Annotated in this window: 55 protein-coding genes (1 of these 55 running past the window's edge); 27 read left to right on the top strand and 28 right to left on the bottom strand. The window is 59.3% G+C overall.

Features of this window, described 5'->3' with window-relative positions; genetic code table 11:
* Together VGL70_03820 and VGL70_03815 are read right to left on the bottom strand one after the other, a co-directional pair.
* A protein-coding gene (locus tag VGL70_03820; protein HEY3302647.1) for a hypothetical protein crosses the window boundary here: on the bottom strand, positions 1-1595 show its 5' portion. Its footprint begins 577 nt before the window's first position; only the first 1595 of its 2172 coding nucleotides appear in the window; the start codon lies at positions 1593-1595; its stop codon lies off the left edge, out of view.
* 45 nt (positions 1596-1640) lie between these two features.
* Positions 1641-2681 (bottom strand): ABC transporter substrate-binding protein, encoded by a 1041-nt coding sequence (locus VGL70_03815; protein ID HEY3302646.1) that lies wholly within the window; start codon positions 2679-2681, stop codon positions 1641-1643.
* A gap of 126 nt (positions 2682-2807) precedes the next feature.
* Between VGL70_03815 and VGL70_03810 the strand changes: the two genes are divergently transcribed.
* The gene (locus VGL70_03810) at positions 2808-3758 is read left to right on the top strand and encodes an NAD(P)-dependent oxidoreductase (GenBank protein HEY3302645.1); all 951 of its coding nucleotides are present in this window, start codon (positions 2808-2810) and stop codon (positions 3756-3758) included.
* 9 nt (positions 3759-3767) lie between these two features.
* Here VGL70_03810 and VGL70_03805 read toward each other — a convergent pair whose 3' ends face one another.
* A complete protein-coding gene (locus VGL70_03805) occupies positions 3768-4478 on the bottom strand; it encodes a glycosyltransferase family 2 protein (GenBank protein HEY3302644.1) in 711 nt (236 codons plus the stop codon).
* Complete coding sequence (locus VGL70_03800) at positions 4475-5206, bottom strand: PAC2 family protein (protein HEY3302643.1); 732 nt, start codon at positions 5204-5206, stop codon at positions 4475-4477. The genes VGL70_03805 and VGL70_03800 overlap by 4 nt, the downstream gene beginning before the upstream one ends.
* A gap of 348 nt (positions 5207-5554) precedes the next feature.
* Between VGL70_03800 and VGL70_03795 the strand changes: the two genes are divergently transcribed.
* Positions 5555-6289 carry an SDR family oxidoreductase gene (locus VGL70_03795; GenBank protein ID HEY3302642.1) on the top strand — a complete coding sequence of 245 codons (735 nt, stop codon included), beginning with the start codon at positions 5555-5557 and terminating at the stop codon, positions 6287-6289.
* Positions 6290-6319: 30 nt separating this feature from the next.
* Here VGL70_03795 and VGL70_03790 read toward each other — a convergent pair whose 3' ends face one another.
* Positions 6320-7567, bottom strand: a complete 1248-nt coding sequence (locus VGL70_03790; protein ID HEY3302641.1) for an acetyl ornithine aminotransferase family protein — start codon at positions 7565-7567, stop codon at positions 6320-6322.
* Positions 7568-7630: 63 nt separating this feature from the next.
* Positions 7631-9121, bottom strand: a complete 1491-nt coding sequence (locus tag VGL70_03785; GenBank protein ID HEY3302640.1) for an aldehyde dehydrogenase family protein — start codon at positions 9119-9121, stop codon at positions 7631-7633.
* Positions 9122-9244: 123 nt separating this feature from the next.
* Here VGL70_03785 and VGL70_03780 point away from each other — a divergent pair, with 123 nt between their 5' ends.
* From VGL70_03780 to VGL70_03770, 3 genes are all read left to right on the top strand, one after another.
* Entirely contained in the window at positions 9245-12313 is a 3069-nt protein-coding gene (locus VGL70_03780; GenBank protein ID HEY3302639.1) for a GAF domain-containing protein, read from the top strand.
* A gap of 103 nt (positions 12314-12416) precedes the next feature.
* The gene (locus VGL70_03775) at positions 12417-13466 is read left to right on the top strand and encodes a tripartite tricarboxylate transporter substrate-binding protein (protein HEY3302638.1); all 1050 of its coding nucleotides are present in this window, start codon (positions 12417-12419) and stop codon (positions 13464-13466) included.
* Between the two features lie 75 nt (positions 13467-13541).
* On the top strand, positions 13542-15575 hold the full coding sequence (locus VGL70_03770; protein ID HEY3302637.1) for a tripartite tricarboxylate transporter permease: 2034 nt from the start codon (positions 13542-13544) through the stop codon (positions 15573-15575).
* Positions 15576-15587: 12 nt separating this feature from the next.
* Here VGL70_03770 and VGL70_03765 read toward each other — a convergent pair whose 3' ends face one another.
* The 5 genes from VGL70_03765 to VGL70_03745 form a co-directional block, all read right to left on the bottom strand.
* Positions 15588-17870 carry a xanthine dehydrogenase family protein molybdopterin-binding subunit gene (locus tag VGL70_03765; GenBank protein HEY3302636.1) on the bottom strand — a complete coding sequence of 761 codons (2283 nt, stop codon included), beginning with the start codon at positions 17868-17870 and terminating at the stop codon, positions 15588-15590.
* 2 nt (positions 17871-17872) lie between these two features.
* Complete coding sequence (locus VGL70_03760; GenBank protein HEY3302635.1) at positions 17873-19198, bottom strand: CCA tRNA nucleotidyltransferase; 1326 nt, start codon at positions 19196-19198, stop codon at positions 17873-17875.
* Positions 19199-19259: 61 nt separating this feature from the next.
* On the bottom strand, positions 19260-19643 hold the full coding sequence (locus VGL70_03755) for a response regulator (GenBank protein ID HEY3302634.1): 384 nt from the start codon (positions 19641-19643) through the stop codon (positions 19260-19262).
* Positions 19644-19699: 56 nt separating this feature from the next.
* Positions 19700-21049 carry a pitrilysin family protein gene (locus VGL70_03750; protein ID HEY3302633.1) on the bottom strand — a complete coding sequence of 450 codons (1350 nt, stop codon included), beginning with the start codon at positions 21047-21049 and terminating at the stop codon, positions 19700-19702.
* On the bottom strand, positions 21046-22365 hold the full coding sequence (locus tag VGL70_03745; GenBank protein ID HEY3302632.1) for a pitrilysin family protein: 1320 nt from the start codon (positions 22363-22365) through the stop codon (positions 21046-21048). The genes VGL70_03750 and VGL70_03745 overlap by 4 nt, the downstream gene beginning before the upstream one ends.
* 101 nt (positions 22366-22466) lie before the next feature.
* On the opposite strand from VGL70_03745, the gene VGL70_03740 reads away from it, so the two are divergent.
* The 3 genes from VGL70_03740 to hemQ all read left to right on the top strand — a co-directional run bounded on the left by VGL70_03740 (position 22467) and on the right by hemQ (position 25642).
* Positions 22467-23900, top strand: a complete 1434-nt coding sequence (locus VGL70_03740; GenBank protein ID HEY3302631.1) for a UbiD family decarboxylase — start codon at positions 22467-22469, stop codon at positions 23898-23900.
* A gap of 25 nt (positions 23901-23925) precedes the next feature.
* On the top strand, positions 23926-24540 hold the full coding sequence (locus tag VGL70_03735; GenBank protein ID HEY3302630.1) for a DUF4126 domain-containing protein: 615 nt from the start codon (positions 23926-23928) through the stop codon (positions 24538-24540).
* A 253-nt stretch (positions 24541-24793) separates the two neighbouring features.
* Positions 24794-25642 carry a hydrogen peroxide-dependent heme synthase gene (gene hemQ / locus VGL70_03730; GenBank protein ID HEY3302629.1) on the top strand — a complete coding sequence of 283 codons (849 nt, stop codon included), beginning with the start codon at positions 24794-24796 and terminating at the stop codon, positions 25640-25642.
* A gap of 12 nt (positions 25643-25654) precedes the next feature.
* Here the strand turns inward: hemQ and VGL70_03725 are convergent, their stop codons facing one another.
* The 10 genes from VGL70_03725 to rimP all read right to left on the bottom strand — a co-directional run bounded on the left by VGL70_03725 (position 25655) and on the right by rimP (position 34378).
* Positions 25655-25924, bottom strand: a complete 270-nt coding sequence (locus VGL70_03725; protein HEY3302628.1) for an SH3-like domain-containing protein — start codon at positions 25922-25924, stop codon at positions 25655-25657.
* Positions 25925-26335: 411 nt separating this feature from the next.
* Positions 26336-27385, bottom strand: a complete 1050-nt coding sequence (locus tag VGL70_03720) for a nitrile hydratase subunit alpha (GenBank protein HEY3302627.1) — start codon at positions 27383-27385, stop codon at positions 26336-26338.
* Positions 27386-27464: 79 nt separating this feature from the next.
* Positions 27465-27728 carry a DUF167 domain-containing protein gene (locus VGL70_03715; protein HEY3302626.1) on the bottom strand — a complete coding sequence of 88 codons (264 nt, stop codon included), beginning with the start codon at positions 27726-27728 and terminating at the stop codon, positions 27465-27467.
* Positions 27698-28591 carry a tRNA pseudouridine(55) synthase TruB gene (truB, locus tag VGL70_03710; GenBank protein HEY3302625.1) on the bottom strand — a complete coding sequence of 298 codons (894 nt, stop codon included), beginning with the start codon at positions 28589-28591 and terminating at the stop codon, positions 27698-27700. The genes VGL70_03715 and truB overlap by 31 nt, the downstream gene beginning before the upstream one ends.
* A gap of 197 nt (positions 28592-28788) precedes the next feature.
* Positions 28789-29124, bottom strand: coding sequence for a 30S ribosome-binding factor RbfA (gene rbfA, locus VGL70_03705; GenBank protein ID HEY3302624.1), 336 nt, complete (start codon positions 29122-29124; stop codon positions 28789-28791).
* An 82-nt stretch (positions 29125-29206) separates the two neighbouring features.
* Entirely contained in the window at positions 29207-29530 is a 324-nt protein-coding gene (locus tag VGL70_03700) for a DUF503 domain-containing protein (protein ID HEY3302623.1), read from the bottom strand.
* Complete coding sequence (gene infB / locus VGL70_03695; protein ID HEY3302622.1) at positions 29527-32250, bottom strand: translation initiation factor IF-2; 2724 nt, start codon at positions 32248-32250, stop codon at positions 29527-29529. The genes VGL70_03700 and infB overlap by 4 nt, the downstream gene beginning before the upstream one ends.
* Before the next feature lie 2 nt (positions 32251-32252).
* The gene (locus VGL70_03690; GenBank protein HEY3302621.1) at positions 32253-32516 is read right to left on the bottom strand and encodes a YlxR family protein; all 264 of its coding nucleotides are present in this window, start codon (positions 32514-32516) and stop codon (positions 32253-32255) included.
* Positions 32506-33903: a transcription termination factor NusA gene (nusA, locus tag VGL70_03685; GenBank protein ID HEY3302620.1), complete on the bottom strand. Its 1398-nt coding sequence runs from the start codon at positions 33901-33903 to the stop codon at positions 32506-32508. Before nusA ends, VGL70_03690 begins: the two co-directional genes overlap by 11 nt.
* A gap of 1 nt (position 33904) precedes the next feature.
* On the bottom strand, positions 33905-34378 hold the full coding sequence (gene rimP / locus VGL70_03680) for a ribosome maturation factor RimP (protein HEY3302619.1): 474 nt from the start codon (positions 34376-34378) through the stop codon (positions 33905-33907).
* A 250-nt stretch (positions 34379-34628) separates the two neighbouring features.
* On the opposite strand from rimP, the gene VGL70_03675 reads away from it, so the two are divergent.
* The 18 genes from VGL70_03675 to VGL70_03590 all read left to right on the top strand — a co-directional run bounded on the left by VGL70_03675 (position 34629) and on the right by VGL70_03590 (position 48773).
* Positions 34629-35738 carry an ATP-binding protein gene (locus VGL70_03675; protein ID HEY3302618.1) on the top strand — a complete coding sequence of 370 codons (1110 nt, stop codon included), beginning with the start codon at positions 34629-34631 and terminating at the stop codon, positions 35736-35738.
* Entirely contained in the window at positions 35735-37177 is a 1443-nt protein-coding gene (locus tag VGL70_03670) for a sigma-54 dependent transcriptional regulator (protein HEY3302617.1), read from the top strand. The genes VGL70_03675 and VGL70_03670 overlap by 4 nt, the downstream gene beginning before the upstream one ends.
* Positions 37170-37796, top strand: a complete 627-nt coding sequence (gene thiE, locus VGL70_03665; GenBank protein HEY3302616.1) for a thiamine phosphate synthase — start codon at positions 37170-37172, stop codon at positions 37794-37796. The genes VGL70_03670 and thiE overlap by 8 nt, the downstream gene beginning before the upstream one ends.
* 66 nt (positions 37797-37862) lie before the next feature.
* Positions 37863-38150, top strand: coding sequence for a BrnT family toxin (locus VGL70_03660; protein HEY3302615.1), 288 nt, complete (start codon positions 37863-37865; stop codon positions 38148-38150).
* 3 nt (positions 38151-38153) lie between these two features.
* Entirely contained in the window at positions 38154-38687 is a 534-nt protein-coding gene (locus VGL70_03655) for a thiamine phosphate synthase (GenBank protein HEY3302614.1), read from the top strand.
* 611 nt (positions 38688-39298) lie between these two features.
* Positions 39299-39937 carry a hypothetical protein gene (locus VGL70_03650; GenBank protein HEY3302613.1) on the top strand — a complete coding sequence of 213 codons (639 nt, stop codon included), beginning with the start codon at positions 39299-39301 and terminating at the stop codon, positions 39935-39937.
* A gap of 191 nt (positions 39938-40128) precedes the next feature.
* The gene (locus VGL70_03645; GenBank protein HEY3302612.1) at positions 40129-40458 is read left to right on the top strand and encodes a hypothetical protein; all 330 of its coding nucleotides are present in this window, start codon (positions 40129-40131) and stop codon (positions 40456-40458) included.
* Between the two features lie 215 nt (positions 40459-40673).
* Positions 40674-41075, top strand: a complete 402-nt coding sequence (locus tag VGL70_03640) for a DoxX family protein (protein ID HEY3302611.1) — start codon at positions 40674-40676, stop codon at positions 41073-41075.
* 1319 nt (positions 41076-42394) lie between these two features.
* Complete coding sequence (locus tag VGL70_03635) at positions 42395-42952, top strand: hypothetical protein (GenBank protein HEY3302610.1); 558 nt, start codon at positions 42395-42397, stop codon at positions 42950-42952.
* Positions 42953-43040: 88 nt separating this feature from the next.
* Positions 43041-43505, top strand: coding sequence for a hypothetical protein (locus VGL70_03630; protein HEY3302609.1), 465 nt, complete (start codon positions 43041-43043; stop codon positions 43503-43505).
* Between the two features lie 93 nt (positions 43506-43598).
* Entirely contained in the window at positions 43599-43886 is a 288-nt protein-coding gene (locus VGL70_03625; GenBank protein ID HEY3302608.1) for a hypothetical protein, read from the top strand.
* Between the two features lie 175 nt (positions 43887-44061).
* Entirely contained in the window at positions 44062-44238 is a 177-nt protein-coding gene (locus tag VGL70_03620; protein ID HEY3302607.1) for a hypothetical protein, read from the top strand.
* Positions 44239-44413: 175 nt separating this feature from the next.
* Complete coding sequence (locus tag VGL70_03615) at positions 44414-45031, top strand: zinc-ribbon domain-containing protein (protein HEY3302606.1); 618 nt, start codon at positions 44414-44416, stop codon at positions 45029-45031.
* A 101-nt stretch (positions 45032-45132) separates the two neighbouring features.
* A complete protein-coding gene (locus tag VGL70_03610) occupies positions 45133-45537 on the top strand; it encodes a GFA family protein (protein HEY3302605.1) in 405 nt (134 codons plus the stop codon).
* 74 nt (positions 45538-45611) lie between these two features.
* Positions 45612-46316 carry a DUF5995 family protein gene (locus VGL70_03605; GenBank protein ID HEY3302604.1) on the top strand — a complete coding sequence of 235 codons (705 nt, stop codon included), beginning with the start codon at positions 45612-45614 and terminating at the stop codon, positions 46314-46316.
* Positions 46317-46375: 59 nt separating this feature from the next.
* Entirely contained in the window at positions 46376-47167 is a 792-nt protein-coding gene (locus VGL70_03600) for a class I SAM-dependent methyltransferase (protein HEY3302603.1), read from the top strand.
* Positions 47168-47321: 154 nt separating this feature from the next.
* On the top strand, positions 47322-48371 hold the full coding sequence (locus VGL70_03595) for an aromatic ring-hydroxylating dioxygenase subunit alpha (protein HEY3302602.1): 1050 nt from the start codon (positions 47322-47324) through the stop codon (positions 48369-48371).
* 15 nt (positions 48372-48386) lie between these two features.
* Positions 48387-48773, top strand: coding sequence for an SRPBCC family protein (locus VGL70_03590; GenBank protein ID HEY3302601.1), 387 nt, complete (start codon positions 48387-48389; stop codon positions 48771-48773).
* A gap of 4 nt (positions 48774-48777) precedes the next feature.
* Here the strand turns inward: VGL70_03590 and VGL70_03585 are convergent, their stop codons facing one another.
* From VGL70_03585 to queF, 7 genes are all read right to left on the bottom strand, one after another.
* The gene (locus VGL70_03585; GenBank protein HEY3302600.1) at positions 48778-48969 is read right to left on the bottom strand and encodes a DUF6496 domain-containing protein; all 192 of its coding nucleotides are present in this window, start codon (positions 48967-48969) and stop codon (positions 48778-48780) included.
* 170 nt (positions 48970-49139) lie between these two features.
* Positions 49140-50516 (bottom strand): replicative DNA helicase, encoded by a 1377-nt coding sequence (gene dnaB, locus VGL70_03580; GenBank protein HEY3302599.1) that lies wholly within the window; start codon positions 50514-50516, stop codon positions 49140-49142.
* 192 nt (positions 50517-50708) lie between these two features.
* A complete protein-coding gene (locus VGL70_03575) occupies positions 50709-51434 on the bottom strand; it encodes a dienelactone hydrolase family protein (GenBank protein HEY3302598.1) in 726 nt (241 codons plus the stop codon).
* A 47-nt stretch (positions 51435-51481) separates the two neighbouring features.
* A complete protein-coding gene (locus tag VGL70_03570; protein ID HEY3302597.1) occupies positions 51482-52189 on the bottom strand; it encodes an HAD family hydrolase in 708 nt (235 codons plus the stop codon).
* Positions 52186-53982, bottom strand: coding sequence for a phosphoenolpyruvate carboxykinase (GTP) (locus VGL70_03565; protein ID HEY3302596.1), 1797 nt, complete (start codon positions 53980-53982; stop codon positions 52186-52188). Before VGL70_03565 ends, VGL70_03570 begins: the two co-directional genes overlap by 4 nt.
* 152 nt (positions 53983-54134) lie before the next feature.
* Complete coding sequence (locus tag VGL70_03560) at positions 54135-56120, bottom strand: cation:proton antiporter (protein ID HEY3302595.1); 1986 nt, start codon at positions 56118-56120, stop codon at positions 54135-54137.
* 297 nt (positions 56121-56417) lie between these two features.
* On the bottom strand, positions 56418-56774 hold the full coding sequence (gene queF / locus VGL70_03555) for a preQ(1) synthase (GenBank protein ID HEY3302594.1): 357 nt from the start codon (positions 56772-56774) through the stop codon (positions 56418-56420).
* Positions 56775-56889: 115 nt separating this feature from the next.
* Here queF and VGL70_03550 point away from each other — a divergent pair.
* Positions 56890-57671 (top strand): hypothetical protein (locus VGL70_03550; protein ID HEY3302593.1); only part of this gene is annotated, 782 nt, incomplete at its 3' end.

Genomic DNA, 57671 nt, shown 5'->3' with positions numbered 1-57671 from the left:
ACCGAGTGCGCGCCGAGGGTCAGCATGTCTCCTTTGTCGAGCACGGCGGTCTCAATGCCGCTCGCCTTGCCGTTACGGTCGGGAACATACAAGAGCAAACTGTCTTCCGGCCAGCCGGCGGCCTGGGCCAGCTCCCGCTCGATTCTCGACCGCGTGGCGCTGTCTTTGCGCAACTCTTGCAGCACCAGGGCGATGCGCCGGTCCACCGGGGCGTCTTGTTTGCTGCCGGGGCTGAGCCTCTCGACCTCGTCGCGGTCGATCGAGGCGGCCACCTTATAGAGCTTCCGCCGCGCCAGCGCCTGGAGCAGCGCTATTCCGCGAAGACATTTTTCCACGGTCTCCTTGTCGCTTTGCTTTGCCGCGCGCTCGATCTTTTCCCACGCGGACTGCTGCAGCCACAGGAGCAGCGTCTCGTCGCCGATCCCCGCGTCGAGCAGGCCGTTGGGGAGGCATTCCTTCTTAAGCTCGGCGACGGCTTCGCTTTGGCCGGCGCGCGCGAGCTTGGCCGCGAGCTCGGCGATCTCCTCGATATCGAGCTGCCTTCGCGGCGAGCCGACTTCCTCCGGTTTGCCGATCAGGATAAAAGCCTTCGCGAGCATGGCGGAAGCGGCGATTTTTGTTTTATGGTGATAGATGATCTCGGCGCAGCGAAAGCGCTGGTGGAGCAGCTCGATGGCGGCCGCCGTGTCCGAGCGGGAGCGTCCCTTTCCATCCGCGAGCGCCAGCGCCATCCGGCACGCCCCCCGATCGTTCCGCCCGATGAAAAACCGCGACAGGATGCCGACGGCCCGGGAAACTTCGAGACCGACGTTGGCCGAATCGCGCTGGACATTATCCAAAAGGTCCGCGCAGATGGCGTTGCCCACGATATCGGCCATATACGGGAAAAAGACCCGCCGCTGAGTGTCCGACAAAGCCTGTCTCACGACCCTCACAAACGGCTCGGCATCTCTTTTTTCTTCCGCCAACATCTCTTCGAAGCTCTTCTCTCCTGCCTCGCTTTCTTTGTAGAGACAGATCAACAAGACCGTTTTCCAAGCGGCCTCCCCGGTGATTCCCAGAGCCGGAAAGGAAGGCGGCAAGAGATCGGCGCGGCGAAAAACCGCCCGGATTTCCGAGTCGCGGCCGGGCGCGGTTTCGTGCCACAGGTAAGCGACGCGAGGAGAAGCGAGATCGCCGCGCTTGCGGTAAATCCCCTCGACCGTGTCCTCGAGGGTATCGCCCGCGGGAATGTGGCCGACGCCGTAGAGGAGCGCCGCCCAGCGGACGAGGTGTTCGAGCGCATCCCATCTGAGATCGAGCGGTTTGTCCTCGAGACCCGGAAGAAAATCCTTGACGGCGACGGCGCCCACGGGCAATTCGTCCGCCTCGTAATAGTTCCGGCGCAATTGTCCGACGATTTGCCCGGCGACGTGGGCCGCGCCCAACGCATGGCTGAGGCGCGTGTGCGTGCCGCCGCGGAAGACGAGATGAGCGTAACCCAACTGGTAGACTCGGCCGAGCCTCTGGAGCTCTTCCGTGTCGAGCAATGCGGAAGCCAGGGGATCGTAGCGCGCGTCCCGGTGGATTTCGTCTCTGTGCGTGATCGCCTTCACGGTACTACCTTTTATCGATTACCCTCCGGCCTGGCAAGACACCGGCTAAGACTTTTTAGCCGGGGCTTTCGCCGGCGGAGTTTTGGCCGGCGGGCCGAGCTTTTCCATCTCCTTTAGAACTTCATTCAGTAGATCACGTTCCACGAACTGTTCGATGTCCGGCAAGGGCTTGCCGGCGGGCCAGCCAAGCTCGGGCGTCGTCCTCGACTCGAAGAGCTCCTTGAGCAGATCGTGCGGGATTTCCGGTCCAAAGGCATTCTGCACCTGATTATAGATTCCCTCGGCCAGCGCCGCGTCTTTGACCTCGAAATATTTCTGAATAATTTCCAGCGTTCCCTTCTTGTTGGTCTTCACATAATCGTTTGCCTTCACCATCCCGCGTATAAACCTCTTGGCCACGTCGCGCTTCTCCTTGACGAAGTCCTTGTGCGCGATAAAAGTGCCTCCCAGCCTCGGGATGTAGTCTCCCGTCTTGACGAGAATCTTCATTCCCTCTTTTTCCGCCCTGGCGGCGTGGGGAAAAGATAGTATCGCGCCTTGAATCGATTTGTTGATCAGCGCGGCCACCCGGTCGGTCTCGGCATTGAAGGTGATGACCTTATAGTCCTTGCCGGGCTCCATCTTGAAGAATTTGCCGAGCACGACGACAGCCTCGGTGTAAGCCGCCTGGCCCGGCCTCTCGAGCCCTATGGTTTTCCCTTTGAGATCTTCCACCCGCTTGATGTCCGGCGTCGTGGTGATCGTCCACTGGGAGACCAGCGATTCCCCGACGAGGAAAGCGAGCGGTGCCCCCTTGAGCATCGCCTCGGAGCCGCCTCCCGGTATCGGGACGAACTCGATCTCCTTTGCGATAGCGGCCCTGACCAGGACGCCCGCCTGCGCCGCGATGAATTCGGCGTCGAGGCCCTCCGCCTTGAGCAGGCCCTTATCCACCGCGATATAGGAGGGAATGTGAAAGCCGCTTCCACCTATCGTCCTTCCGACCTTGACTTTCGGCATCTGCGCCTTCGCGGTGGAAATCTGAACGCCTAAAACGAGCACGATCAAGCTGGCAAAAGTCATCACGCTCTTTCGCATCGTCGCCATGGCTGATCTCCTTTCGTCAGGCGATAAAAATTAGCCTTAACGGCTGCGAAAGGCAAGAGAGTTTTTACTTTGATTGACACGGTCCTTAATCTGGCCTAAACCGGATGAGTAAGGAGGCGCGCTGCTATGAACGTTTTGGTAACCGGCGGCGGATTGATCGGTTGTCACTTCGCGAAACGGATGGCGGACGATGGAAGCAAAGTCGTGATCTATGATTTATCCCCCAACCGGCAATACATCGACAGGATCGTCGGCCCGAATCGAGCGGAAGTCGTCGCCGCGGACATTCGGGATTTGCCGGCATTGCTCGCGGCGCTCAAGCGATTCAACGTGGATACCATGGTCCACACCGCCGGCTTGATCGGCAAGCGTGTGGCGGAGAATTCCTATACCGGCGCGACCAACAATATCGTCGGCACCATCAACGTTCTGGAGGCGGCGCGGCTGCAGGGACTGAAGCGCGTCGTCTACGTGAGCACTTTCGGCGTGTACGACCGGGACAAAATCAACCAGGGACCGGTCCGTGAGGACGCGCCGGTCGGCGGTCACAATCTTTACACCACGACGAAAGCCTGCTCAGAGCATTTGGTTCATGCTTACACCCATCTCTACAATCTCGACACGATCATCATTCGGCCCGCCGGCGTCTTCGGCCGCGGCCATTACGTCGGCGGATCGACCGTCGGCATGGTGATGCGCGACCTGGCGCTGAAAATTATCAAAGGCGAGCCTTTCGCCGTCGACGCGAAAATTTATTTTTCCAACGAGTATGTCTACGCCAAAGACGTCGCGCTCGCCGTCGAGCTGGCTTGCAAGGCGCGGGACCCGAAGCAACGGATCTACAATGCCGGCAGCGGCGCCGTGACGACGGCTTCCGACCTCGCGCAAGCCGCGCGCGCGCTGTCACCGCAAGCCGAGGTCAAAGTGATCGGCGACGAAGGCGGCGATGGCCACGCAAAGTTTCCTCTCGACCTGAGCACATCGAAGGCCGAGCTGGGCTACGTGCCGCAGTTTCCTCTGAAAGAGGCGCTGAGGGATTATATGGAAGAGCTGTGGAGCGAGGGTGTTAGAGGATAGGGCCGTCAATCAGTCCTTCAGCCGGTAGAGTATCGACCAGTACACCGCCGCCAGGCCGTCTTTCCAGGTGATCTTCTTTCCTTCGGCGTAGGTGCGGCCATAGTAGGAAATCGGAACTTCGTACACGCGGCAACCCTTTTTAGCGACCTTCATCGTAACCTCCGGTTCAAAGCCGAAGCGGTTGGACTCGAGTTTCAGGCCCTTGATGACCTCGGCGCGAAAAGCTTTGTATCCGACCTCCATATCGGTCAGGTTGAGATTCGTGAGTGAATTGGAAAAGAGCGTCAGGAGCTTGTTGCCGACATCGTGCCAGAAGAAAAGCACTCGATGAGGCCCGCCGCCGGAAAAGCGCGTGCCGTACACCACGTCGGCCCGGCCGGCGAGAATCGGTTCCAGGAGATTCGCATAGTCGCCCGGCTCGTACTCCAGGTCCGCGTCCTGAATGATCACGACGTCGCCGGTGACATGGGCGAGCCCGCTTCTTATGGCGGCCCCTTTTCCCTGATTGACCGGCTTGAGGACCACCTTGAAGTCGTTGGGAGAGGCGCCGTTCTTCTTCGCTTCCGCCTCCATGCGCTCGAGAATGTCGCGGCTGCCGTCGGTCGAGCCGTCGTCGACGGCGATGATTTCTTTAGGGAAGCCGACTTCTTGCACACGCCGGATCGCCTCTTCGAGAGTCTTCGCCTCGTTGAAAACGGGCATCAGGACCGAGAGCTTCACTGCTCGAACTCGCGCTTTTTAAGCTCCCGGATGAATGCTGAGAGGTTGGGATCGTTGTTGACGACTTCGTTGACCTTGTTCTGAAACTCGGCCGCCGCCCGCTCCAGGGGACCCGTATCGACGCGCAGCCCGAGCCACTGCGCCAGCCGGAGCACGAGCGCGAGCGCGCCGCGCGGGTTCGGCGACGCGGAGAGATAATGCGGCAGCGTGGCCCACAGGCTCATATTGGGAATCCCGTTTTTCCGGCAGGCATCGCCTAAAATTCCCACGATGCCGGTCGGCCCTTGGTAACGCGACGGCAGCAGGTCTAACTCGGTCATCAATTTAAGGTCCGAGGAAAATCCCGTGAGCGGCACCGGCCGCGTGTAGAGAACCTCGTCGAGGTAGGCGCCGAGGGAGACGACCATCTCGATCTTGCATTCGCGCACGAGCCGGAGAACGGTGTCGCAGAAGGCGCGCCAGCGAAGATGCGGCTCGGCGCCGATCCCGAACACGAAATCGCGCTCGATGCCGATGCCGCCGCCGTAATGGAAATCGTAGGAGGGCCAGTGGATCTCACGTTGCAGTCCCTCGACCAACCGGACCTGGGGACGCTGAATGGAAAAGTCGTAGAACTCTTCCGGATCGATGCCGGCGAACTTTGTCGCGAGCAACTGCTCGCTCAGATAGCGCACCGCAGTGGTCGCCGACGCGCCGGCGTCGCTCCAGCCGGCAAAAGCCAAGATCAATACTGGCCGACGAAGTGCAGGCTGATTATCGAATACAAGCGGGTCGGTGCTCATTCTTTGTATTTATCACGAACGGCCCGGCTAACTCCAGCCGCAATTAAAAAGGATGAAGGCTGAGGGATGAGGGATGAAGTTCGGAAATGCGTCTGGTATATTGGCAGCGCTCACAGCGATACAGGATCACTGGGCGAGGCCGAGGGGCGCGAGGAGAGGGCCGCGGACGCCCGATGAGACAGGTTCGACTTTGGTACTACCCCATCGGCCGTGGTTCGACAAAGCTCACCACTCTGAGCCTGTCGACGAGCGGCCCGAAAACTTGCGCCGCGAGGAATCGCTTTGGAAAAAATCATGGCTGAACGAGTAGCGCTGATCACGGGCGGGGCGAAGGGAATCGGGCGCGCCGTCGCCCTCGACTTAGCCGCAGAGGGTTGGCAAATAGCCATTTGCTACCGCAAGAGCGCCGAAGAAGCGGCCGAAGTGGTCGCCGCGGCGCATAAGGACGGAACGAAGGCGCTATCGATCCAATGCGACGTGTCGAATCCTCAAGACGCGACAGGGATGGTGGAGCGGGTCGAGAAAGAATGGGGCCGCATCGACGCATTGATCAACTGCGCCGGCCCTTATCATCGAGTGGACTTTTTGAAGGAAACCGTCGAAGGATGGCACTCGATGTTCGACAATAACCTGCATCCGGTTTTTTACCTTGCCAAAGCCGCCATGCCCGGCATGATCGACCGCAAGTGGGGCCGAGTCATTTGCTTCAGCATGGCCAACGCGGATCAACTGATCGGCCAGCCACAGTTAACCGCTCACTACATCGCCAAGGTCGGGCTGCTCGTGCTCGTGCGCTCGCTCGCCCGCGTCGGCGCGCCACATGGAATCACCGCCAACGCCATCTCTCCGGGCTTTATCGACACCGGCAGCGCGCCGCCGGAAGAGTTCGCCGCGATGGCGAAGCGGATTCCCGCCGGCTATGTGGGCTCAGTGAACGACGCCGCTTCCGCCGTGCGCTTCCTCCTGTCGGAAGAAGCGCGCTACGTCAACGGTGCAAATATTCACCTCAGCGGGGCATGGGGAATATAAACAAATGTGGGGACGGTTCGCGAACCGCCCCTACGACTTCAGCAAAGAGGAAAAGATCTCGACGGCGATATCGACTTCGTTCTTCGTCACAATCAACGGCGGTGAGAAGCGGATCGTGCTATCGCCGCAGCCGAGCAGCAGCAAGCCGTTCTCGAAAGCGCGGCGCACGACGCGATTGCGCAACTCCGCATCCGTAAGCTCTACACCCGCCATGAGACCGAGTCCTCTCACGTCCTTGATTGCTGAATGTTTGTTCTTTAGCTGCGTCAGCTTTTCTTTTAGATACCTTCCAACCTCCGCGGCGTTCGCCATAAGACCTTTCTCGATAAGATCGATTGTCGCGAGCGCGGCCGCGCACGCCACAGGATTGCCGCCGAAGGTCGAGCCGTGATTGCCGTGCTTCCAGGTGCTGATCTCGCTGCGCGCGATCATCGCGCCGAGCGGCAGCCCGCTCGCGATTCCCTTCGCGACGCAGAGGATATCCGGCTCGACGCCCCAGTGCTCGCATGCGAACATCTTTCCCGTGCGGCCGAAGCCGGTCTGGATTTCATCCGCGACCAAGAGAATTCCGTGGCGCCGGCAAATCTCCGCCAGCTTGCCGAGAAAGTCGCCGGGCGGAACAACGTAGCCGCCTTCGCCTTGAATCGGCTCGACGAAGACGGCCGCGACTTCATCGGGCGCCGCCTCCAGCCGGAAGACTCTGTTTTCCAGGGCGTCCAGTCCCTCGATCCCATAGGGAATGTGATGAACGTCCGGCAGCAGCGGGCCGAAGCGGGCGCGGTGAGAAGAGCGGCTGGCGGTCAAAGAAAGTGCTCCAAGAGTTCTCCCGTGAAACGAGCCCAAAAAGGCGACGAGATGAGTCCTCTTCGTCGCGTAGCGAGCGAGCTTGATGGCCGCCTCAATCGCTTCCGTCCCGGAGTTCGTCAAAAATACTTTTTTAGTTGAAGATCCCGGCGCGAGGCGGCTCAGCGTCTCGGTCAGCGACGCCATCGGCTCGTAATAAAAATCGCTGCCGCAGAAATGGAGAAACTTGCCCGCTTGCTCCTGGATCGCCCGTACGACCTTGGGGTGGGAGTGGCCGGTGGAGGCGACCGCAATGCCCGCGTTGAAATCCAGAAAAAAGTTTCCATCCACGTCTTCGATCGCCATCCCTTTCCCCTGCTTCACGACCAAAGGATAGACGCGGCCATAAGCCGGCGCCGCGTAACGCTCATCTTGCTCGATGATCGCTTTAGCTTTCGGACCGGGAGGCTTTACCTTGATGTGGGGAACTTTCATCGAAATTTTGAATGATGAATGTGAGCGAAGTCGAATGGGTCAAAATTTAAAATTCAACATTGTTTATTCGGCGTTGTCGATCTGCGCCTTTTGCAATTTTCCGGAGTAATCCACGTAGACGGACTTCCATTCGGTGAAGATGTCGTACACGGTCGTGCCGGCCTCGCGATGGCCGTTGCCCGTGTCTTTGACGCCGCCGAAGGGAAGGTGCACCTCGGCGCCGATCGTGGGACCGTTGATGTAAGTGATGCCGGCCTCGAAGTCCCGCACGGCGCGAAACGCGCACGCGACGTCTCTCGTATAGACGGAACTGGAAAGGCCGTAAGGCGTGCCGTTGAGAATTTCCGTCGCCTCTTCGAAGCTTTTGATTTCGATGATCGACAGCACCGGGCCGAAAATCTCCTCCTGCGCGATGCGCATCGAAGGCGCGACCTGATCGAAGATCGTCGGACGGTAAAAATATCCGTCGATCCATTTTCCTTCCTCGTAGATCGTCCCGCCCGTAAGAAGCCGCGCGCCTTCGTCTTTTCCGACCTGGACGTAACGATGGACCTTCTCGCGCGCGGCCTCGTTGATCAGCGGTCCCATCTCCACGCTCTCGTCGAGGCCGTCGCCGATTTTAATTTTTTCCGCGCGCGCGACCAGCATGTCGGTGAACCGCTTTTTAATATCGCGATGAAGCAGCAGACGGCTCGTGGCGGTGCAGCGCTGTCCCGTCGTGCCGAAGGCGCCCCATAGAGCGCCTTCCAGCGCCAGATCCAAATCGGCGTCCTCCATGACGACTTGCGCGTTCTTGCCGCCCATTTCCAGCGAGACTCGCTTGAGATTTTGACCGCAGGACGCCGCGATCTCCCTCCCGGTGGCCGTAGATCCCGTAAAAGAGACGAGCCGGACCTCCGGATGGCGCACGAGCGCAGCGCCGGCCCCCTCGCCCGAGCCGTGGACGAGGTTGGCAACGCCCGGCGGAACCCCGGCCTCTTCGAGGATCTCGAACAGCTTTACCGCGCTGAGCGGGGTATCTTCCGCCGGCTTGAGCACGACCGTGTTGCCGCAGAGGAGCGCCGGAAAGAGCTTCCAGGTCGGAATCGCCAGGGGAAAATTCCACGGCGTGATCAGGCCGCAGACGCCGACCGGTACGCGGATCGACATCGCGAATTTGTTCGGCAGCTCCGCGGGCGTGGTCTCGCCAAAGAGTCTTCTCCCCTCGCCCGCGACGTAATAAGCCGTATCGATCCCTTCTTGAACGTCGCCGCGGGCCTCCGGCAAAATTTTTCCCATCTCCCGCGTCATCGCGCGGGCGATCTCCTCTTTTCGCCGCCTGAGGATCTCTCCCACCCGGTAGAGAATCTCGCCGCGCTTGGGCGCGGGAACCAGGCGCCATCGCGGCAGGGCTTTTCGGGCAGCGATAACCGCCTCGGCGATATCTTCCGGCTCCGACTCCGGAAAGAGGCCGATCAATTCGCGCCGGTCGGCGGGGTTGCGGTCTTCCAAAGTCCCGCCGGACTTCGCCCCGACCCATTTGCCGTCAATGTAGTTGCAATAGATTTCCGGCATAGGGCACTGGCTTGTGAGCTTGCATGTCTAGTACTCATTTTAGTAAGCTGGCGCGGCAAAGACAAACACCCCGGCTCAAGTGCCCGACCCCATCGTCCCTCTCGCTCACGGCCGGGGAAATCTATGGAGCTTGCAAGCGAACCCAGCGCGGCGCCTACTCCGGCGACTAAGCGCGCCGCCCTTCTCATCGGCATCTCTGCCTCGCTGGTCGCGATCCAACTTTTCCCGGCAATCTTTTTGTCTCAGCACCAGCTTGTCCCCGTCGCATGGTTTGTTCCCGCCGCGCTCGCTTTTTATTTCGGCGCCGCCTTGAGCATCGCCTTGCTGAGCTTCGGCCGCTTTCTGTTTAGAAAAGAGCCGTATGCCTTCTGGGTCGGCCTGGCGTTTTGGATTTCGTCGCTCTTCAGTCTGGCTCAGCTCGTATGCCTGGAGAGCGTGTCGAACGCTCCGGATACCGACGCCGCCTATTTTTTCTATCTCTCGTTTCTGGCTCTGCTCCTTCCCGCCTTCTATCTGATCGCGAAAACCCCGACTCTCCAAATTTCTTCCTGGCGCGCGTTGTTCGGACGCCTGGCCTGGGTGTCTCTCGGCTGCATCTTACTTGCCGGCACGATTTTTCTCCTGGAAGACCTCCTGACGCCGCTTTTTTTGTCGGCGCGAGCCGCTTTTTTTTCCGCCTTGCTGCTCTATGGCTTTTTTTGCCTCTATGCGGGCGCGGCCTGGATACACTGGCGCCGCTTCCAACAGACTGAAGCTCCCCTCATCGGCTACGTTTGCTCTTTCCTCCTGCTCTGCCTCGGGGTTTTCCTGGGTCTTATCCTATCGCGGCAGCCGTATGATTTTGCCTGGTTTTCGTCCTACCTGTTTCCGGTGATCGGTTGTTCGTTCTTCTACCTGGCTTTGCTTCTCGAATACCTGGACCTTTATCGCGAGCTGGACAGGACCGTCGATCAAATGGTGGTCACCCATCGTCTCAACACTCTGGTCAGCAGCTCACTCAGCCTGGAAGAGATCTGCCGTCAACTGAGCTGGGAAATTCGCAAGCTGGTTCCCTATGATCGCCTGGCGGTGAATCTGCTGCAGAAGGATCAAAACTACCTCAAGGTCTATTCGGAGGAGTCGGCGTTGCCGGCGCCGGCCGTGCCGGAGGGCTTTTCAACGAAAGCAGGAACCGCGACCGGCTGGGCGATCGATCACAAGGAACCGCTCCTCTGCGCCGATCTCTCCCAAGAGCGGCGCTTCGAGGTAACCCGCGGACGCTACCAAGGCCTCGGCCTGCGCTCGTTCATCATTTTGCCGCTCATCGCCAAGGGGCAGATTTTCGGCGCGATGAACCTGGGCAGCCTCAAACCGAACCAGTACAACCGGAAAGACATCGATACGCTCACGCCGGTGGCGGAGATCCTTTCCATCGCCGTAGAAAACGCCAAGCTTTATCAGGAGTCCCAAAGACACGCGGAAATCCAAAGTCTCTTGAAGGAAGTGACGCAGGACATCACCACCCTGGACGTCAACAATCTCCTGCAAAAACTCACCCGTAAGGTTTGCGCGGTGTTGAAGACCGATGTCTCCGACGTGAGGCTCATGGTTGACGGCTCGTGGCGTTCGCTGGGCATATCGGGCATAGAGCCGACACGGCTCCAGTCGTCCGCGTCCGGCACCGGTCTCAGGCGGTCGCGATTGGTGATCGAGAGCCGCAAGCCCATGGTGGTCGAAGACATGAGTCGGGAGACCCCGGTGCGCCAGGGCAACCGGTCCGCCAGCCTCGGTTTCCGGGGTTATGTCGGAGTTCCCCTCTTCAAAAAAAACGGGGAAGTCATCGGCGTCCTCAGGGTGTTAACGTATAAGCCCAGGGATTTTTCCCCGGACGAGGTGGATCTCCTGCAACAGCTCGCGAGCGGAGCGGCCATCGCGATCGAAAACACCACCCTGCTCGAAGAGGCGCGGCAGAAGTCGCTTCATCTCGAAGCCCTCATCAAGGTCAACCGGGACGTCGCTTCGCTGCTCAAAAAAGAGCTCCTGCTTCCGAGCATTGCGAACGAAGCGAGAAGATTTCTCAACGTGGACGGCGCGAGCTTTCGCCTGGTCGAAGGAAGATCTCTGGTGCGGGCGTGCTTTGCCGGCGAGGAAGAATTGTTGGCTCTCACTCCGGTGATGCCTCTGGGCGAAAGCGTCACGGGGAAGATCGTTCGCGAGAACCGGGTCATCGCCATCAAGAACGTGCGCCACGATCCCGTGATGGTAGAAAAGCACCGCCGAATCCTCAGCGAATCCGGCTATCACTCGTTCCTTGGAGTTCCTCTCAGGCTCGGCTCGCGCGTCATCGGCACCGTCAACCTCTATTCCAAACAGGAAAGGGAGTTTCGTCCGGACGAGATCCAGATGATCACCGCCTTTGCCGACCAGACGGCCATCGCGGTTCAAAACGCCAGGTTGTTCGAAGAACTGCAGATGAAATCCGGCGAGCTGGAGGACGCTTTTAGAACCAAAACCGATTTTCTCAATACCATGGCCCACGAGCTGAGAACTCCTCTCAACGTCGTGATCGGCACCCAGCAGCTCCTGCTCGACGGCTCTTACGGAAGTTTCAACGACGAGCAGGGCAAAGCGCTGGAGCGCATCGGCCGCTACGCCCAGGACTTGCTCAGCCTGATCAACGAGATCCTCGACCTGGTGCGTCTGGACGCAAGGAAAGTGCCGGTGCGCGCGTCGGAATTCTCGGTCAACGATATCACCGACGACCTGGAGCTATCGTTCGCGCCGCTGGCGCGGGAAAAGGGGCTCGATCTCAGGTTCGACATCGACGCCGGAATGCCGTCAATCAAAAGCGACCGGTCCAAGATCAGGGAGATTCTTCAGAATCTCCTCGCCAATGCCGTGAAATACACCGAGAAGGGCGAAGTCGAGCTCCGGGTCTCCATGCAAAGCAACCACAGAAACTTTCCGGGCAAGCACATCTTATGGTCGGTGCGCGACACAGGAATAGGGATCGATCAGTCGGATTTGCCGCATCTCTTCGAGCCTTTCTACATGGCGGACGGAGTGGACCGGAGAAAATATCCCGGCACCGGCCTGGGTTTGAGCATCGTCAAGCGACTCGTCGAGCTATTGGACGGCGACATCAAGATCGAGAGCGAGTTGGGCAAGGGCTCGACGTTCACGGTCACCTTCCCGGTGGCCGACCCGGAGTAATGGAGCACTCCATCACTCTATTTCCCCTTCTCGCGGCCTTGACACGATAGACATTTATGAATTATATGACGGCATCGCATTTGGCTTTGTCTAGGAGGTTGGCATGAAAGCTCGATATCCGTTCGGCGTTCGGCGTCTCTTACTCTGTTCCCTTTATCTCGTTCTTACCTTTGCCCTGGCCGCGTCGGTTTACGGTCAAGAGCAATTTTATAAGGGCAAGGCGATACGGATCGTCGTAGGATTCTCCGCGGGCGGCGGTTTCGATACCTACGCTCGCGCACTCTCGCGTCATATCGGCAAGCAGATCGCCGGCAATCCCACCGTGATCGTGGAGAATATGGTGGGCGCGGGAAGCTTGATTGCCGCCAATCATGTTTACAACGTCGCCAAGCCGGACGGCCTTACGATCGGCCATTTCATCGGCGGCCTGTTCCTGGGCCAGGTCGTGGGACAAAAAGGCGTGGAGTTCGACGCGAGAAAGTTCGAATTCATCGGGGCGCCCACAACCGATCACGTGGTGTGCGCCTTCACCAAAGCAAGCGGGATTTCCAGCGTCGAGAAGTGGGCCGCATCCAAGACTCCGGTGAAAATGGGAGGGACCGGACCGGGCAATTCCACGCCCGACAACGCCACGAGAATCATCAAGGCCGCGACCGGTCTGCCCATCCAGCTTGTCTCAGGTTACAAGGGCACTTCCGATATCCGGCTGGCTGCGGAAAGCGGCGAGCTTGGCGGCGGGTGCTGGGGATGGGAATCGGTTAGAGTCACCTGGCGCAAGGCGCTGGAGTCGGGCGACGCGGTGGTCGTCCTCCAGGCCAACCGTAAGACTCATCCCGAGCTTGCGAAAGTGCCGCAGGCGATGAGCCTCGCCAAGAGCGACGAAGGCCGCAAGATGATCGAAGTCGGAATTCACGGCGACAGCGAAATCGTCCGCACCTACACCCTCCCACCCGGAACCCCCAAAGACCGCGTGCAGATTTTGCGCAAAGCTTTTGAGGCGACTCTCAAAGACGCGGAGTTCGTCGCGGAAGCCAAGAAAGCGGACTTGAACATCAATCTCGTGCCCGGCGACGAGGTGGAGAAGATCATCTCCGGGCTCTTTAAGCTCGACCCGGCCCTGGTCGCCAAATTCAAGGACGTTCTCTACAACTGAGAGCGTTTCGCCTCCCTGCCGAAAAATGATCTCCCGCAGGTGTCGAGCTGTGGACCCGTCTAAGAGGAATCCGCCATGCTGGAGATGATGGGCGCCTTTCTCTCGGGCCTCTACCAGGTCTTCGCTCCCTCGACATTTCTCCTGATGTCCATCGGCATCGTGATCGGGTTCGTCGTCGGCATCCTGCCGGGCCTCGGCGGACCGACGGCGATGGCCCTCATGCTGCCGTTCATTTTCAAGATGTCGGCGGTCGAGGCTTTCGCGTTCCTCCTGGGCATGACGGCGGTCACGGCCACGACGGGCGACATCACTTCCGTTCTTTTCGGCGTGCCCGGCGAGCCGACGACCGCTTCCACCATCATCGACGGCCACGCGATGGCGAAAAAAGGCGAAGCCGGCAGGGCGTTGGGGGCGGTGCTGATGAGCTCGCTCGTGGGCGCGATCTTCGGCGCCTTCTCGATCGCCCTTGCGGTTCCCATTGTCCGGCCGCTGGTTCTGACCTTCGGCTCGCCGGAATTTTTCATGCTCGCGCTGCTCGGCATCACGTTTGTCGCCGCGCTCAGCGGCGAGGCCGTCGTCAAGGGAATCATTTCGGGCGGCCTCGGCCTCATGCTCGCGACCATCGGACTCGATCCGATCTCGGGAATTCAGCGCTTCACCTTCGGCCAATTGTTTCTATGGGACGGCATCGGCCTCGTTCCCGTTACGGTAGGTTTTTACGCCATCCCGGAAATCATCGAGCTGGCGGTCATAGGGACCAGCATCTCCCGCGAGAAAGTGGAAAAGCTCGGCGGCGTGATGCAGGGAGTCAAGGATACATTCATTCATTGGTGGCTCATCCTGCGTTGCAGCGCCATAGGCACCTTCACCGCGATCATCCCCGGCATGGGCGCGGCGACGACGCAGTGGCTGGCCTACGCCCACGCGGTGCAGAGCTCGCCCGGCAAGCACCGCTTCGGCAAAGGCGCCGTGGAAGGCGTCTTGGGACCGGGCGCGGCGAACAACTCCACTCTCGGCGGCAGCATGATCACCACCGTCGCTTTCGGCGTGCCCGCGAGCGTCACGATGGCGATTCTCCTGGGCGCGTTCATCATCCAGGGCATCGTGCCGGGTCCGGACATGCTGATCCCTCCACCCAAAGGCAAATTGGATCTGACGTTCTCGTTCGTTTGGGTGATCATCATCTCCAACGTCATCACGGTGGCGGCTTGTTTCCTGTTTCTCAACCCGCTGGCGAAGATCACCCAGGTCAGAGGCAGCCTGCTCATCCCGTTTATCTTGATCCTCATCTACCTCGGCGCCTTCGCGGAAAAAAACGCCTTTGAAGATATGATCGTCGTGCTCTTCTTCGGCGCGCTGGGTTGGGTGCTGGAGAAGCTCCAATGGCCGCGGCCGCCGCTTTTGCTGGGATTGGTGCTCGGTCCGCTGGCGGAAAACAGACTGTTTCTCTCCACCGATAATTATGGAATCGCCTGGGCATGGCGCCCCGGAGTTCTGTTTATTTTCGCCATCACGCTGGTCGGTATTTTCTACCCCGTGATCAAAGAGCGGCGGAGCAAAAGAAAATCTCAAGACGAAGCGGCGATGATTGCGGGAATCCCCACGGAGAAAATCGTCATAGACCGGAATCGCCTCCGATGGAGCGCGCTTTTTGCTTTCTTGATCCTTGCGCTTTTGGCGCTCGCGCTATGGAAGAGCAGAAATTTCGGCTTCCGCGCCGGCCTTTTCCCCTGGGCCATAGGATTTCCGGTTCTGGCGCTCGCCGCAGTCCAGTTGTTTCTCGATCTGACCGGAAGGACGAAACTAAAAGAGGACGGATTTCTCTCAGGGCCGGATGTTCCGAAAGAATTGGTTACCAGGCGCACGATGAGCATCTGCGCCTGGACGGTGGGCTTTTTCATCGGGATCTGGCTGCTGGGCTTTTCCTTGGCCATCCCGCTGATGACGCTCCTTTATTTCAAATTCGCAGGCAACGAGAAGTGGCCGATCGCGATCGTTCTGAGCGCCATCGGTTGGCTTTTCTTCTACCTCTTATTCATTCGCTTGCTCCACGTTCCGTTCACGGATCCGGTCATCCCGATTCCTCTTCCCTCGTTCCTCATCTCCTGATAGCGCAACGGCTTATTTAGCCTTCATCGCCCGCCAGACTCTTTCCGGCGTGAGCGGCAAGTCGTAGAGTCTGACGCCGACGGCATTGTAAACCGCGTTGCCGACGGCCGGCGCGACGGGAAGGAGCCCGCCTTCGCCCATGCCCTTCGACCCGAAGGGCCCCGGACCGTTTTCATTTTCCAACAGGACGGTTTCAAAATCTTCCGGCAGGTCGGCAAAATTCGGCACGCGGTAGTCGATGAGATTGGGATTGAGAAGCTGGCCGTCCCGGTAGATCATTTCCTCGGAGAGCGTGTGGCCGACGGCGAACATCACCGCGCCTTCGTCCTGGCCCTCGCACTGGACCGGATGGATCGCGCGTCCGACATCGGCGATGGAGACGTATTTCAAAAGCTTGATCTTTCCGGTGTCGCGGTCGACTTCGACTTCCGCGCCGCCCCAGCCGGTCTCCCAAAAGGTGGTTGGGGCTCCGAGCGCCGCCTTGGCGTTCTTTTGATCCTGATACGCGCCCTTGCCGATGATCTCGCCGGCGTTCGCGCCGAAGTATTTGGCGATGACCGCGCTGTAGGGAATCTTCTTGCCTTTGCGGTTGTGCACGTGGCCGTCTTTGAGAAATAAGTTGGCGCTTTTTTCTCCCAGCGTTTTCGCGGCCGACGACAAGAGCTGTTTTTTTAAATCCTGAGCGGCGCGCTGCACACAGAGGCCCATGACGACCATCGAGCTGCTGGCGTTGGTTCCCGGATCGTAGGGCGTCGTCTCCGTGTCGAGCTGCGCGACGACGATGCGATGCAGAGGCAGACCGAGCTCTTCCGCCACGACCTGGCTCAGCGCCGTCCGCGCTCCCTGTCCCAGCTCGACCGTTCCGGTCAACAAGACGACACTGCCGTCGGAGATCATCTTGGCGACCGCGGCAGCGAACTTGTAGGTTCCGCCTCCGTCTTTCATGCAGCAGCTTAGCCCTTTGCCGATGTTCTCGCTGTTTTTCTTCCAGCCGATCGCGCGCGCGGCGCGCAGCAGTCCTTCCTTGAGATCGCAATCCACCGGCGTATCTCCCGGCGTGTAGAGATCGCCCTTCTTGAGCAGGTTTTTGAGGCGGAAATCGAGCGCGTCGATACCCATTTTTTCCGCGATGATATCCATCTGCGACTCGTAGGCCCAGGTGACCTGCAAGGTGCCGAAGCCGCGGAACGCGCCGGCCGACGCGGTGTTGGTGTAGACGGTGTAGGCGTCGGACTTGACGTGGGGAATGCGGTACGGGCCGAGCGCGCGGTAGCCGGCCTTTTGCGTGACGCGCGGCCCGGCGTCCGCGTAGGCGCCGGTCTCCATGTGAATCTCGCATTCGCGCGCGACCAAGAGGCCGTCGCGGCTGACGCCGGTTTTGATGCGAAAGCGCGCGGGATGGCGCGTGACCGTCTTGAAGCTCTCTTCGACGGAGAGAACGATCTTGACCGGCCGGCGCGCCTTCCACGACAGCGCCGCCGCGAGCGGCTCGGTCTTGACCGACAGCTTGCCGCCGTAGCCGCCGCCGACGTAAGGCACGATGACGCGCACGCGGGCGAGCGGTAGGCGGAAGATTTCAGCGAGATGCTCGCGCAAGGTGAACGGGTCCTGGCTCGACGCCCAGAGCGTGATCCGGTCGCTCTCGACGCTCGCGATGATCGCGTGCGGCTCCATCGAGTAGTGCTGCACGCGCGGAAACGTGAAGGTGTCCTCGAAAATGAACGCCGATTTTTTAAATCCTTCGGCGACGTCCCCCCTCGCGTAGCTGAACTGGTAGCAGAGATTGGTGCCTTTGAATTTTTCCGGCGCCTGATAGTGGTGGCCGTGCAGCTCGCCGCCGGCGGAAACGCTCTCGTGAACCAGCGGAGCGCCGGGCCTCAGCGCCGCTTCGAGATCGTTGACCGCGGGAAGCTCGTCATACTCAACCTCGATCAACCCAAGCGCCTCCTCGGCCGTCGCCGCGTCCACCGCCGCCACGCCTGCCACCGGATCGCCCACAAACCTCACCTTGTCCACGGCGACGATCGGCTGGTCTTTGTACGCCGCGCCGTAGTAGAAATCGAGCGCGCCGAGATCGTCGCGCGTGATCACGGCGATCACGCCGGGAAGCTGCTCGGCTCTGCTTGCGTCTATCTTGACCAACCTGGCGTGAGGGTAGGGACTCCGCAGGATCTTCCCCACCGCCATGTTCGGCAGCTCGATATCGACCGTGTAGAGCGCCTTCCCGGAAGCCTTGTCTCTCCCGTCGACACGGGGGAAAGATTTTCCGACGACTTTCAGTCCGTTCTTTTTCATAATCAGGTTCGATCTCCGTAATTCTTTTTCACCCATTCCAGCGCCTGCTCTTTGGTGCCGATCGCGCCCTCGAGCTGCGCCTCGTGGAGCTGCGCCAAAATCTCGTGAAACAGCGGCCCGGGCGAGAAGCCCAACGCGATCAGGTCCTTGCCTCCGAGCAGCGGCTCGGGATGAATCTCCTCGTGCTTGAACTCCTCCAGCTTCTTCCGGCAGAAGTGATAATATTGCAGGTCGCCGTTCGACGCCAGAGCATCGAGCCGCGTGAGCTCGAGCAGCTCTTCGATCCCTTCTTCGCCGAGGAAGCGCTTGAGCGTGCTGACGCGCATCTTGGGCGCTTGAGTGTGGCGCAAATGATTCTTCACCAGATAGGCGACCCGCTCCCAAACGGCCCGGCTGCGCTTGAGACGCTTCATGATCGCGACCGCCATCTCGGCGCCTTTTTCCGTGTGGCCGTAGAAAGTGATGCGCCGCTCATCGCGCTGCGCGGAAACCGGCTTGCCGACGTCGTGGAGCAACGCCCCGTATGCCAGCGTCTCTGAAATTTGAGATTTGAGATTTGAAATTTGCTCCAGGATGAGCAGCGTGTGCGCGAATACGTCCCCTTCCGGATGGTAGTCCGGAGTCTGCTCCACGCCTTTCATCTGCGCGACTTCCGGCAGAATTGCGGTCAGAAGCCCGCACTCGTCCAGCATCTCGAAGCCTCTCCGCGCGCCGCCTTCGATCAGGATGCGGGTGACTTCTTCGCCGATCCTCTCCCACGACACCTGGGTGATCGCCGCCGCCTCGTCCTGAATGGCGCTGAAGGTATTCGCTTCGATCGTAAAACCAAGGCTCGCCGCGAAGCGGACGGCGCGGACCATGCGCAGGCGGTCTTCCCGGAAGCGCGCGCGGGGATCGCCGATGGCGCGGATGAGGCGGCGGCTGAGATCCTCTTGGCCGCCGACCAGATCGATCACCCGGTCTTTAAGCGGATCGTACATCATCCCGTTGATCGTGAAATCCCGCCTAAGTATGTCCTCTCTCATCCCAGCGAAGCGAACTTCACTCGGGCGCCGGCCGTCGAGATAAGGTCCGTCGTAACGAAACGTCGCAACCTCGAAGGAGTCGCTGCCCTGGAGGACCAAGATCACTCCGAACTGCGCTCCCACTTCGATCGTTTTCGGGAAGATTTTTTGGACCGTCTCCGGCTTTGCGCTCGTCGCGATGTCGTAATCCTGCGGCGACTTACCCAGCAGAGCGTCGCGCACCGAGCCGCCCGCCAGATAGGCCTCGTAACCTTCTTCTCTCAGACGCTTGACGATACTGATGGCTTTTTCCCGTCGCGTCACGGGATGCACCTCGGGATCAACGGTATCGGGAAACGGAAAAAATGGGAAGGAGTCGCTGCGACTAATGAACGGACGGGTTGGAACCGGAGATGAATTCCTGGACCTTGCCCTGCAGCTCCTGGAAGGTGAACGGCTTGACGATGTAGTCGTTACAGCCTGCGTCGATGCAGGTCTTGAGATCGGCGTCCCTGAAGAGCGCGGTCGCGGCCAGAATCGGGATACCTTGAGTCTCGGGATGAGAGCGCAGCAGCCGCGTCGCCTCGCGGCCGTCCATCCCGGGCATCATGATATCCATCAGGATCAGCTCAGGCTTCTCCTGAACGGCTTTCTCTACTCCCTCCTTACCGTGCTTGGCGGGAATGGCGGAAAACCCCATCAGCTCCATCTGCCAGATCAGGAGTTCGCGCATATCCGGATGGTCTTCTACGACCAGAACCTTTTTCATCGCCGACTGGAGCTACCTTTCCTATACCTGTATGAGAAGGTCTAGTAGGGTTTCTACTACAGGCCCTTACCCGTGTCAAGCGGAGTTTTGAGCCCGGCTTTGGCCTGGTCCGCGACGACGACAACGATGAGCTTTTCCGGCTGCAGATAGCGCTGGGCCACGCGGAGCACGTCTTGCCGGGTAACCGCCCGGATTATGACCGGATAACGCTCCGGATAATCCAGCCCCAGGCCGAAAAATTCGACCTGAGAAAGAAATGCCGCCACTTTGCGGTTGGTGTCGAGCCTGAGGGGAAAGCTCCCGATGAGATAATCCTTGGCCGCCTTGAGCTCCTCCTCGGTGGCGCCTTGCTCTCGCATCTTGCGGATCTCCTCGGCCGCCACGCGAATCGCCTCGCTTGCGCTCTCGTTCTTGGTCTGCATGGAGACCTGGAAGCTGCCGGCGTACTTCTCCGGCTCGAAGGCGCTGTAGACCGAATAAGCCAACCCGCGCTGGTTGCGGATCGACTCCATCAAGCGGGAAGAAAAGCCGCCGCCGCCGAGGATATAGTTCATGACCTGAATCGCGTAATAGTCGGGATGAGCCCGCGGCACGCCCTCATGTCCAAGGATGATGTTGGCTTGAGTGAGATCCTTGTTGATTTTGATAACGGTCGGCGCGCCGGCGGCCGGCCGCGGCGCCGGTCCGACCGAGGCTGCTCCCTTTTCCCACGGACGGAAGGCCTTGCCGAGTCTATCGATCGCCTCCTGGTGCGAAACATCGCCGACCACGGTGAGGATCGCGTGGTTCGGGCGATAATATTTCTGGTAAAATTCCAGCAGACCGGGACGGTCCACGCGCTTGACGGAATCCGCGGTTCCCTCCACCGGACGGCCGTAAGGACTCTTGGGAAAGAGAGCCGCGATGAATTTCAATTGCGCGACATGGCCGGGATCTTCTTCTCTGGCCCGGATCGAAGCGATGACGGATTGTTTCTGCCGGTCAATCTCCTCCTGGGGAAAAGTCGAGGCGCTCAGGATCTCGGCCAGCAACTGGAGCCCGGCGGCCAGATCCTTTTTCAAGAGGGTCATGCTTACGCTGGCGGTCTCCTCGCCGCACCCGGTCGAGAGCGTCGCGCCGAGAAAATCCAGCGTCTCGCTGATCTCAAGCGCCGTGCGGTTCTTCGTGCCGTAAGTCAAAAGCCGCGCGGCGACGTTGGCGAGACCTTCGCGCCCCTCGGGCTCGAAGCGCGAGCCGGCCTCGATCAATAAACTGAGCGTAACCATCGGCAGGGCTTTTTGCTCCGAAGTGACGACCGTGAGGCCGTTTTGCAGAACCGCTTTGCGCGGCGAAAGACGCGCTTCGGAGGTCGGCGGCAGAAAGACGGCCGCGACCAGCGCGACGCAAACGACGATGAGTTTTTTCACTGGGCCTGCTCTTTCGTGGGAATCAACGTCCCGACCGTGCGCCGGTCGGGGTCGAGATATTTTTTCGCGGCTCGAAGAACGTCCGCCGCCGTCACCACCCGTATCCCCGGCAGATAATCGTTGATCATTTGCCACTTGGCGACGGACTCGAATTGGCCGATTCTCAGCGCCTGGCCGAAGATCGAGTCCTGGCCGAAAACAAACGCCGCCTCCACCTGGTTTTTCGCCTTTTGCAGCTCTCTCTCGCCGACCGGCTCGGATCGGACCTTGGCGACCAACTCGTCGATCGCGCGCTCCACTTCGGCCGGACTTTTTTCCGGCATCACCTGCGCGCTGAGAGAGAAGAGCGACGGTCCGATGGAAAGGCCGTCGTAATCGGCCTCGACGCCGGCTGCGATCTGCTTGTGATAGACGAGTTCCTGGTACAGGCGCGAGCTGCGGCCGGCGGCGAGTATCACCGAAAGGAGATCCAGGGCGAAGCCGTCGGCGCTCTGCACGTTCGGCGCGTGGTAGTAGGCGGCGACCACCGGCAGCTCGGCCTCTTTCTTGAACGCGGTTCTTCTTTCACCTTTTTGCGCCGGCTCTTCGAGCGTGACCTTCGGCGGCTCGGCGCCGCGCGCGATCTTGCCGAACTCCTGCTTGATCTTGGCCAGAATTTTCTCGCTCTCGAAATCCCCCACGACGACGATGAAGGCGTTGTTGGGAGCGTAGTAGGTTTTATAAAACTGGCGCAGATCGTCGCGCGAGAGATTCAGAATATCCGACATCCAGCCTATCACGGGGCGGCGATATGGGTAGACGGTGTAAGCGACCGCGGCCATCACCTCGCCGAGCGCCGCCGCTGGGTTGTCTTCGGTGCGGAGCCGCCTTTCTTCCATGACCACCATCTTCTCGGGCTCGAAATAGGTCCCGTTCAGGAGCGCGTTGGTCATGCGATCGGCTTCGAGCTCGATCTCGACGCCGATCTTCTCGCGGCTCATCGTCGCGAAATAGACCGTGTGGTCCGGCGTCGTGAAGGCGTTGGAATTGCCGCCGTTTTCCGCGATGATGCGCGAGTAATGCTCCGGTCCGACCTTGGGAGTTCCCTTGAACATCATGTGCTCGAGAAAGTGAGCGAGACCGCTCTTGCCGTCGATCTCGTTTCGCGATCCCACGCGGTACCACACCTGAAACGTCACCGCGGCGCTCTTGTGGTCCTCCAGCAGAAGAACTTTGAGACCGTTGTCGAGAACCGCCTCTCGAACTTGGAAGTTCTGGGCCTGGACCGGGACGAGCGAGCACAGGAGCAAGAAGAAAGAGAAAACCAGAATGCGCATTTTAGATTTCACGCATAAAGGAACAACACCGAAACTGCAAGGGCGGCGATGTTGACACTGTGGAAAGGGGGAAATAGGATGATTTTTCCGAGGAGGAGCCCATGCGCGACGTCACGGACATGAGAGGATTCCTTCGCTGCCTCGAAGAGATGGGCGAGATAAAAACTCTCGAAGGAGTCGATCTCCGCCTCGAGGTCGGCGCGCTGACCGAGCGGGCGGCGGAAAAAGAAGGCCCGGCGCTCTTGTTCGGCGGCTTCAAAGATTATCCGCCCGGTTTTCGCATCATCTCCAACGTCTTCAGGACTTGCCGGCGTACCGCGCCGGCGATGGGACTCGCCGTCGACCTCGCCGGCGTCGAATTTTTATACGCCTGGCGGAAAAAACTCGCGGCGTTCAAGCCGGTGCCTGTGCAACAAATGGAAGGCGGGCCGGTTTGTGAAAATCAGATGAACGAGGACGAGGTCGATCTCTACAAATTTCCCACTCCGAGCTGGCATGAGCTCGACGGCGGGCCTTATCTCGGCACTGGATGCGGCGTGATCACGAAAGATCCCGAGACCGGAAAGATCAACGTCGGCACGTACCGGGTCATGGTCCAGAACAAGAACACGGTCTCGGTCAAAATGAACATGGGAAAACACGGCCGCCTCGCCTTCGAGCGCAGCCGCGCCGCCGGCAAGCCGCTGCCGGTCGCGATCACGCTGGGCCAGGGGCCGAGCGTTTTCCTCGCCGCGCAGATGCCACTGCCGCCCGACGTGAACGAGTATGAGTTCGCCGGATTTCTGCAAGGCGCGCCGGTGCCGGTCGTAAGAGGCGCCGTCACCGGCTTGCCGATTCCGGCCAACGCCGAAGTCGTTCTCGAAGGCGAGATGCCGCCGATGAAGGACGAGGAGATGCCGCGCGAAGGCCCGTTCGGCGAATGGCCGGGCTACTTCACCGAAGCGAACGTCGGCGAAACGCCCGTGATGATCGTGAAACGCGTCTATTACCGCAACGATCCGATTATTCTGGGAGCGCCGCCGCTCAAGCCGCCGGCGAGTTATCTGCCGATCTCTCTCGGCGCGGCGACCTTGTGGGAGCAGTTGGAGAAGGCCGGCATTCCGGAAGTGAAAGGCGTCTGGGGCTTCGTTTACGGCGGGCAGCCGGGACCGTTCACCGTGATTGCGATCAAGCAGCGCTATGCCGGCCATTCGAAGCAGGCGCTGCTCGTCGCCGCCGGAGCGCGCGCCGGCGCCTACGGCGGAAAGTTCGTCGTCGTCGTGGACGACGACATCGACATCACCAATCCGCACGACGTGATCTGGGCGATCGCGACGCGCTGCTACGTGCGCGACGGCATCGACGTGGTGAAAAGCGTCTGGGCCTCGGTCTGCGAGCCGGCGATGCCGCCGGAGGAGCGCTCGCCCAGAGGCTACGTGTCGGACCGCGTCCTCATCGACGCCTGCCGCCCTTACCGCTGGATGGACGAGTTCCCGGCGGTGAACGCCTTCGAGAAGGAATTCAAAGACAAGGTGGAGGCGAAGTGGAAGATCTGACGGCGTTACGAACGAGGTAACTCATATGGGCGTTATCGAAACGTTGAGTCTCGCAATGGGAACCGCCTGGACCTCGGGCATCAATCTCTACGCCACCGTCGCGGTCCTCGGCATAGCGGGCCGGGCCGAAATGATTCAATTGCCGCCGGGACTCCACGTTCTCATGGACCCTGTGGTCATCGCCGTCGCCTGCGTGATGTACGTCATCGAGTTTTTCGCCGACAAAGTGCCGTACGTCGACAGCGCGTGGGACACGCTGCACACGTTCATCCGTGTACCCGCCGGTGCGATCCTCGCCGCGCGCTCTCTGGGCCCGATGAACCCCGCTCTGGAATTTGCCGCGATTCTTGCGGGCGGCACGATCGCCTTGGCCGCGCACGGAACCAAAGCAACCACACGTCTCGCCATCAACGTGAGCCCGGAGCCGTTCAGCAACTGGTTCGCGAGCGTGGGGGAAGACCTGGCGGTTCTCGGCGGGCTATGGCTGACCTTCAATCATCCGATCGTGATGATGGTGTTGGTGGCGGCATTTCTCGCTCTGGCCGTCTGGCTGATTCCGAAACTGTTTCGCCTGGGCAAGCGCGGCTTTCAAATGCTGCGGAGCCGGCTCGGCGGCAAACCGGCGCCCGGACCGACCTAACTCGGATTGTTCACCGCCGAGGCGCGGAGGACGCGTCCTTCGACTAAGCTCAGGATGCGCGGCGACAAAGAGTTCCGCTCGTGGTGATTCCTCGACGAGCTCGGAACTGAAGGCCGTCGAGGAAGCCTGCCGTGAGGCTTCTCGAACGGTCGAACCATGCGGACTCTGCGTTCTCCGTGGTGAGTACGCTTCCGACAGTGTGGTGATTTTGTCCTCGTACCATGAATAAAGCAGGTTGGTATTTCACGGCAACATGAAAGACGAAAAAAGCAGCAGTTATCCGCCGGTCCCGCTGACTCTGGAAGGATCGTACATCCTCCATCAGATGTTTCGCGTGCGCTGGCCGGCGTGGAAACAACTCGATAAGGCCGATAGGGACGATGCCGTCGAAGAAGCGGCCGGCGTGCTGGGGAAGTTCGAGCAAGGGAAAGAGGAGCAGAGCGGTCTCTTTTCGATGCTCGGGCACAAAGGCGATCTTTTGATCATTCATTTTCGCCGGATGCTGGAGGCATTGAACGGGGCCGAGCTGAGCTTCGCAAATCTCAAGCTGGCGGAGTTTCTTGAACCGACGACATCCTATCTCTCCGTCGTCGAGTTGGGTCTTTATGAGGCGACCGTGCGCCTCTACGACGGACTAAAGGAAAAAGGCCTTAAGCCGGGCTCGCCCGAATGGACCCAGGCGGTCGACACGGAGATCGCGAATCAAAGAAAAATCGCCGCGCCGCGGCTCTGGCCGCCGATTCCGGCGCGGCGCTACGTTTGTTTTTATCCGATGAACAAGCTCCGCGGCGAAACGAAGAACTGGTACTCGGCGCCGATTGCGGAGCGGCAGAAGATGATGGCCGAGCACGGCGTCATCGGCAGGAAATACGCCGGGCAGGTGACGCAGATCATCTCCGGCTCGATCGGCTTCGACGATTGGGAGTGGGGCGTGGATCTCTTCGCCGACGATCCGCTGGTTTTTAAAAAACTCGTCTACGAGATGCGCTTCGACGAGGCCAGCGCAGTCTACGGCCAGTTCGGCGCGTTTTACGTCGGCATCCGCTTCGCCGCCGAAAAGCTGGGAATATTTTTGGATGGCAAGGACCCGGTCGGAACTTAGAGCGGCCGCGAATCAAGCCCTTTCGAGCCAGTCCTCGTGCAAATCCACCCGGAGCTTGTCCGCGCTCGTTCCGCCGAAAACTTCCTTGACATCGAAGACGACAGTGTAAAGCGGCGGATACAAGCCACGGTGGTCGCGGAGATTGTTGATCACGCCGTGAGCGTCGGTGATCACGCCTTTCTTGCCGCGGATGTACTTCGGCGTTCGCGGATTGCCGCTGGGATTTTCTGTTTTTACGGCCACCTTGTCGCCGACCTTGAAACTTCCCTGTGTAGTCTCCATCGTAGTTAGCCTCGACTAAAATTCCTTACCTATTTTCCCTCTCCCGCCCGCGGGAGAGGGCGAGGGTGAGGGCCATCTTCGAACGTACCACCCTCACCTTTATCCTCTCCCTCCAGGGGAGGGCGAGGAAATTGTTTTCTGGCGTTGACCATTACATTCGCAAATCAGGCGACTAGCCCGCTTTATTCATGGTAGAGGACAAATCACCACAGACCGTCGGAAGCGCACTCACCACGGAGACACAGAGTTCGTATGGTTCGACCGTTCGAGAAGCCTCACGGCAGGCTTCCTCGACGGCCTTCAGTTCCGAGCTCGTCGAGGAATCACCACGAGCGGAATTCTTCATAGCCGCGCATCCTGAGCTTAGTCGAAGGACGCGTCCTCCGCGCCTCGGCGGTGAATAATCCGGGGCTAGTAGTCTCTGGGTCTTGGTTTGGGATGTCCCCATTCCGTTTCTTCGAGCTTTCCCACTTGCGACGGCTCGATCGCCTCGCCGGCGCCGATCAGGCTGTCGATCGTCACCAGCTTCGCCAACTGCTCTTCATTCATACCTTCGGTCCCCTTCGGCCGCCTGGGAATCACCATGTAGCGAACGTCGGAGGTGCTGTCGTAGACTCGGACTTCCATCTTTGACGGCAATTTCAGCTCGAACATTTCTTCGAGAATATTTCGTGGATCGGCGACGATCCGCTTCTTGTAGATGTCCTGCTTGTACCACCACGGCGTGTCGCCGAGTAAATCGTAGGGATAACAGGAGCAGAGCGTGCAGACGATCACGTTGTGAACCGATTCGGTGTTCTCCAACACACTGAGCTTTCCGACCCGTCCCGGAGGAATGCCCAGCTCGCGCAGCGCCGGCCTGCCCTGTGAAATCAGCTTGGTCTTGAAATCCGGGTCCATCCAGCAGCGGGCGACGATCTTCCCGCCGTGCCACGGTCCTGCGCCCTTCAGCGCCTCGCGATTTTTATTCAGTCTCTCTTCGCTCAAAATCCCTCTCTGAATCAAAGCGCGGGCGAGGACTTCGAGCACGTTCCTGTTCCTGACCACATCCGCAGTCAATTTCCGCACACGCTCATCGAGCGTGCCTTTGTATTCTCGATGCGTCAGGCGGAAAAATTCGTTGTAGTCGCCGCGCTCGACCCGGCTGTCTTCCGTCACCACGTCGATGGCGCCGCCGATCGAGGACGTGAGCAACCCGATCTCCCTCACGTAATCGTCGAGACCGTCTTCCAACGCGCGCACGCGCTTCTCCAAATCTTGTTCCTCGCCGTTGCCGCCGTCCGCCGTGCCCTTCGTTGAAGTCGCAACGATTGCCGAGTTGAAAAGGTCGGTGAACTCTATGAACCCTCTTCGAAGCAAGGTGAAGATCCGCGGCTCGATCCGCTTGGCCCGGTAGTATTCCAGGTCTTCCTCCGCCGCCCGGACGTGCGCCTCGAAATCGTGCATATGGCTATCAGACATGAGGGTCTCCTTGGGTCGAGCTGAAATCTTCGACTTCTCTACGGAAGGTATAGTCCGCCTGAGCGGAAGATTTCAAGACTTACGGCAGCGCGATGAGCTTTCTTCGATTTGTCTTTCCGCGGACGATCTTTACGGAAGATTTCGCAACGGAAAAATATTCCGCCAAGGCCTCGATCACCGCTTCGTTCGCCCTGCCTTCGCGCGCCGGCGCCGTGACGGAGACTGCGTACTCATCCTCGGAAATCTTTCTCACCTCGGACTTTTTTGCTTGCGGCTTGACGGCGACCCAGATTTTGAATGGCATGAGAACGATCACGCGGCGAACATCCGGTAAATCCGCCATCGTTTACCCGGCTCGTCGCTCCAGCTAGCGAGCGCGACGAGATTCTTTTCCGCGTCGAGGAGACGGACGATTTTTTCTTCCTGTTTCGGCGCGCCCAGGCCTGCGAGAACCTCCTGCCGGCCCATTCTGAGAGAGGAGACGCCGGGGCTGTCGAGTTGAACGGCGCGGAACTGGCTGAGCGCCTCGTTCAGCGAAAGCAGCGGGATCCGATTTTCTTCTTGCGCGGCTTCGATCGCGTCGAGCGGAATCGCGTTCTCGACCGAGAGATGGCCGCAAGCGAGGCGGCGGAGAGATTTGAGATGGGCGCCGCAGCCGAGAAATTTCCCCATGTCGGCGGCCAGCGTGCGGATGTAGGTGCCCTTGGAGCACGTCACTTCAAAGCTGATCTCAGCGGGCTCCGTTCTCCAGAGCCTGAGCGCTTCGACTTTGATCTCGCGCGGCGCGCGCTCCACCGTCTGTCCCTTGCGGGCCAGGCTGTAGAGCCGCACACCGTCTTTCTTGAGCGCCGAATACATCGGCGGCGTCTGCATCTGAGCGCCGGTGAATGCTTCCCGAAGCTTTTCCATCGCCGCGTCGTCCAGCGGCGGGACCTCGCGCTCCTCGATCGTCTTGCCGGTCGAATCCTGCGTATCGGTCTCGACGCCGAGGGCGATCACGCCCTGGTAGCTCTTCTGCGCGGCGAGAAAAATCTCCGCCACCTTGGTGCCGTCGTCGATCCCCAGAGGCAGCAGGCCGGAGGCGAACGGATCGAGCGTGCCGAGATGGCCGACTTTTTTCGCGCCGAGAATCCGCTTCACCCGCGACACGACGTGGGCGGACGTGGGTCCCTCCGGCTTATCGACTAACAGGAGTCCGCTGAGCATGATTTAAAATGAGCTGATCGCCGATAGAATGTTCAACAGAACCGCTTCAACAAACTTTATCGCGCCAAGACGCCAAGAGCGCAAAGAAAAATATTCTTCTATTTCTCCGAACTTGGCGTGCTTTGCGCCTTTGCGCGAGTTATCGTTTGTCCGATTCCATAATCCAAAATTCAACCGAAACTTTCAAATATGTTTGGTTAGCCTTTCTTCAGCAGCTCGTCGATTCGCCGGGCGCGCTCTTCGGTATCGTCGTAAACGAATTCGATGGTGGGAACCAAGCGGAGCTTGAGATCCTTAGCGACGCGGCGGCGAATAAAGCCGGCGGCGCTCTTCAAGCCCGCCAGCGCTTCGTTTTTTCCTTCGCTTCCCGTCAGAAGATTGAAATAGATTTTCGCCTGTCTTAAATCGTGCGTGACTTCGGTGCCGGTGAGCGTCACCGATCCGATGCGCGGATCGTTCACTTCGCGCATGAGCAGCTCAGAGACCAGCTCCAGCAATAGATCCCCGACCCGATCCGAGCGTTTATATTCCATATGAAAGCTGAGAAACTATCAGCGTTCAGCTTTCAGCTCCAAAGCTGACGGCTGAGAGCTGATTGCTGACAGCTGAAGCGTTTTAGAAGTAGAAGAACTCCGTTTCGGCTTCCCCGAGTTGAGCGAGCCCCAGACCGTCGACGAATTCGACGATTTTTTGCAGCGTGGCTTCGACGATGGGACGGCTGCTGCCGACGACGCTGAAGCCTAAGACCGCGCTTTGCCACAGGTCCTGATCTCCGCACTCGGCGACCGAGACGTTGAACTGGTTGGAGACCCGCGCCTGAATGCTTTTCAGCACGCCTCGTTTTCCTTTGAGGGAGTGGTTCTCGGCGAGGAGCAGGCTGAGTTTGAGAACGCCGACGACGACGGGAGAATCGTCGGAGGAGGTGTGCTGTCTTCCTATCGGCTCTCTCCCGCAGAGGCCCGCGACGCTTCGCGCCCGCCGGGCGGCGGAGTAATGCGGCGGATCACGGCCACCCGCTCGTAAGCCTCGATCGTATCGCCCTTCTTGATGTCCTGATAGCCTTCGAGTCCGAGACCGCATTCGTAACCCGCTGTCACTTCGCGCACGTCGTCCTTGAAGCGCTTCAAGCTCGCCAGCTTGCCGTCGTGCACCACCCGCTGATCGCGGAGCAGCCGCACCAGGCTTCCGCGCTGGATCTTGCCGTCGGTCACGTAGCAGCCCGCGACGGCGCCGACGCCGCTGATGTTGAAGACCTCTCTGATCTCGACGCGCCCTTGGACCTGCTCTTTGTAGGTAGGCTCGAGCAGGCCTTCCATCGCCGCCCGGATGTCGTTGATGACCTCATAGATGATCGTGTAGAGACGGATGTCGACGCCGTCCTGCGCCGCCAGGTTCGCCGCCTTGACCTCCGGCCGGACGTTGAAGCCGATGACGATCGCGTTCGAGGCGGACGCCAGCAGCACGTCGCTCTCGGTGATGCCGCCGACCGAACCGTGGATGACGTTGAGCTTCACCTCGCTGGTCGACATGCGGGTCAGCGCTTCGGTCAAAGCCTCCACCGAGCCGTGCACGTCGGCTTTAAGGACGACCCGCAGCTCTTTCACGTCTCCGGTTTTGATCTGATCGTAGAGCTCTTCAAGAGAGACCTTGCTCGTCTTGACGAGATCGGACTCTCTCTGCTTGCTCTGGCGGTACTCGGCGATCTGTCGCGCCTTGGCTTCGTCGGTCAACGTCACGAAAGAATCGCCGGCTTGCGGAACGCCCTGGAGGCCCAGGATTTCCACAGGCACCGCCGGCGGCGCCTCTTCGATCTTGCGCCCGCGATCGTCGATCATCGCCCGGACTCTTCCTTGAGTTACGCCGCAGACGAAAGCGTCGCCGACGTGGAGCGTTCCTTCCTGGACCAGAACGGTGGCTACCGGTCCCCGGCCACGGTCGAGCTTGGCTTCGACGATGGCGCCGCGCGCGAGCTTGTTGGGATTGGCGCGCAGCTCGAGGACGTCCGCCTGCAAGAGAATCATCTCCAAAAGATGCGGAATGCCTTCCTTGGTCTTGGCCGAAACCGGCGCGAAGATCGCGTCGCCGCCCCACTCTTCCGCCACCAGGCCGTGCTCCATCAACCCGCGTTTCACCCGTTCGAGATTGGCGTCCGGCTTGTCCACCTTGTTGATCGCGACGATGATCGGCACCTGCGCCGCGCGGGCATGGTTGATCGCTTCGACGGTTTGCGGCATGACGCCGTCGTCGGCGGCGACGACCAGGATGACGATGTCGGTCACCTTCGCGCCGCGCGCGCGCATGGCGGTGAAGGCTTCGTGGCCCGGCGTATCGAGGAAAGTCACGCCCCGGCCGTCCACCTGGACGTGGTAGGCGCCGATGTGCTGCGTGATGCCGCCGGCCTCGCGCTCGGTCACGTTGGTGCTGCGGATCGCGTCGAGCAGCGAAGTCTTTCCGTGATCGACGTGGCCCATGATCGTCACCACCGGAGGCCTGGGCAGCAGCGCGCCTTCGGGTTCTTCGATCTGATGCTCCACTTCCAACGCCGATTCGGCGTTGAACGCCACGTTCTCGACCTGATGATCGAACTCTCCGGCGATGAGGGCCGCGGTGTCGGCATCCAGCATCTGGTTGATCGTTGTCATCATGCCCATCTGCATGAGCTTTTTGATCACCTCGCCAGCCTTGACGCCCATTTCCCGGGAGAGATCGGCAACGCTGATAACCTCGGAGATCCGGATCACGCGCTTGCTCGCCTTGGGAACGGTAATCTCGGTTTTCTTCTGCTCTTTTCCCGGCAGCGCCCGTTTCTTTTTCGGAAACCGGCCCGAGCGCAGCTCGCGCTCGCGCAGTTCCAAAATATCTTGTTTCTTGACGACGCGTTTCTTGTGCTTGCCGGGCTTGGCTTTTTCCTCCGTTACCGCCGCTCCGTCCCCATCCGCGGGAGGAATCGCTCGCGACACTTGAGCGCCCGGCGGAGTTGCGCCGGGAGCCTGACCCGGCTGGGGTCGTCGCGGCGGCGAAGTCGGCGCGGGCGCCGGTCGGGCGACGCGCTTTAAATCGATCTTGCCCAGCACGCGCGCGCCGCGCTGCGGCTCCTCGACCGCCGGCCCGAGCTTCTCTTCGGTCACCTCGGTCTTTTCAGGCTCTCCTGGCGCGGCGCCGGGAGCTTCTTCGACGGCTTTGGCACCCAGCGTCGCCGCCTCTTCCGCGGGCGCCTCGGGTTCCGGAATCCAGTCCAGGTCCGGAGGAGACGCTACCGGCTCCGCCGGCGCGGGAGGAGCGGCTTCTTCGACTGGACGCTCGGCGGCGCCCTCTGATTTGGGAGGCGGGGCAGGAGTGACGACTTCGGTGCGGCTCGTGCGCCGGCGAATCACATTGGTGCGCACCCGGCGCTCGACGACTTTCTCGTGCGCCTGGATCTCGCCGACGCTCTCGTCCGCGGTCGTCACCACTCGATCGGCGACGACCTTTTCTTCCCCGACGACGACCTGCGGCTTTGCCGGCGCGGCCAGAGCGGCTTTGATTCGAGTCACCTCTTCGTCTTCGAGAGTGTTCTGGGACTTCTTTCCTTTTATCCCCAGCTTCTCCAGATGGGCGATGAAGTCCTTGACTTCGAGGCCCAACTCTTTCGCCAGCAAATGAACTCTTGTTTTCGCCATTCTTATTCCCGGCGGCGCGCGCGCAGACTAGAAATCAACCGCTCTTTGACCGGTCTTCCGACTTCCGCGCGAAAGGCTCGGACCACGCTCTTCCTGCGCAAAAATAAATCCCAACAGGTTTCCGTTTTGTGCACGTAGCCGCCTCTCCCCTTTGCCAGCCGGCTCACTTCAAGCTCTCCGTTCTGAATCACAATGCGCAGCAGCGCCGTTTGGTCATCCGCTTTGCCGCAGCCGAGGCAAGTCCGCTGCGGACATTTACTTGTCATTCTCTGCTGACGGCGTCTGACCTGCTGACGGCGTCTGACCCGCTGACGGCGCCTGCTCTCCGCTTTCCGCCCCCGGTTCGGCAGGCGCCTCCGCGGCCTCGGCATCCGCCTTCGCCTTGGCTTCCGCTTCCTCCGCCTCTCTTTTCTGCTTTTCCGCTACATATTCCCGGCTCGATTTGTAGATGGCTTCGGCTTTTTCCTGGCCGATGCCGTCGACGTCGAGAATCGTTTCCAGGTCCGCTTCGGCCAATTCTTCGGCGGACTTGAAGCCGGCCTGGTAGAGCAGCTCGGCCACCATGTCGTTGACGCCCGGAATCGCTCCGAGCGAGACCCGCGCCCGGCGCGTCTCGTCTTCCATCTCGGACTCGCTCCGTACGTCGAGCTTCCAGCCGCTCAAGCGCGAGGCCAGGCGGACGTTCTGTCCGCGCTTGCCGATCGCCAGCGATAGCTGATCGTCGGGGACGATGACTTCCATGCCGTGCTCGTCGTCGTCGATGATGATCTTCGACACCTTCGCGGGCGCGAGCGCGCGGCACACGTACTCCGCCTGGTCCGGCGTCCAGTGGACGATGTCGACTTTCTCGCCGCGCAGTTCCTGCACCACCGCCTGGACCCGCGTTCCTTTCATGCCGACGCAGGCGCCGACCGGATCGACGTCCGGATCGTTGGAGACGACCGCGATCTTGGCCCGCCCTCCGGGCTCGCGCGCGGCGCCCTTCACTTCGACGATACCCTCGTAGATTTCCGGGACTTCCTGCTCGAAGAGCTTGATCAGCATGCCGGGGTGCGTGCGCGACAGAACGATCTGCGGCCCGCGGCTGGTCATCTCGACGCTGACGATGTAGCCGCGGATGCGATCGCCCTGGCGATAGCGCTCGCGCGGCACCTGTTCCTTTTCCGGAAGGATCGCGTCGGTCTTGCCCAGGTTGACGATGATGTTTTTCTTCTCGAAGCGCTGCACGATGCCGTTGACGAGCTGGTTCTCGCGCCCCTTGAAATCGTTGTAGATGATCTCGCGCTCGGCGTCCCTGACCCGCTGGACGATGTTCTGCTTGGCCGCCTGCGCGGCGATGCGGCCGAACGAAGTCGTGTCGAGCTTGCTGAGCAGCTCGTCGCCGACCTGCGCCTCGGGATCGAGCGACTCCCGGGCTTCGTCGAGCGTGATCTCGGTCGCCGCGTCCTGCACGGCTTCGACTACGGTTTTGGCCTCGAACAGCTCGACCTCGCCGATCTCAGGATTGAACTGGGCCTCGATCTTCCGCTGATGGCCGAAGGTCTTCTTGGCCGCCGATACCATGGCGTTTTCCAGGGCGCTGATAAGAATCGTCTTGTCGATCCCTTTTTCTTTGCTGACCTGCTCGATGACTCGATTTAAATCCTGCTGCATTTTAAGCACCCCACTCGTGCTCGTAGTTCGCCTTTTCGATTTGAGAAAGCGCGATGCGATATTCGCGGCCTTCGAGCGCGACTACGATTTCGTCTTTCATGACTTCCTTGAGCATGCCCAGAAACGATCTTCTTCCTTCGATCGGATCCCGCGTCCGGACGCGAACTTTCTTTCCCACAAACCGGACAAAATGTTCGACCTTCTTGAGCGCACGGTTGATGCCCGGAGAGGAAACTTCCAAGGTAAAAGGACCGGGCACGTCCGGGCTGTCGTCGAGCAGCTCGCTCAACTGCCGGCTTACGCGCGTCAGATCCTCAAGGCTCGGCCCGCCCTCCTTGTCCAGGTACAATCGCAGCACCCTGCCCCCTCGGCTCCCCTCGGGCCGGAACTCGATGTCCACGATCTCCATCCCCTCACCCGCCGCCACCGAGGACGCCATCTCCCACACCCGCGCCACGACTGGATCGACACTCATCATACCCCCAAAATAAAAAAGCGGGCAAGAGCCCACTTTGAGTGCTAACCCTAAGTGTAATTAAATTTTTAGCATACGGAGAGACGCTAATGCAAGGGTGGCAAGTTTTCTAACGGAGCCTGATTCTGATATGCTTTTTGCCGATCGCCCTTCGACAAGCTCCGGGTGAACCGGTGATACGCGAGCAATTTCCGTTCATGCTGAGCCTGTCGAAGCATGAGATAAATTTTATCGTAATGATCCGCCGCCGATGAGACCCGCTGAAGAAAAAGCCGCGCCCGCCGCCCGGATCTCGTGGGAAAATATCCTGACGAGCCTCGAAGACGGCGTCATCCTAATCGATCGTCACGGCAAGATCTCCTTCTTCAATCAGGCCGCCGAGGTCTTGACGGAGCTGCCCGCGTCGCACGTTCTGCAGCAAGATTACACCACCGTGCTCGGCAAAACCCCGTGGCTCGTCGAGATGGTGCAAAAGTGCGAGCCGCCGCGGCAGACCGGCAGCCGGGGCGAGGGCGATTTGGCCCGGCCGCGAGGACGGCAGACGCCGGTGAATTTGACCGTCTCTCCGCTCGAGGACCGCTCGGGCCGTTTTCTCGGGACCATTCTCCTCGTGCGCGACCTCACGCACCGAAAAGAAATGGAGGAGGATTTGAAGCGCGCCGACCGTCTCGCGCTCCTCGGCACCTTGGCCGCCGGGCTCGCGCACGAGATCAAAAACCCGCTGGGAGGCATCAAGGGCGCCGCGCAGCTTCTAAAGCGCGAAGTGAACAGCAACCCTTCTCTGATGCAATACGCCGACATCGTCGTGCGCGAAGTCGATCGGGTGAATCGCTTGATCGAGCAACTCCTCGACCTCTCGCGGCCGGCCGAGCTCAAGCTCGAGGCGGTCAACATTCATGAAATCCTCGACCAGGTGCTGCTGTTGGAAATGGAAGCCGCGGGAGATAGCCGGGTGAGCGTGAAGAAAAATTTCGATCCCAGCCTCCCGCCTATTCGCGGCGACCGCGCCCAGCTCACGCAGGTCTTTTTGAACCTGGTGAAAAACGCCTTCCAGGCGATGCAGCGCCGCGGGACTCTGAGGGTGACGACGCGGATGGAAACCGACTTCCACATCCGGGAACAGGGAAGAGAGCGGGGAAAATTCATCTGGGTGGACATCGAGGACGACGGTCCGGGGATCAAAGAAGCAGACCTGCCGCATATTTTCTCGCCCTTTTTTTCGACCAAAAGCAACGGCAGCGGGCTCGGCCTGGCGATCTGCTACCGCGTCATCAAGGAACACGGCGGCTTGATCCGCGTGGACAGCCGCGAGAGAGAGGGAGCGAGCTTCAAAGTGTCGCTGTTGGTGGCGGAAACATGAATCGCGGAAAAGTATTAGTGGTGGAAGACGAAGAGTCGCACCGCACGGTGCTGAAGAAAGCGCTCGAGGACGAAGGCTACTGGGTGCAGACGGTCCAGAACGGCCGCCTGGCGCAGGCGGCCTTCAAGGAAAACGATTTCGACGTCTGCCTGATCGACATCAACCTTCCCGACGTGGATGGTCTCACGTTGCTCAAAGAGGCGAAGGAAAACGGTTCGACCGCTTCGATCATCATCGTTACCGGACGCAACACGATGCACAACGCCATCGAAGCCATGAAGCACGGCGCGTTCGATTACGTGACGAAGCCGTGGGACCTGGAGGAAATTTCGCTGCTGGTCCAGCGCGCCCTGGAGAGCCGCAAGCTGCTGCAAGATTTCCACGACCTCAAGAAAGAGGTCAAAAAAAGCTACGAGCCGGGGAATATGGTCGGCACGAGCCCGGTGATGCAGAAGGTATATAAAATCATCGGCCAGGTGGCCAACACGGACGCGAGCATTTTAATCCAGGGTGAGAGCGGAACGGGAAAAGAGCTGGTGGCAAAGACGATCCATTACAACTCGCCACGCTGGAACAAACCGTTCACGGCCGTCAACTGTGCCGCCATACCGAGAGAGCTTTTGGAGAGCGAGCTGTTCGGCCACGAGAAGGGATCGTTTACCGGCGCCTTGGAGCGCAGGATCGGCAAGTTCGAGCTGGCGGAAGACGGAACTCTCTTTCTCGACGAGGTCGGCGATATTCCGCTGGAGCTGCAGACCAAACTCTTGCGCGTGCTTCAGGAGCGCGAATACAGCCGCGTCGGCGGGAGAGAGGTTCTAAAGGCCGAAGTTCGCATCCTCGCTGCCACGAACCAGGATCTCGAAAAGTCGGTGCGCGAGAAACGCTTTCGCGAGGATCTTTATTTCCGGCTGAAGGTGATTCCGGTTTACCTGCCGCCCTTGCGCGAGCGCAAAGGCGACATCCCGCAACTTGTCGGCTACTTCGTCGATAAGATCAACCGCGAGATGGGAACGCGCATCTCCGGCGTCTCGCCCGAAGCGATGAAACTCTTGGAGGAGCACTCGTGGCCGGGGAACGTGCGCGAGCTGGAGAACACGCTGATCCGCGCCTCGGTGCTGTCACCGGGCTCGGTTCTTTTCCCCAAAGATTTTTCGCTGCAGCAACAGCGCGACGAATCTCCGCCCGGCGTGGACCAGCTCTCGCTCGAAGAGCTGATCCATCATAAGCTGGAAGACTATTTCCAAAGAATGAAGGGCGTGGACGTGGACAACCTCTATAATCTCGTGATCGAAAGAGTCGAGCGTCCGCTGATCGAGCTGACGCTCAGAAAAACCGGCGGTAACCAGATCAAGGCCGCGGAGATTCTGGGGATCAATCGCAACACGCTGCGCAAAAAGATCACTGACTTAAAGATCGCGGTCAAAAAAGATAATGACTGACAGACCACTTCCCTACCCTCTCTACGCCATTCTCGACACAAGCTTCTGTAAAGACCGTTCTCCAATCGCGATCCTCCGCCAGCTTCTCAGGGGCGGCGTCAAGCTCGTCCAGCTCCGCGCGAAAGAGTTGCCTTCCGGCAAATTCTTCGATCTGGCAAAAGAAGCGCGTCAACTCACGCGCGAAGCCGGCGCCCTCTTCATCGTCAACGACCGCGCCGACATCGCGCTAGCCTGCAACGCCGACGGCGCGCACCTCGGTCAAGACGACCTGCCGCTCGCCGCCGCGCGAAAGGTTCTTGGCCGCGAAAAGATTATCGGTATCTCCACCCACGATCTCGCGCAGGTGCGCGAAGCCGAAGCCGGCGGCGCCGACTACATCGGCTTCGGCCCCATCTTCGGCAGCACGACCAAAGACACCGGCTACGCCGCCCGCGGGTTGGAAATGCTGCGAGATATTAAACAGGCGGTGAAAATTCCCGTTGTGGCGATCGGCGGAATTAACGAAGGAAATGTTGCTGAAGTTTGGAAAGCTGGTGCTGATGCGGCGGCGATTATCAGCGATCTTATGGGAGCGGAGGACGTGGCGACAAAAGTAAAGAGGATTCTAGCCATCGAGTAGCTACTTGCTAGCCACGCTTTCGCATGGACTGATACACTTTGAGCATGTTAGGGTGCTTTCCTCACGATGAGTCTAAAGTTCGAATGGGATCGACGGAAAGCTGCGGCGAACCTTTCCCAGCACGGGGTATCTTTTCAGGAGGCGCTCACCGTGTTTGGCGATTCCCTGGCCCGGATATTTGACGATGAAGACCACTCAATCGAAGAGCAGCGCGAGATCATCATTGGGCGCTCGACCAAGGAGCGTTTGCTAGTCGTGTGCTTTACGTCAAAAGGCGAATCGGTTAGAATCTTCAGTGCGCGAAGGGCGACAAGGAAAGAGCGAAAAGACTATGAAGAGAACATCAAGTCGTAGGACATCAAGACGAAACGGGATGCGACGGGAGTACCGGTTCGACTACCGCAATGCCCGCCCGAACCGCTTTGCTCCTCTCATGAAGGGAACAGTTGCCATAGTATTGGACCCGGATATCGCCTCCGTGTTCCGATCTTCGAAATCGGTCAATGCCTTGCTACGGTCTGTTCTTACCGCGCTTCCCAAAAAAACGAGAACACAATCAAAGTCTCGCTAGCTCTGCATACCACTCACGATCTCGCACGGGCGCGTGAAGCCGTTGCCGGCGACGCCGACTACATCGGCTTCGGCCCCATCCTCGGCAGCACGACTAAAGATACCGGCTACTCGCCTCGTGGATTGGAAATGCTCCGCGAAATCCGTGGGAGCGTGAACCTCCCCATCGTCGCCATCGGTGGGATTACCGAAGGAAACGTCGCCGAAGTCTGGAAGGCGGGCGCGGATGCGGCAGCGATCATCAGTGATCTGATGAGAGCGGAGGATGTAGTAGCCAAGATAAAAAGGATTTTTAACTTGCTTGCAGTAAAAAGTCTTTGACAAAGCTTTTTAAAGGTAAGAAAATCAATGCTGGCAGGCAAAGTACGAGTAGCGGGATCATTGAACGCAAAGAACCGAACCAATTTCCGACCCGTAATTGTGGTGTGCGCTTGGACTGAGCTGAGGTGTATCGATAATTTCCTTCCGAGGTGACATACGGGATTCGTACAATTTTCGAAGATTGCACAACATCTGGCCAATCCCCTAGTGTTGATTGGTTTCGGTCTGATCCTATTCTTCGGAATACATCGGATGCTTTTAAAAGGTGGACTTCTCACCCCACTTTCGCAACGACAGTCTTCAGCCGTCCTTCGCCTGATTCTCAACTATGGGTTTTCGGTAGCAATTAGTCTCGTTGTTCTCGGCTGCGCCTACGCGGGCTGGCAAGCCTACCATGATGTTGGGCGGGCGCATCGCCTGCAGGGTCCGATCACGCAGCAGGCCGATACTTGCGGATCAAATGTAGTCGGCGATAACAATAAGGTCACTAGCGACTGCGTGGTAATAAAATGAGGATCGTAGCAATAGTCACCGTAATCCTTTGCTTTGCTATATCCCGTGCGTATGGTCAGGCAAAAGCCCCAATAACCCAGGAGGCTGGCGACTGCTCTGTGAATATTACCGGGACTGGCAATAGCGCATCGCTCGTGTGTAGAGACGTGGATCCTAAAATAGCCGAACAAGTACGAGCGATTTTAAGTGGCACACAGCGAAATGAGAAAACCACCAAAGACATCTCTCAGAAATTAGATATGATCCTGAAGGAGATTAATAAGAAAAGTATCCACATCGAGCAACGGAGTGAAGGGCCAAATAGTCCTAACACGGTAAATATAAACCAACGACCCCCACCCCGCAGAATCCCTCCCGATAAACGAGCTGAAATCGTCGCGCTCTTGAAACGCAAACCTGCAAAGGTCAGTGTATCGGCAACCCAAAATAATGCGGAAGCATATCAGTTTGCGCAAGACTGGTACGATGTATTCAAGGCCGCAGGTTGGACGATGACGGACAACACTGTACGTGTGTTCACTACTTTTGGAAGACCTCAGCGTGGTATCCTCTTACGGCTTCCTGGTGAGACCGTTCCTGCAGCAGGACAGTTCGAGATCGCCAAAGACAGTCCTGCGGAAGTATTAGCCGAAAGTCTAGAAACACTAAAAATGAGCCCACAGGTCCGGGCGCAAAGATATCCGGACATGCCGGAGGACCAAGTATCGTTTTCTGTTAACGAACACCCAGAAAATTAAGGCAACTCGCGACAGAAGCCGTTGAATTTACTGCTAGGACAATAATAGGCAAAGCCCGCTTTTCAGTCGGGAAAATAAAAGGGACAGGTTATTTTTCTCGGAAAGAATCATTGCAAATTCAATCACTCCTTCTGAAAAGGATGGGTTCACATCCAAGCGGCTGGTGGATTGGAGCCCTTGTGTGGGCCGGTATGGCTGTCGTTATCGGTCCATTGTGTCTTGGGATTGCAAACTCCGTTGCGGTGCTCCTCGATGATTACCCGGAACGCGATTGGCTCATTCTGGCCACGATGCAGCCGATCGGCGCACTTATGTGGTACATACCGCTTGCCATTCTCGTTGTGATTCCAGTCCTTGTTCCCGTACTGTTAATTTTTGCCATGTTTGCACCTTGCTTTCCCTCGATGGATCGGACATGGCGAGGCGTACTCGTCACCGTAATCGTACTCTCATCTGTTGCGGCAGGTGCTTTTGTCAGCGATTTCCCATTACAGTGGCACTTCCGTGGCGAGAACTCCTGATCAATAGCGCGTGGGTCTGGTTCACCTTCGCAACAGGCCTGCTCTTACCACGGGTGCTCTTTCGATGGCTCAGGCCTGGGAGCTTTCTGCCTAATGCTACAACATTTAGTGAAGAAGTGGCGGCGGAACCTAATACATAAAGGGAACTCACTTTGATTCCCCTGATCGTACTATTGGGCGCCATACTTCTTGCCAGAGCCATTGGACGTTTCGGGGTGCACGCTCTCGACTCCTGGGCGGCGGCGACTCGGGTAGGCTTAGCGGTCATGTTCTGGTTCACGGCAGCGGCGCATTTCAATTGCATGCGCGAAGACCTAATCCGGATGGTTCCACCCTGGGTGCCCTACCCTGAATTTATGGTCACGTTTACAGGAGTGGCAGAGATCGCCGGCGGTATCGGGCTCTTGAACCCGGCGACGAGAGTCCCGGCGGCGATTGGCCTGATCCTGCTATTGCTCGCAGTGTTGCCGGCCAACATGCATGCCGCCATGGCCGGCGTGCCGTTTGGCGGGCAGTCTCCGACACCGCTCGTGCCTAGAATCCTTCTCCAATTGCTTTTTATCGCGCTCGTGTGGCGGTCGGCGTTGGCGCGTGGCAATAAAAATGACTCAACATAGGAGTACTGACATCCGTCCAAGCGCTTCGAGGAGGATATTAACGATGCATATCCATGTCTAGTGCACTGTAACAGACGATTCGGCAACAGATGGCTTCCTCGCACTTCGACGAGCTCAGTGCGAACGGACTAGGAAAACGCCGTTCGTGGTGAGCTTGTCGAACCAGAACGGCGTTGCCAAATTAAGTGATACAGTCCACTAGGCGAGAGAAAAAGAACTATACGGGAACTCGATACTACTTTCTTTCTATAGCGACACCAGCGGCCTTGCTTAGATACCTTGCCGCCGAATCATCCAGGTGCTAGTTCCTTACTGGAGGTAACTTTTATGTCATGCACTCAATGCGGCGCTCAACTTAACGAAGGACAAAGATTCTGCGGTAATTGCGGAGCCAGGGTTACCGAGACCGAAGCTCGGCCCGATCCGACGGCCGATTCCGACCCCAGCTCTCCGGATCGACCGGCATGGCCGAGCCCGACACCGGCAAAAGGACAACGCGAGCTCAACAAGCCGCTTGTCATCGCCGCCGTCGTAGCGCTCATCGTTATACTCGCCGGCGCCGGCGCGTACCTCGCACTGATGAGGCCATCGGGAAAAGAGGAGTTCGCCCGCACGGACGAGCCTCCGGCGAGTTCCGCGGAGACGGCCCGTTCTCCTGAGCCCCTACCGTCTCCCGCAGAGGAAGCTCCCAAGTCGAAGGCAGGAGGGAGCGCGGCGAAGAAACCACTGGCGTCCCGTGCGCGCCCCTCAACTCCCGCAGCGCCCTCCCGGAGTACGGCCGCGGCCGGAACTTACGAAGCTGTTCGCGACACCTCGGTTTACGAAGCCCCGTCGGCTTCCTCGAAAATCGTCGCCAGCATCCCCCGAGGCTACACAGTAGAGGTGGTGGGTTCCACCGGGAATTGGCTGGAGGTTCGCTCCAAGACCGGCAATCCGCCAGGATTTATTCGCCGGAGCGACGCCTTGCCTGCCCCAAGACGGGGGTAAGAAACCCTGGCAGATGTCACATGGAGTTTTGACTGCTTACCGAATAAATTGAATTGACAAGCTCTTAGGAAGTGAAGACAATGGCGCCCAATGGTTCGGCGATCATTGGCGCAGGGCGCTTCCACAAATGTTTCAGGCATAATCCAGGGCGGCTGTACTCACGTACCTCACAAGTCCCCCTATCTCAGGAAATTCCGAAATTTACGGCTGGCCGCGCGGGCGCGACTCCGATTCGGCAGCCGCTCTAAACTTTACCGTGCGCTTTGTTGGTTTCGTGTCAGGTCCCACAAAAAGCTTCCCTGACAGCATAAAAACCAGTGACTGGAGGGAGCATGAATCCACCAAACCAAAAGAATCCCGCTACCCAGTCCATGTTCGTGTCGGTCCTGGCGTGGATTTTCATCATTCTCGCCGGCTTCGCGACAGTCATTTCTGTCTTTCAGAACATCATGGTGCACACGGTGCTTACGCCTGATCGAATGCAGATGGTGATGACTGAGGTCAAAAGCAAACAAGAAATCCCACCCTATGCGGAATTCATGTTGGAGAATTTTAGGCCGATCATGCTCCTACTGCTGATTGTATCCGCCGCCACATTCGTGTCCGCCATTGGACTCTTAAAGCGGAAGAACTGGGCCCGCGTCGTTTTCATTTGGCTTCTGGGCTTTGGCATTCTCTGGCAGATCGGCGGGCTCATCATGCAGCAGAGCATGATGTCGTCGATGTCCGCCGCTCCACCCAATACCCAGCCGGAATTCCAATCCCAGTTCGAAACCATGGCAACGATGATGTTGATACTCTCGTTTGCGATGGCGATTGGCTTATCGCTTTTGTTCGGGTGGATCATCAAGCGCCTCATGTCGCCAACCATCCAGCAGGAGTTTGCGTGAGGACCCCGAACCATCCAAGGACGACTTCCATTGAGTTTGATTTGTTATTTCGATTTTATTTCCGCGCGAATCAATCGGTGAGGGGCGTATGAACGAGCCCAAAGACGGCGCGATATTCGACTTCAACGTTAAGCAGCACGAGGAGCATCGAAAGACTCTGCTGGCCGTCGTTCAAGAGGAGCGGCAAATGGAGCGGTACGTCGTGCTCGCCTGTGGAGGTTTCTATTCATGGCTTGCCACCCAAAGTTCCGGCGGCGACGTTTTCTTCAGAGCGGCGGCGTTCGTTCCGATCGTGATCGTCATTTTCTGCCTGATTAGATCGCACGCGATTGCGAACGGCGTCCGCACGGAGGCCGAGTATCTGAGAAAGCTGGAAGAGCGGATATACGCAAACGCGCCGGAGCAATACAACGGCCCGAGAGGCTGGGAGACTTTCCTGGCGACCGATGGGAAGTACATCCAGAAGTATGAGGCTAGTCAAAATGTCTTTTGGTACCTTTTGCTTGGGGTGACCACGTGCGCTTCTTTTGCATTTTTGTGGCTGAAAGCCTGATCTACTTTGAGCTCTTGAGCCGCCACCGGTGAAACCGAAAAGGATCAGCCGGAGTTCGATCCGGCAACGCGCGGCTGGAAATAGTTCAGCGGGATGCCCCGGGTTGATTTTGACGATTTTGGCGAAGAAGAAGAGGTATCACGGATCTATCTCGCCTGGCGACTGGCCGAGGCGAAAGAGGTTGAGAAAATATTGAGCGCAAACGGCATCGAATATGCCGTCGAGGTCGAACCGTACGTCACGACCTTCGCCATATTTTTCTCCGGCGAGTACCGCGGCGCTGCCTTTTATGTACTTTGCGCCCAGGCAGAATTCTGTAGGCGCGCCTTATCGGAGTCAGGACTAAAGTACGGCATCTTGGATGACTCCGTGGAGGAATAATCACACGATAAGGAAGTAAGCGCTTCGAGGAAATTGTCTTTGCAAGACGTTCCGCTATAAGGTGAGACCGCCGTTCTTTGGGTTTGCCGATTTTTTTTGCTCGCGTCGGCGCAAAGCGACGCGCATCGTGCTAGAATCCCGCTGCGAGGTTCTGATCCAAAACTCTGGAGGTTAAATGGATAAACCGACCGATGAAGAAATCGCGAGGGACATAGCGGTAGCTCTCCTCTCGCACTGTGTGTTCGATACCGGCTTGTCGGACAATGCCGGCGCGAAGTGGGGTCAAAATGTCGGCAGGCTCTATGCGGCCGTATTGAAGGAAGTTCAGTCCGCAAATGGCCAAAAGAAATAGCGATCCGGTTGCCGTAAGCGCGGCCGAACAGCCCAACGACAATCAAGTTGCGATGTCCGAACAAGCGCTTCAACGTCTTGAGCGACCGATACCCGGTTGACACGATCGCGTTTCATTAGATAATCTCCGGCCGAATCGTCTGGAAGCAAGCTATTCATACCGGAGGTAACACCCCATGTTTTGTACTCAATGCGGAGATCAAATCGACGAGGGCAAGAATTTTTGCGGGAATTGCGGCGCAAGAGTGGGGCGAGCGGCCGAGCCGGCTTCGGATACCGGAACACGGCCGTTCGCGTCGGCGCCGGCGAAACCAAGCTCCGGGAACAAGTTGCTTGTAATTGTCGGCGGGATCGCGTTTGTGCTCATCGCCGGCATCGCCGGCCTTTACTTCGGAACCGACCTGCTGCGGAGATCCGACTATCCGGAAGCTCCTCCTGCCGACGAAGGCCCTGGAAGGTCCGCGGCAACGGTTGGCGCCCCTCCGCCAATGGACGATCGTCCGGAGAGACCTGCCGGAACGGTCGGCGCCCCGCCGCCGTCTGCAACGCGACCTTCCCCTCCCGCAGTCGCTTCCCGGCGCACTGCCGACGCCGGAGCTTATGAAACCCTTCGCGATACTTCGGTCTTCGAAAAGCCGTCGGCGTCATCCAGGATCGTCGCCAACATCCCCGGAGGGGTCCGAGTGAACGTGGTGGGCGCCACCGGAAATTGGCTGGAAGTTCGCTCCAAGACCGGCAAGCCGCCCGGATTTATTCGGCGCAGCGACGCTACGTTTGTCGAGAGACCGGGTTAGAAAGTCGAAATAATTCCGCCGCGAAGCCACTCGACATCGAAGCGCCGCCGGACAATATAAAGGCGCCGCACACTGATAACTCAGGCGACACGGAGGCAACCATGGCTGATCAAGCGCTGCGAGGAAGCTGTCTTTGCAAGGCGGTCCGCTACGAAATAAGGCCGCCGTTCATCCGGTTCGCCCATTGTTACTGCTCGCGCTGCCGGAAAGCCACCGGCACGGTCCGCGCGACCAATATCGCGGTGGCGCTGGATCAGTTCAAATGGATCTCGGGCGAGGAATTGATCTCGCGATACGATCTTCCGGAAGCGAGAAGCTTCTCGACGGCGATTTGCACGCGCTGCAACTGTCCGGTGCCTCGTCCGACGCGCGCCCGCGAGCACATGATCGTTCCGTCGGGCAGCCTCGATGACGTACCGCCGATGGGGCCGTCGGCGCATCGCCAGTGGGGCAGCCGCGTGAGTTGGGCAGCGATCGACGAATCGAACCTGCCGTGTCAGGACTAGCGCAATCGTTGTGACCAGGCGTACGTGAAGCAGCAATGTCGATAAATTCCTCAACCAGCGCAAGTCTTCCTGAAATGATAAATTCAACGTCCGTAACAACCATCGACGACGTCATTGCCGTCATGCGCGGGATCGACGCCGCTCTGCCAAACAACGACGGGCTCAAATGGTTTAATCTGCTCTACCTGAAAGTAACCGAAGGCGTGCGCGACCGGCCGCCCGCCGAAGGTTGGAAAGACCCGGCATGGCTCGAGCGGCTCGACGTGGTTTTCGCCGGTCTCTACTTCGGCGCGGTCGCGGCCTGGGAACAGAACCCGGACAAAGTCGCGCGCTGTTGGTACCCGCTTCTCGCCTCGCGACAAAGATCGAATATCAAACGACTTCAATTCGCCCTGGCGGGAATGAACGCTCACATCAACCACGATCTGGCGATCGCCGTCGTTCAAACCGGCAAAGAGCGCGGCGTCGCGCCGCGCCGCGGCAGTCCCCAGTATCGAGATTTCGACCGCGTCAACGCCATCCTCGAAGTCGTCGAGGGCGAGGTCAAGCAGTACATCGCCACCGGCATTATCGGCGAGATCGATCAGCAGCTTGGCGAAATAGACGACATCCTTGCCATGTGGAAAGTACGCAAGGCGAGGGAGACGGCGTGGCTGAACGCCGAAATCATTTGGCGCCTGGAGTCCGCGCCGAGCGCAACGGCGGACGAGGATTTTCTTCTCAACTTGGATCGATTGGTCGGCCTGGCCAGTCGAGGCTTCTTGGTTGCGGTCGGTTGAGCGCGTCCTGCAAGCGTCCGCTATTGAAATTCCGAGGCTCAGATGATTTTAACCTTGACGTGAAGTCTGAGCATGGGCGGTTTTCGCCCGGCGCGATCGATTACGACGGGCCGATGTCGGCGAACTTCCGAACGGGCCGCGCGCTCGTTCCGGAAACCGCGCAAACATGGCTCTCGGCGGCGGCGCCTTTTGTCGAAAGCGCGCGCCCGCGCGCGATTCTCGATCTTGGCGCCGGCACCGGCCGTTTTTCCAGGCTGCTCGCCGAGTCATTTCAAGCCCGGGTCATCGCTGTAGAACCCTCCCGCGGCATGCTGTCCCGGGCAGTCGAAGAGCATAACTCTCCTCGCGTTTCCTACGTGGCCGGAAGAGCCGAGCATCTTCCGCTTCGCGACGAGAGCTGCGACGCTGCATGGCTGTCTCAGGTGTACCACCACATTCGCGATCATCGAGCGTCCGCGCGAGAGCTCCATCGAGTCCTCCGACCAGACGGCTGCGTTCTCATCAGGGGAACTTTTTCGGACAGGCTCGATGGATTTCCGTTACTCTTCCGTTTCTTCCCCGGCACACGTCAGGTCTGCGAATATCTGCCTACCACCCGGCAAACAAAGTTAATATTTGAAGCCGAAGGATTCACGCTGAAAGCAGATAGAAGGATTGAACAGAAAACCTGCGCCAGCCTCCGCGAGTTCGCCGAGCGCACGCGGCTCCGCGCCGATACGGCGCTTGCGCTTATTTCGGACAGGGAATTCGCAGAGGGCATGGCGGCCCTGGAGGCCGCGGCGGCCGGGGAGCGCGAGCCGAATCCGGTGCTAGAGACTCTGGACTTGTTGGTTTTCAAAGCAGTGGTATGAAATGACGCCGCTAAGATAGGGATCAGGGGAATTTACGCTCATGACGTCGCCGATGAGATTCTACAAGTCGCAGAGGTGCTGCTGGTGGCGATGCCCGTACCGCTAAACTTCTCTCTCCTGGCGACGACGCCTGCCACCAATTATAATGTTCTCGATGAAACCGGAGTCCGACGGCGAGTTCTCGGTCGCGCGCGTGAAGCGCGCGTGGTACGTGGCTTGCGCATCGCGCGAGCTCCGCGACCGACCGCTCGCGCGGGCGATCCTCGGAACACCGATGGTCTTGTTCCGCGGCCCTGACGGAAAGGCCGCCACGCTCCTCGACCGCTGCGCGCATAGGAACGCGCCGCTGTCACTCGGGCGGCGCGTCAACGGTTATCTCGAGTGCGCCTACCACGGGTGGCAGTACGACAGCGGCGGAACGTGCGTCAAGGTGCCGGGCCTCGTCGGCGAGGCGCCGAAGACTACGCGGGCGGTCGCGCGGTTTGCGACGCGCGAACAGGACGGCTTCGTATGGGTCTATGCAACACCCGACGAGGACCCAACCACCGCACCCTACCGTCTCCCCACACCGGGTCGCGGTTACACCGAGGCGCGCCGCGTCGTCGAGGTCGAGAGCACGCTTCACGCCGCGCTGGAGAATGCGCTTGACGTTCCTCACACCGCCTTTCTTCACCAGGGCCTTTTCCGCGGCGCCGGTCGGACGAATCGCATTCGCGTGCGTGTCACGCGCACGGCGACCGCGGTCGAGGCGGAATATCTCGGTGAGCCGCGCCCCGAGGGACTCGCCGGGAAGATTCTTTCTCCCTCGGGCGGCATCGTCACGCACTTCGACCGCTTCATCCTGCCCTCGGTCGCCCAGGTCGAGTATCGCCTGGGCGCCGAGAATCATTTTCTGATTACGACGGTATGCACGCCCGTAGAAGATTTTCGCACGCGCCTCCATGCGTCGATCCTCTTCCGCACGCGCTTTCCGGGTTGGCTCGTGAGAATGTTGATTCAGCCGGTGGCGCTCCGAATCTTCCGGCAAGACGCCGAGATGCTCAAACGTCAGGCGAATACGGTGCGCCGTTTTGGCGGCGAGCGCTTTACCTCCACCGACGTCGATGTTCTTAGCCTGCAAATCCGGCATCTCCTCAAGCTCGCCGAGAAAGATGGCGCTTTACCGGCCGACGAATGGAGACGGGAGTTTGAGATGGAGGTGTAGATGGAGAGACGTTCCATGTCACGAACTTTGAGCATTTCCATCGCCTGCCCTCCGGCCAAGGTGTACGCCTTCGTCTCGAATCCCGACAATCTCCCCAAATGGGCCGGAGGATTATGCAGGTCGGTGCGACGGTCGAATAACGAATGGATCGTGGAAACCCCGCAGGGGCCGATGAAGATCAGGTTTGTCGAGAAGAACAATCTTGGCGTATTAGATCATTACGTGTGTCCCGCTTCCGGCATAGAGGTTTACGTGCCGATGCGCGTTCTGCCGAACGGTTCCGGCAGCGAAGTGATCTTCACGATCTTTCGCCCGCCGGACATGTCGGACGAGAAATATGCCGAAGATATCGGGTTGGTCGAGCGTGACCTGCAAATTTTGCAACAAGTCTTGGAGAGCTGATCGCTTACTTCTTCTTGCGCTTCCTCCGCGCGGGGACCTTGGCGCCGGCGCGGCGAGCTTCCGAGAGTCCGATCGCGATCGCCTGCTTGCGGCTCCGGACTCTTTTGCCGGAGCGTCCGCTTCTTAATTTTCCTCTCTTCCGCTCGCGCAACGCCCGCGCCACTTTCTGCTGCGCCCTTCTCCCATATCTTGCCATCGCCGGCCCTCCTTTAAGTTAAATCCTCGCACTTTCGCGGCGGCCGTTGAAGTAGGGTAAAGACTTGAGACAGACAAAATCCGCCAGGCGGCAGCTCAGGAGGAATTGCGGGAAGAAATCTGTGCGGAGGACAATTTAAATTCTTGACGGGAGCGTCCGAGACGGAAACTCTACCCCTCTTCCGCCTCTTCGTAGGCGTACTCATCGCGCTGGGCGAGATCTTCGAAGCGGGTATACTCGTTCAAAAAGGCGAGACGGACGGTGTCGATCGGCCCGTTTCGCTGTTTGGCGACGATGACTTCCGCGATGCCTTTATCCTGCGACTTTTGATTGTAGACCTCGTCCCGGTAGATAAACGCGATCACGTCGGCGTCCTGCTCGATGGCGCCGGATTCCCGCAAGTCGGCCATCATCGGCCGCCGGTCGCCGCGGTCTTCCACGCGGCGGTTGAGCTGCGAGAGCGCGATGACCGGCACGCGCAGCTCTTTCGCCAGCGCCTTGAGCGAGCGGGAAATTTCGGAGATCTCCTGCTCGCGATTGGAAGCCGCTCCCATGCCGCGCATGAGCTGGAGGTAGTCGACGATCACGAGCCCGAGCTTCTTCTCTCTGTCCCGGATCAGTCGGCGCGTTTTGGCCCTAAGCTCCAGGACGGAGATGGCGGGCGTATCGTCGATATAGATGAGCGCTTCATGCAATCTCCCCGCCGCGTTGGCCAGCTTGGGAAAGTCCCGCTCGCCCAGATACCCCGCCCTGACTTTGGAGTTGTCCACGCGGGCCTCCGAGCAGAGCATCCTCAGAACCAACTGCTCGCGCGCCATTTCCAGAGAGAAGATGGCGACGCCGATGCCGGCGTTCAGCGAGGCATAGGTCGCGATATTCAAAGCTAACGCGGTTTTGCCCATGCTCGGCCGTCCCGCCACGATGATCAACTCCGACGGCTGAAGCCCGGCGGTGAGCTTGTCGAGGTCTTTGAATCCGGTCGGCACGCCGGTGACCAGCTCCTTTCGTTCGTAGAGCCTCTCGACCGCCTTCAAGGTGTCCTTGATCATGTCGCCGATCGAGACAAACGCCGACTTGATCTTTTTTTCCGCGATGTCGAAGATGACTTTTTCCGCGGCGTCGAGAAACTCGTCCACGTTGCCCTGCTCTTCGAATCCCCGGGTGGCGATGTCGGTGGCCGAGTTGATGAGTTGGCGCAGGATCGCCTTCTCGCGGATGATGCGGGCGTAGTGGGCGATGTTCGCCGCGGTGGGGACCTGATCGGCGAGCGAGGCGAGATACGTCGAGCCTCCCGCGGCCTCGAGCTCGCCCTTGGCCTTGAGGAGCTCGCTCAACGTGATGAGGTCGGCCGGCTCGTTGCGGTCGGTAAGCTCCATCATCGCGCGGAAGATCTTGCGGTGGGACTCGCGGTAAAAATCCACCGGCGCGAGAATCTCCAGGACGCGATTGATCGCCTCGTTTTCCAGCAGGATGCCGCCGAGCACGGACGCCTCGGCCTCGAGGTTTTGCGGCGGAACTTTGCGGAGATTATCTTCTACCGAGGCCATGGAACTTAGTTTTTAATTTGGAATGTCGACCCGTTCGACGGCGCTCAGGGTCAACCCTGAGGATCTCGAAGGGTTGAGTTTTGAACTGGAAAAATTCAAGCGAAGCACAGCGAATTGAAGCTACACCAAAAGAAACAAAAAGCAAGAAATATTTTTGCTTTGCGCAAAAAGATTTTGCCGCGCGACGCCGCGTCAGCTCGGGGCGAGCTCGCGCGCGAGAAAATCGACGACGAGCGGCCAGGCCAGCTCGGCCGCGTGCGGGTGATAGCCCGGAGTTCCGGGATCGACGAAGCCGTGGCCGCCGAACGGGAAGAAATGCCATTCGAGGCTCTGCCCGTTGCCTGAGAACGCATCCCACATCCGTTGTTGAATCGGAACCGTCGTGATGACGTCGTCGGCGCCAAAGAGAACGATCGACGGGCAACGGATTCGTCGGGCGGATTCCCACGGCGGCGTCGGCCGCATATTCGTCGCCGGCTCGTCGCGCACCGTCGGATAGTAACCGACAAAAGCGCGCACTTCCGGCGTCGCGGCGACGAAGTGGACGCCGATACGGCCGCCCATGCAGTAGCCGGAAACCGCGACGCGCTTTCGATCGACGTTCGGACGCGAGAGTAAATAGTTCCAGCCTGCCGCGATGACGCGGACAAATTCAGCGTCGGAGGTCTTCGCCTGAATCTGCCGTCCGGTGTGGATGTGCATCACATCCGGATGGCCGAGAAGTTCGTAAAGATTGGGCACGACCGTCGCGTAGCCGAGCTTGGCGAACTTCAGCGCCTCGATCTTGAGGTAATCCGTGACGCCGGTGTTCTGGTGGACGAGGAGCAAAGCCGGACCCGGCTCGGTCCGTTCCGGGTAAGCGAGATATCCCGGAATCGAATCTTTCTCTGTGGTTAGCGGTCGCTCGAAGATTTTCATGAATCATGTATTAACACGCGGAGTTTTGCGCGGACAAGGAAAAATCATCAAAGGCGGCAGGCAGCGGCAATCGCCTCGCAAAGAGAATCAGTTTCTGTAAGGTCCTTTAAGATCACGCGGGCGCCGGCGCGTTCGAGCGCGTCTTTATTGTACGGCCCGGTCGTCACGCCGATGAATTCGCATCCCGTGGCGTGCGCCGCTTGAACGTCGCGCGGCGTATCGCCGATGAGAACCGCCCTCTGCGGCTCGCGGCGGAATATCTCGGCAAAGCGCGCGCGCGCCGCCGGCGGCAACGCTTCCCTAAGCTCCCCGTCTTCCGAGTACGCTCCGCAAACGAACTGATCGAAGTCGATGCCGGCGGCTTCCAGTTTGATCCTAGCCGTCGCTCCCGTGGACCCGGTAAGAAGCCCGATCGCGCAACCAGGAATTTCGCCGACCGCCTCGACGGCCCGGCTCGCGCCGGGAAGCGCCCGCGCGGGAGAAAGCTTCAGCTCGCTCGTCAAATTACGCGCGTAAATCTCAAAAGCATGAGCGCGGCGCTCTTCAGAATCATACGCTGCCAGATCGAGGCGGCGAACCACTTCCGTGAGAATAGCCGTATCCGTCAGGCCCGAGACTTCTTCCGCGGCGAAGATCGGGCAAGCGACGCCGAAGGCTTCCTTGAACGCGGCGGAGAAACACTTTCCCGCCGCCTTGCCGCAGTCCACCAACGTGCCGTCGATGTCGAAGAGGACGAGGCTATGAGGGGAGATCATTCGGCATGCTTCAAGCGATCAACCAGCTCGGATAATTGCTTGCTCAGCCGTTTAGGCAGCCGCTTGCCGAACTGGGCAAAGTGCTTCTCGATGTCCGGAATCTCCGCTTTCCAGTCGCCGAGATCGAACTTGAGAAGCTCCTTGATATTCTCAGGCGGGATCTCCAGGCCGCGCAGATCGATGTCGGTCTCGCTCGGCAAATAGCCGATCGGCGTCTTTTTTCCGCCGGCTTTCCCTTCGAGCCGCTCGCACATCCACTTGAGAACCCGGCTGTTGTCGCCGAATCCGGGCCACAGCCACCGGCCGTCGGGGCTCTTGCGGAACCAGTTGACGTAGAAGATGCGCGGCGCCTTGGCCCCCAGCTTGTCGCCCATGTCGAACCAGTGCGAGAAATAATCCGCCATATTGTAGCCGCAAAACGGCGTCATGGCGAAAGGATCGCGCCGGAGAACGCCGACCTTGCCGATAACCGCCGCCGTCGTCTCGGACGCGGCGGTCGCGCCGAGAAAAACGCCGTGATCCCAGTCGAACGACTCGGTCACAAGCGGGACGACGCTGGAGCGCCGGCCGCCGAAAATAAAAATGTCGATCGGCACGCCTTCGGGCTTCTCCCAGTCCTTCGATATGGACGGACACTGAGCGGCGGCCACCGTGAAGCGCGCGTTCGGATGCGCCGCCGGCTCCTTCGCCGCGGGCGACCAGTCGCGGCCGCGCCAGTCGATGGCGTGCTTGGGCGGCGGCCCGTTCATTCCCTCCCACCATATATCGCCGTCGTCGGTGAGCGCGCAGTTGGTGTAGATCACGTTTTCCTTCAGCGTGTCCATCGCAATCGGATTGGATTGGCGCGACGTTCCCGGAGCGACGCCGAAGAACCCGCTCTCGGGATTGATCGCGCGGAGCCGGCCGTCCGGCCCGATCTTCATCCAGGCGATATCCTCGCCGATGGTCTCGCATTTCCAGCCCGGGATAGTCGGCACGAGCATCGCGAGATTGGTCTTGCCGCAGGCCGACGGAAACGCCGCCGCGACGTGATACTGCTTGCCCGTGGGATTGGTGAGCCGCATGATCAACATGTGCTCGGCCATCCAGCCTTCGCGCTTCGCCATGGCGGAAGCGATGCGCAGCGCGAGGCATTTCTTCCCCAGTAAGGCGTTGCCGCCGTAGCCGGAGCCGTACGACCAGATCAAATTCTCCTCGGGAAAATGGCTGATGTATTTCTTGTCCATCGGCGCGTAAGGCCAGGTGGAATCTTTTTGGCCTTTCGCGAGCGGCGCGCCGACCGAGTGGAGGCAGGGAATGAATTCGCCTTTGGGGCCGAGAGCTTCGACGACCTTCGCGCCCATGCGCGTCATGATGTGCATATTGCAAACGACGTACGGGCTATCGGTGATCTCCACGCCTATCTTGGCGATCGGCGAGCCGATCGGACCCATCGAAAAAGGGATCACGTACATCGTGCGGCCGTTCATGCATCCTTTATATAGCTCCGTCATCGTCCGCTTGAGCTCGGCGGGTTCGATCCAATTGTTCGTCGGGCCGGCTTCGTCCTTGGACGGCGTCGCTATATAAGTGCGGTCCTCGGTCCGGGCCACGTCGCTGGGATCGGAGCGGAACAGAAAACTATTGCGCCGCGCTTTCAACGCGACGCCCATCCCGCCTTCGACCATCTGCGCCATGAGCCGGTCGTACTCTTGCTTGCCGCCGTCGCACCAATAAACGGAGTCGGGTCGGCAGATTTCGGCCGTGTCGCGGACCCAGGTCTTCAGTTTTTCGTTGTTCACCGTATATGACATTCGTTCCTCCAAAAAAATCACGCCGCAAACGAGCGCTTGCGGCGGTTCGTTCCCGCATTAAAATCCCGGAGCGGGTCGCCGGCCTACCGACTCGAGGCCAAGTGCAGACCCATGTTAACAATAATGTTTTCTAAGCGAAAATCCGGCGAAAATCAATCGCCGGGCGGCGGGCTCAGAATCTGGATGGCCTCGTCCAGCTCTTTGTGGCTCCCGAGCAGCACGAGGACGTCACCGGCCGCCAGGCAAAATTCCGGGACGGGATTATGCGTCGATTTTCCGTCTCTCACCACCGCGATCACCGTGACGCCGGTGTGCGCGCGCAGCCCGCTCTCTTCCAAGCTTTTGCCCGCGGCCGGCGATGACTCCAGGATTAAAACTGTGTCCGTCGTGGTTCCGGCAAGATACTGGCTGAGCTCGTCCAATTGCCGTCCTTGCAGGCGCAGCCCACGTAGCGCGCCATAGTGCTCCTTGCGGATAAGATCGACCTGGAGCGAAATCAGATTGCGCGGCATGTGATATTCCTGCAGCACCCGGGCGAAGATCTCGACGGAGGTTTCGAACTCCTCGGGAATGACTTGTGTCGCTCCCAGGCGGTAGAGCCGGTCGATTTCCGCGACGTAGCGCGTGCGCACGATGATCGAGAGGTCGGACCGGAGACGACGCGCCTGCGAGACGATGCGCGCGGTGGCCACCGGATCGGAGACGGCGATGACGAGAACCCGCGCGCGCTCGATGCCGACGCGGTGGAGAATCTCCGGGCGCGTTCCATCGCCGAACACGATCGGCTCGCCCGCGGCGCGCACCGCGCGGACTACGGACGGATCCATTTCCAGGATTTGATAGCGTATGCCGACCTCTTTGAGCACCCGTGTAAGGTTCTGTCCGTTCAAGCCGTAGCCGACCACGATAACGTGGCCCGCCTCGGCGCTCTCGCTTGCCGTCGCCGAATCATCGCCGGCCGATGGCCCGCCCACGGCGCGGTCCAAACCGAAACCCAACCGGTGGCTCCACTGAATTAAGAACGGGGCGGCCATCAGGCTCAGGATCGAGACCGTTAGGAATATCTGACTGCCGTTATCGGTCAACAGCCCCGGCTCTCGGCCGGCTTGAGCCAGCACGAACGAAAACTCCCCCATATGCGCGAAGCTCAAGCCGATGATGAGCCCGAGCCTGAGCGAGCGATAGAGAAGCCAAAAGATCGCGACGATCACTCCGGCCTTGATGACGACCATGGCGGCGAGCGCGGCCAGATAAGTCGCGGGACGCGCCGAAGCCAAGCTCAGGTCGAGCAGCATTCCGACCGACATGAAGAATATTCCGCTGAAGCAATCTCTCAACGGCAGCAGATCCGACGCCATCTGATGGCTATACTCCGACTCCGAAATGAGGAGTCCCGCGATGAACGCTCCCAGCGCCAGCGATATGCCGAACTCCGCAGAGAGCCACGCGGTTCCCATCGAGACGAACAGAATAAACAGGGTGAAAATTTCCCGGCTCTTGAGCAGCGCCACGTGGTGCAGCAGCCGCGGCAGCGCGTACCGCGCTGCTACGACGATCACACAGACGGCAACGAGCGCCTGGAGCAGCGCCCAGAGCAAGGCCGGATACGCGATCGATCCGGTGGAACCCAGCACCGGGATGAGGAGCATCATCGGGACCAGAGAGAGGTCCTGAATCACCAGCATCCCCGTCGCGATCCGGCCATGAAGAGAATCGGTCTCTCCCCTGTCGCTGTAGATTTTAAGGACGACGGCGGTGCTGCTGTTGGCGACTAAGAAGCCGTAGAAAATAGCGACTCCCGCTGGCAGGTCGAACGCAGCGCCCAGCGCCGCTACGATCGCGATCGTCAAAAGTATTTGCAGCAGGCCCGCCCAAATCGCGTAGCCGCGAACCGAAGCGATCTCCGCCAACGACATGTCGAGCCCGATCGTGAATAGCAAAATGATCACGCCGATATTCGCAATAATATCGACGGTCGCAATGTCGCTGACGAGCCTGAGCCCGTAAGGGCCGATGACGACCCCGGCGAGCAAAAAACCGACGATGGAGGGAATGCCGAAGCGTTGAAACAGGAAGACGATCGTAATTGTAACCGCAAGGACGATCAGGAGTTCTCTCAGAAAACCGAGTTCGGGCATGGATGTTTAGGCAGATCGGGAAAAGCTGTTTTGTCAGGCGATAGTATAAGGTTGCGCCGGGCCAAGCAACGAAGAACCTGCCGTTACACATTTCTTTGTGTTCTCTGCGTTCTTTGCGGTGGATCCCAAATTTTTAACCACAAAGGGCACAAAGGACGCAAAGCGTCAGCAGGCCGTTGACGTTCACCGTTTCCCTTGTGTTCTCTGCGTTCTTTGCGGTTGATCCCAAATTTTTAACCACAAAGGGCACAAAGGACGCAAAGCGTCAGCAGGCCGTTGACGTTCATCGGCCCGGCGCTACTTGGACGGATAATTAGCAGTGATAACGGTATGAATCCCGCCGCGCACGTTGAAGTCGCCGATGACGGTCATCGACTTCGGCCGGCACGCGCGCACCAGATCGTCGAGTATCCGGTTGATCACGTCTTCGTGAAAGGCGCCTTCGTCGCGGAACGACCAGAGATAGAGCTTCAGTGACTTTAGCTCGATGCAGAGTTGGTCCGGCACAAATTTGATTCGAATGGTCGCGAAATCCGGCTGTCCGGTGCGCGGGCAAACGCAGGTGAACTCCGGGCACTCCATGCTGATCTCATAATCCCGTCCCGGTCTGGGGTTCGGAAAAGTCTCCAACTCTTTGCTCGGCTTCGTTGGCATGAAGGCATCTTAGCGTACCCTTCCGGGTTTTCCAATCGTCGTGTTGACAAGAAATCGGGCCGATGATAGACGGACAAGAGTCTCACCTGCTGAACTTCACGGAGGAAAAATAAACATGGCCAACGTCAAAGAGCCGCGCTCCGGCGAGAAAATGACCGCCGCCGAGGCCAAGACATACGTCGATTATCTGTACGCTAAAATGTACGCGTATTGGAAAGAAAAAATTCAGAGCGGTCCGTTTATGACGCAGCTCAGAGCCGGAAAGCTGCCGCTGCCCGTGATGCGCCAGTTTTTCAAGAACTGGGGCCGTTTCTCCCTCGAAGTCAACGGTCTGAACGCCGTCTCGTATTACATTCATCTTCCCTTTTTCGTCCGCAACTTCGATCTGCTCGGTCCGCTTTGCGCCAAGATCGCCGACGAGCTGATCTCGCCGCAACCTCCGGGGCACGTGCTCGTGCTGCTGAAGACCGGCGAGGCGATGAAGTTGACCCGACAGGAAATTTTGGAAGATCCGTACCTGCCGGAAGCGCGCGCGATCAACGATTTCACCCACAAAATCTTCATGGACGGCTCGATCGCCGAGCTGTGGGGACTCCACGTGTTCGAAGAATCTCTCTCCCATTGGTCGGGAGAATGGTTCAAGGCGCTGACCACGCACTACGGCTTCACTAAACCGCAAGCGGTTTACTTTTCCACGCATGAAGAGGCCGACCTCGAACCGCACGCCCTGGGAGACACCGGCGCGGAGGTGATGGGGCACGGCGCTTTCAACCGCACGATTCTGGAGCGCGTGCTGATGGACGGCAATGTAGATTTCCGCGCCGGCTACTCCATGGAGTACTGCGCGCTGGCGATGGTCGATCTTCACGCCCAGATGAAGCGCGCGGCGATGGAAAA

The organism is Candidatus Binatia bacterium (assembly GCA_036504975.1).
Classification (GTDB): Bacteria; Desulfobacterota; Binatia; order UBA9968; family UBA9968; genus JAJPJQ01.
This window is presented reverse-complemented; position numbering and strand designations above follow the sequence as displayed.

What these genes read in the sequence shown, in the direction of transcription:
- VGL70_03735 (HEY3302630.1), top strand. Translation starts at nt 23,926, where the DNA reads ATGGGCGTTATCGAAACGTTGAGTCTCGCAATGGGAACCGCCTGGACC.
- VGL70_03630 (HEY3302609.1), top strand. Translation starts at nt 43,041, where the DNA reads ATGAACGAGCCCAAAGACGGCGCGATATTCGACTTCAACGTTAAGCAG.
- VGL70_03765 (HEY3302636.1), bottom strand. Translation starts at nt 17,870, where the DNA reads ATGAAAAAGAACGGACTGAAAGTCGTCGGAAAATCTTTCCCCCGTGTC.
- VGL70_03720 (HEY3302627.1), bottom strand. Translation starts at nt 27,385, where the DNA reads ATGTCTGATAGCCATATGCACGATTTCGAGGCGCACGTCCGGGCGGCG.
- VGL70_03670 (HEY3302617.1), top strand. Translation starts at nt 35,735, where the DNA reads ATGAATCGCGGAAAAGTATTAGTGGTGGAAGACGAAGAGTCGCACCGC.
- VGL70_03725 (HEY3302628.1), bottom strand. Translation starts at nt 25,924, where the DNA reads ATGGAGACTACACAGGGAAGTTTCAAGGTCGGCGACAAGGTGGCCGTA.
- VGL70_03815 (HEY3302646.1), bottom strand. Translation starts at nt 2,681, where the DNA reads ATGGCGACGATGCGAAAGAGCGTGATGACTTTTGCCAGCTTGATCGTG.
- VGL70_03605 (HEY3302604.1), top strand. Translation starts at nt 45,612, where the DNA reads ATGATAAATTCAACGTCCGTAACAACCATCGACGACGTCATTGCCGTC.
- infB (HEY3302622.1), bottom strand. Translation starts at nt 32,250, where the DNA reads ATGGCGAAAACAAGAGTTCATTTGCTGGCGAAAGAGTTGGGCCTCGAA.
- dnaB (HEY3302599.1), bottom strand. Translation starts at nt 50,516, where the DNA reads ATGGCCTCGGTAGAAGATAATCTCCGCAAAGTTCCGCCGCAAAACCTC.
- VGL70_03645 (HEY3302612.1), top strand. Translation starts at nt 40,129, where the DNA reads ATGGCTGTCGTTATCGGTCCATTGTGTCTTGGGATTGCAAACTCCGTT.
- VGL70_03585 (HEY3302600.1), bottom strand. Translation starts at nt 48,969, where the DNA reads ATGGCAAGATATGGGAGAAGGGCGCAGCAGAAAGTGGCGCGGGCGTTG.
- thiE (HEY3302616.1), top strand. Translation starts at nt 37,170, where the DNA reads ATGACTGACAGACCACTTCCCTACCCTCTCTACGCCATTCTCGACACA.
- rbfA (HEY3302624.1), bottom strand. Translation starts at nt 29,124, where the DNA reads ATGGAATATAAACGCTCGGATCGGGTCGGGGATCTATTGCTGGAGCTG.
- VGL70_03570 (HEY3302597.1), bottom strand. Translation starts at nt 52,189, where the DNA reads ATGATCTCCCCTCATAGCCTCGTCCTCTTCGACATCGACGGCACGTTG.
- queF (HEY3302594.1), bottom strand. Translation starts at nt 56,774, where the DNA reads ATGCCAACGAAGCCGAGCAAAGAGTTGGAGACTTTTCCGAACCCCAGA.
- VGL70_03625 (HEY3302608.1), top strand. Translation starts at nt 43,599, where the DNA reads ATGCCCCGGGTTGATTTTGACGATTTTGGCGAAGAAGAAGAGGTATCA.
- VGL70_03745 (HEY3302632.1), bottom strand. Translation starts at nt 22,365, where the DNA reads ATGCGCATTCTGGTTTTCTCTTTCTTCTTGCTCCTGTGCTCGCTCGTC.
- VGL70_03795 (HEY3302642.1), top strand. Translation starts at nt 5,555, where the DNA reads ATGGCTGAACGAGTAGCGCTGATCACGGGCGGGGCGAAGGGAATCGGG.
- VGL70_03590 (HEY3302601.1), top strand. Translation starts at nt 48,387, where the DNA reads ATGTCACGAACTTTGAGCATTTCCATCGCCTGCCCTCCGGCCAAGGTG.
- VGL70_03690 (HEY3302621.1), bottom strand. Translation starts at nt 32,516, where the DNA reads ATGACAAGTAAATGTCCGCAGCGGACTTGCCTCGGCTGCGGCAAAGCG.
- VGL70_03775 (HEY3302638.1), top strand. Translation starts at nt 12,417, where the DNA reads ATGAAAGCTCGATATCCGTTCGGCGTTCGGCGTCTCTTACTCTGTTCC.
- VGL70_03785 (HEY3302640.1), bottom strand. Translation starts at nt 9,121, where the DNA reads ATGCCGGAAATCTATTGCAACTACATTGACGGCAAATGGGTCGGGGCG.
- VGL70_03780 (HEY3302639.1), top strand. Translation starts at nt 9,245, where the DNA reads ATGGAGCTTGCAAGCGAACCCAGCGCGGCGCCTACTCCGGCGACTAAG.
- VGL70_03575 (HEY3302598.1), bottom strand. Translation starts at nt 51,434, where the DNA reads ATGAAAATCTTCGAGCGACCGCTAACCACAGAGAAAGATTCGATTCCG.
- VGL70_03595 (HEY3302602.1), top strand. Translation starts at nt 47,322, where the DNA reads ATGAAACCGGAGTCCGACGGCGAGTTCTCGGTCGCGCGCGTGAAGCGC.
- VGL70_03770 (HEY3302637.1), top strand. Translation starts at nt 13,542, where the DNA reads ATGCTGGAGATGATGGGCGCCTTTCTCTCGGGCCTCTACCAGGTCTTC.
- VGL70_03810 (HEY3302645.1), top strand. Translation starts at nt 2,808, where the DNA reads ATGAACGTTTTGGTAACCGGCGGCGGATTGATCGGTTGTCACTTCGCG.
- VGL70_03620 (HEY3302607.1), top strand. Translation starts at nt 44,062, where the DNA reads ATGGATAAACCGACCGATGAAGAAATCGCGAGGGACATAGCGGTAGCT.
- VGL70_03660 (HEY3302615.1), top strand. Translation starts at nt 37,863, where the DNA reads ATGAGTCTAAAGTTCGAATGGGATCGACGGAAAGCTGCGGCGAACCTT.
- rimP (HEY3302619.1), bottom strand. Translation starts at nt 34,378, where the DNA reads ATGAGTGTCGATCCAGTCGTGGCGCGGGTGTGGGAGATGGCGTCCTCG.
- VGL70_03560 (HEY3302595.1), bottom strand. Translation starts at nt 56,120, where the DNA reads ATGCCCGAACTCGGTTTTCTGAGAGAACTCCTGATCGTCCTTGCGGTT.
- VGL70_03565 (HEY3302596.1), bottom strand. Translation starts at nt 53,982, where the DNA reads ATGTCATATACGGTGAACAACGAAAAACTGAAGACCTGGGTCCGCGAC.
- VGL70_03715 (HEY3302626.1), bottom strand. Translation starts at nt 27,728, where the DNA reads ATGGCGGATTTACCGGATGTTCGCCGCGTGATCGTTCTCATGCCATTC.
- VGL70_03755 (HEY3302634.1), bottom strand. Translation starts at nt 19,643, where the DNA reads ATGAAAAAGGTTCTGGTCGTAGAAGACCATCCGGATATGCGCGAACTC.
- VGL70_03675 (HEY3302618.1), top strand. Translation starts at nt 34,629, where the DNA reads ATGAGACCCGCTGAAGAAAAAGCCGCGCCCGCCGCCCGGATCTCGTGG.
- VGL70_03610 (HEY3302605.1), top strand. Translation starts at nt 45,133, where the DNA reads ATGGCTGATCAAGCGCTGCGAGGAAGCTGTCTTTGCAAGGCGGTCCGC.
- VGL70_03635 (HEY3302610.1), top strand. Translation starts at nt 42,395, where the DNA reads ATGAATCCACCAAACCAAAAGAATCCCGCTACCCAGTCCATGTTCGTG.
- nusA (HEY3302620.1), bottom strand. Translation starts at nt 33,903, where the DNA reads ATGCAGCAGGATTTAAATCGAGTCATCGAGCAGGTCAGCAAAGAAAAA.
- hemQ (HEY3302629.1), top strand. Translation starts at nt 24,794, where the DNA reads ATGAAAGACGAAAAAAGCAGCAGTTATCCGCCGGTCCCGCTGACTCTG.
- VGL70_03790 (HEY3302641.1), bottom strand. Translation starts at nt 7,567, where the DNA reads ATGAAAGTTCCCCACATCAAGGTAAAGCCTCCCGGTCCGAAAGCTAAA.
- VGL70_03740 (HEY3302631.1), top strand. Translation starts at nt 22,467, where the DNA reads ATGCGCGACGTCACGGACATGAGAGGATTCCTTCGCTGCCTCGAAGAG.
- truB (HEY3302625.1), bottom strand. Translation starts at nt 28,591, where the DNA reads ATGCTCAGCGGACTCCTGTTAGTCGATAAGCCGGAGGGACCCACGTCC.
- VGL70_03615 (HEY3302606.1), top strand. Translation starts at nt 44,414, where the DNA reads ATGTTTTGTACTCAATGCGGAGATCAAATCGACGAGGGCAAGAATTTT.